The sequence below is a fragment of the Dendrosporobacter quercicolus genome, from assembly GCF_900104455.1.
GTDB lineage: Bacteria > Bacillota > Negativicutes > DSM-1736 > Dendrosporobacteraceae > Dendrosporobacter > Dendrosporobacter quercicolus.
Genome location: NZ_FNHB01000010.1, coordinates 57,672 through 115,342, shown reverse-complemented (window position 1 = coordinate 115,342; position 57,671 = coordinate 57,672). Strand labels below are relative to the sequence as shown.

The window sequence follows — 57,671 nt, the reverse complement described above, 5'->3', positions numbered from 1 at the left end:
AGAGACCAAATCTTGCCATGATGGTATCCACATGACGCAAATAATGGGAGTATTCAAAACAAGCTTCAATCTCTGCTGTCGTTAAGTATTCTTTAATATCGGTATCTTTGATGACATTTGTTTTAAAATCAGCGCCATCCATCCATTTGGCCATAGCATTACGTTGTACCCAGCGGTACGCCGTTTCACGCAGAACCCCTTTGTCCACCAGGGCCAGCAGCAACCGCTGGCTAAAAATCAGCCCGCCGGTTTTTTCAATATTGGCTTTCATCGCCTCCGGATAAACCAATAGTTTATCAACAATGCCGGTAAATTTGCGGAGGCAATAATCGACTAAGATTGTACTGTCCGGTAAAATTACCCGTTCAACTGAGGAATGGGTAATATCCCGCTCGTGCCATAAAGCAACATTTTCCAGCGCCGCCATTGCATTGCCCCGCACTACCCGCGCCAGACCGGCGACCCGCTCGCAGGTGATTGGATTTCGTTTATGCGGCATAGCTGATGAGCCCTTTTGCCCCGGATGAAAATATTCCTCAACTTCGCGAATATCAGTCCGCTGCAGATTGCGGATTTCGGTAGCAAATTTCTCCAGCGAGCTGGCAATAATCGCCAATGTTGACATAAACTCAGCGTGGCGGTCCCGCTGGATCACCTGAGTAGCCAGCTTGGCGGCCGCTATCCCCATTTTTTCACAAACATACGTTTCAATCCGGGGATCAATATTAGCGTATGTGCCAACTGCCCCGGACAGCTTACCAATGGCGACAATCTCCCTGGCCTTTTTCATCCGTTCAATATTGCGTTCAATCTCATCCAGCCACAACGCAAACTTCAGGCCCAAGGTAAGCGGCTCCGCATGAATACCATGGGTACGGCCAATCATTACCGTATATTTGTGCTCGGCGGCCCGGCGGCGCAAAACCGACCGGAATTGCTCAAGATCAGCTAAAATAATATCGGCCGCCTGCTTCATCATGGCGCCTAATGCGGTATCCTTAACGTCACTGGAGGTCAGACCCATATGGATATATTTTGATTCATCACCCACATTTTCGGCTACTGCCGTCAAAAATGCCAAAATATCGTGATGAGTTTCTTTTTCAATCTCACGAATGCGGCCAACATCGAATTTGGCCCGTTCTCTGATCACTGGAACTGCTTCCGCCGGAATTTGACCAATTTCGGCCATAATTTCGCAGGCATAGATTTCAATATCCAGCATAGTTTTAAATTCATTTTCATCAGTCCATATTTTGCCCATTTCAGGATAGGTATAACGTTCAATCATTGATAATCCTCCTTACAAAGCATCGCAGTCCTATTGCAAGAACATTGCCGCCTTGCCGCAATAGTTTACCCTGTGTCACAAAAATAACTCAAACCGGCTTTGACCGCTATTTGAGTCTGTAAGGGTTTATAACATTTTTTCCCTTGAATATCATAGCATTTAGCCAGGCCTGATGTCAATGGCTTTTTTCGAATATTACTGCTGTTGATTCAATTTAATGTTCGGGTTTTTCAGCAAAGGCCATCGTTATTACACACAACCAGACTGATACTATTATGCCGGTAATTCTCTATTGTCCTACATATAGAACTATTTATCCCGCCCAATTGCCAGGTAGACACCGCCATGATGGGTAGCGGCGCCGGCCAGTTTAAGCGCCGTCACCGATTCTCCCAAAAAGACCACTGACTGGGCAATGGTAAAGGCGGGTACTAAATTGATAAAGCTGGCGGTGCGGGACGCACCAATACACTTGTTTCACCGACAGCCCTTCCTGAAAGAACAGCGCGGCCAGCAGCATGGTAATCATTGGGTTCATTGCTCCAATCAGCGCTGAATTAATGGCTGTCGTGTGGTTAAGCGCAATGAAAAACAGTGCGTGATAACCAAAGGTACCAATCAAGCCCAGTACAACCAGCGGCCGCCATTGCCCGCTCCGCGGCGCCAAATTGCCAGGCTCGCGCCAATACAGCAGCCCAAAGATCAGCGGCAGGGCAAACAAAAAGCGCAAAAAAGTTAAGGCAAACGGCGGAAACTCCTGTACTGCAAATTTCCCGGCAATAAATGCCCCTGACCAAATATGGCGCCCAAAATCATCAATAGGTAAATAAATTTATCGGTCATCGCCCTTCACTCCCTGTTGTCAATAAAACTAAGCGGTACCCGGTTGGCGGATACCGCTTAGAAAAAGTTGGCATACCCCGTGCCGGTATTTGTACCTAGCCCGGCCGGTGCGACAAATCAATAAACTTGGTAAATTGTTTGTGAAAGAAGAGCTGCACCGTATCCACCGGTCCATTGCGGTGTTTGGCAATGATTACTTCAGTAATATTTTTATTTTCCGTATCAGGATTATAATAATCCTCCCGGTACAAAAAGGCCACGATATCTGCATCCTGTTCTAATGAGCCTGATTCGCGCAGATCGCTTAGCATTGGTTTTTTGACCTGGCGGGACTCAACACTGCGGCTTAGCTGGGACAATGCAATCACCGGGACATTCACTTCTCTGGCCAAGGCTTTCAGCGACCGGGAAATTTCGGAAATTTCTTGTTGACGGTTTTCTCCGCCTTTGCCGCCACTGCCCTGCATAAGCTGCAAATAGTCAATGATAATTAATTTCAAATCATGTTCAATCTTTAAGCGTCTGGCTTTAGAACGCATTTCCATTACCGTAATCCCCGGCGTATCGTCAATAAAAATGGGCGCTGAGGACAACCGGTCGGCGGCGCTGATCAGTTTTGACCAATCCCGGTCCTCCAGTTCGCCAATCCTCAGACGCTGCGAGTCAATCGAAGCCTCGGCGCACAGCATCCGCTGCACCAGTTGCTCCTTGGACATTTCAAGGCTAAAGAAAGCCACTGCCTTCTGCTCTCTAATCGCAATATTGGCGGCAATATTCAGCGTAAAGGCCGTTTTGCCCATACTGGGGCGGGCGGCAATTAAGATAAGGTCGGAAGCCTGCAAGCCTGAAGTCAGACGGTCCAAATCCTTAAACCCTGACGCCAGTCCGGTGATGCCGCCTTTTGAAGCATAAAGCTGCTCAATCTTACTAAAAGCATCAAAAATAATGCTTTTTATCGGTGTAAAGTCACCGCTGATTTTTCGCCCCGATACCTCCAGAATCATTTTCTCAGCCTTGTCCAGGATATTGGCCACTTCTTCACTAGCCTCATAGCCCATACCGGCAATGTTGGTCGCCGAATTGATCAATTGGCGCAGCAGCGATTTTTCTTCAACAATTTTACCATGATAGGTAATATTTGCCGCTGTTGGCACACTATTGGCGAGCGAGGTTATATAGGCGATACCGCCGGCATTTTCCAGCTTATCCGCTTTCCGCAAAAACTCTGTAACCGTAACTAAATCCACCGGCTCATTTTTGTTAAACAAATCCTGCATTGCACCAAATATCAGGCGGTGCGCTTCCCGGTAAAAATCTTCCGGACGTAAAAATTCAGCTACTTTCGAAATCGCCTCACGTTCTATCAGCATACCGCCAAGCACGGCTTGCTCGGCTTCAAGACTCTGGGGTGGTATTCTATCAATCAAGTAAAACTACCTCCTGCATTGCAAACACTGCGGCGACGGAAAAACCGCGTTTAACCGCAAAGTACTCTAAGTACGCAAAGGGGACGCAAAAATTATGGGCATAAATACTTTAAAAACCGCTGCCGCTCTTTTAACTTTAAAACAGGGCGGCTTGCGCCGCCCCCTAAACTGCCTGTTAAGCACTGGCTTCCTCCGCTCCGGCAAACAATATTGCCAGAGCCTGTTCTGCTGTTTTCACCGGTCTGATATCAAGGCCCAAATGCCCTTTAGCAATATCCTGCTCATTCTCGGCGGGAATGACCAGTGTAGTTATTCCCGCCTGCCTGGCGCCATACGCTTTCTCAAACACGCCGCCTACAGCTTTGACTTTACCTTGAATCGAAATTTCACCGGTTACGGCTACATCCTGGCGGATGGCCCGGCCGGTAATTGCCGAGATGACCACCGCCAGTATCGCCGTTCCGGCCGAAGGACCATCAATCCGCCCGCCGCCGATAATATTAATATGAATATCATAATTATTCATATCCTCACCGGTTATTTTCCGCACAACGGCAGCAGCGTTAAATACCGAATCCTTCGCCATGCTTCCGGCAGTATCATTAAAGCGGAGCCGGCCTTTGCCTTTTTCAGGAGCCGGAAACGCCACCGCTTCAATTTCCAGCACTGAGCCTAAATAGCCGGCAACGCCCAAACCGAAAACCTTGCCGACTTCCAGTGCGGTTGAAGCTTTTTGGTTGACAAACGGCGTCAGGCGGCTAACCCGTACTACCCCGTAAATATCCTCTTTGGTTATGGTAATGGCCTGATTGCTTTGTTCGCTTTCACGATATAAAGCCAGCCCATAAGCATCGGCCAAAATATTGATGGCTTTACGCCCTTCAATCGTATACTCACTGATTAGCTGCGGAATATCCGAATCAATGTTAACCTCGAGTTTAACAGCGGCATTATAGACAATTTCCTCAATATGCTTTGGCGTCAACGGCTCAAAGTATATTTCGGCGCAGCGCGACCGTACGGCAGGATTAATATCTCCGGCATCGCGGGTTGTCGCGCCGATCAGAATAAAATCCGCCGGAGCGCCCTCTTCAAACAACTTCTTGATATATTTAGGAACGTTAGGGTCGGTTGAGTCGTAATAAGTTGAATCAAAAGAAACCCGTTTGTCTTCTAAAACCTTAAGCAGCTTATTTTGCAGCATTGGGTCCATTTCGCCAATCTCATCAATGAACAAAATACCGCCATGAGCATCGGTCACCAGGCCCGGTTTGGGCTCGGGCACGCCCGTTTCAGCCAAATCCTTGCGGGCCCCCTGATAAATCGGATCATGAACCGACCCCAGCAGCGGATTGGTCATATCCCGCGGATCCCAGCGCAACGTGGTTCCATCCACTTCAATAAAAGGAGAATCATCCGCAAACGGCGTAAATTGCAACCGCTTGGCTTCTTCCAGCACCAGGCGGGCTGCGGTGGTTTTACCTACCCCCGGCGGCCCATAGACAATCAAATGCTGGGGGTATGGCGAGGCCAGCTTAGCGCGCAGGGACTCAACCGCCCGCTCCTGGCCGACAATTTCGGCCAGACTGGCCGGTCGCAGCAATTCCATCAGTGATTTGGTCAGTTTCTTTTGTTCAAGCTTTTCTAACATGGCAAATTTTTTCAAGGTTTGCGGACTTTCCACATTTTGTTCTTCCTTGAGTACCTGCATTTTGATTTCTCTAACATATTCCTGATGACGTTCTTCCATCTTTTCGACAATCTTTTTCTCAATCTTTTCCTCGACTGCCCGTCGCGCCATCAAATCCGCTATTTCTTCCTCAATTTCCTCGAGAATGGTCGGTATTTCTTCATAGCTCGGCACCTTCTCGACGGTCGGATCTTCAAACACCAGCTTTTGCAAAGCCAAGACCCGCTCAGGCACGCTTTCAGAACGCATCAGTTCCAGCGCGTCCAGCTTGCCGGCTTTAAGAACGACTTTTTCCGAACCCAATATCCCGGACAACAGTCCATAAACAGCGGCTACCTGACGTTTTAACTGATCATCAGCGGTCAGCTTGCTTGCCGCCGGTTCTTTGCGGAGAAATTTGTTAAAAAAATCTTTCATAATTATTGTCCTCTTTCTAACCTGCGATAATGTGAACTTCTATCCGGCTAGTTATCTCAGGGTGAACTTTAATAATAACCGGATATGTACCAAGGCCCTTAATGGCATCCTTAATCTCAATCTTGCGTTTATCCAGCTCAATATTATGTTGCTCAGCCAAAGCATCGGCAATATCTTTTCCGGTTACTGAGCCAAACAGCTTGCCGCCTTCGCCTGTCTTGACGGAAATTGTAACAGTCAATTTACTCAGCTGCGCCGCCATCAGTTTTGCTTCGTCAATTGCCTGCTGCCGCTTGCGCGCTTCCGAGGCCTTCTGCTGATTAATACTATTTACGTTAACTGCTGTAGCTTCCACAGCCAGTTTTCTAGGCAGTAAAAAATTTCGGGCATAACCCTCGGAAACTTCTATCACATCGCCCTTTTTACCAAGCTTCTTAACTTCTTCCAGTATAATCACTTTCACTCTGGTTCACTCTCCTCAATATACTTGGCGCTAAGTTCAATAATTCTGCTTCGCACCTCAGATAATGTGGCGTTTTTCACCTGTGCTCCGGCCACTGTCTGGTGTCCGCCGCCGCCCAGTTCCTCCATCAGCAATTGAACATTGACCTCGCCGTTCGAACGGGCGCTGACCCCGATACCGTCATCCTCCAAATAAAATAAGACGATACTGAGTTTGACGCCTTCTATCCTTAGCATGGTGTCGGCAGCTTGCGCCGCAATCACCTGGGCATTCTTAATATTCGCCGGGCAGTCCGCCAGAATCAAGCCCCCGGCCTGCATTTCGGCATTGGCCAAGACTTCAGACCTAGCCCTCGTTGCAGCGTAATCCATCTGAAACAAAAAACGAATCAGCGCCGGATCAGCGCCCGACCGCCGCAAATAGGCCGCCGCATCAAACGTCCGGACTCCGGTTTGTACGGAAAAATTTTTAGTATCAACCACAATGCCGGCATAAAGGGCGGTTGCATCAATTCTGGTCAGGTCAACACTTTCATCAAAATACATCAGGAGTTCGGTAACCAGCTCGCTGGTCGAGGAAGACGAAGGCTCAAGATACACCAGCAGGGGGTTGGCAATAAACTCCTCCGCCCGGCGGTGATGATCAATGACAATGACCTTGTCAATTCTACCGAGCAGTTCCGGTGCGGCAGCCAGTTCAGGCCGGTGGGTATCGACGACAAACAGTACCGGGTCTTCCATCGACAGCTCCTCCACCCTGGCCGGAGAGACAAAAAGTTCCCGGTATTCCTCATAGTCGGTAAACAGCTCACTTAACTTACTGACGGCGGAATTGTTCTGACTTACTGCTATATAAACATTTTTACCCAGATGCCGCGCCATTTTGGCAACTCCCATGGCTGCGCCAAGACTGTCAAAGTCTTCATTTTGGTGCCCCATAATCAGCACAGTGTCGGCAGCCCCGATAATCTCCCGGATGGTATGGGCAACCGTCCGGGCTTTGACGCGGGTGTTCTTTTCTACAGCCTTGGCCTTGCCGCCATAAAACTGCACTTTACCGCCTACGTGAACGGCCGCCTGATCGCCGCCCCGTCCCAGGGCTAAATCCAGCCCGGCCTGAGCCCGGTCAGCCAAATCTGCCATAGAAACCCGGTCAGCCACTACCCCCATACTCAGGGTCACCGGAAACTTATGACTGCCGTGAATGGCTCTGACCTTATCCAGGATATCAAATTTATCCTGAAATACTTTGTCCAGGGCCTTTCGGGTAAAGAGACTAACATACATATCCTCGCCATACTTTTTAATAAAACCTTCCAAATCCGCCACCCATTCATTAAGCAGTTTATTCACCTCAAACAAAATGGATGAACGCTGCTTGTCGCTCAGGCCCTGCAGCACGTCGTCGTAATTGTCGATCTGGATATAAGCGACGACCGGCATATTATCCGTGCATTCTCCGCGCAGGATTTCAGTTGTTGTGATATCCAGCAAATAAACCGCCAGAAACGGCTCCGTCGGCTGCAGTTCGTTCAGAACCTTGGGCATTAACTGATAATGACGGCCTTCCGCCTGAAACGTTTGCTCTTCCGTCTTTTCCCACAACGACTCCAGGGGCAATTCCGGCCATACCTTTAGAATTGATTCGCCTAACTTCAAATTGCCGTCAGTCCAGTCGTCAAGAACCTCATTTCCCCAGCATAAGCGCCCGTCGGCATCCAGCAACGCAATGGCTACCGGCAGCTTATGAACAGCATAAGCCGCCAGCTCGCCCACATTGCTCACCATTCTGGACAGATAAGCATTCAGTTCTTTTTGCTGCTGAATATGCCGTTCCCGGCCATACAAATAGAGTGCAGCCAGCAAAATTAAACCCAGCACGGCGACCGACTTATTGTAAAACATAATGATCAGCAGCAGCAGCGCTGCTACGGCAAGATAAATTCTGGTATCCAACCAAATCGAAGGACCTTGAGGCATAACGCTAACCCCCATTAAGCCTAGCCAAAGGTTAATCGCGCAATCCACGCAGTTGACGATAGTCAAACGCCATATCAAAAGCGCCTGCGATTACTAAAATCTGCGTGAACAGACCATTAGTAAATATTAAGAATAGTATAATACCCCTGGCCAGCCTTGACAATTTGTATTTATCGGTAAGGAAGTAAAATAACGCCAATCCCTGAATAAACAACAGGACGCTGGTAATAACCTGCAAATTCATCGAGACATGATAAAGCGCTGTTATCTCCCGGGAACTGCCCCAGTATAAGCCGACCAGGGCCAGCAGATAAATATAAACAATATAGCCCGGCATTGTCCAGTTTTTAAAGGCCGGAAAAGACGGTATCCGGTGCCCCAGCTTTTTTAGCACCAGCCTGGCAATGGTGAAATTCAAATAAGTATCCACAATGGCTGCCAAAACAAAGCCGGCCGGCAAAATAATTTTCATCAGCTGCAGCATTGTCTGCATATTGGTTGAAACTGCCGCCAAATCCTCTTCGTTCATGCCGATGCTTCTGTATAGCTCTACGGATTGTTCGAACGCTTTGCCCAGCGCTTCGGTCTGCATATTTAATGGATTTACGCCCAGGACGACCGCGCTGATCAGCAAAACAGCCACTTTGGAAATTAACGAGGCAACGGCTCCCCACAGCAGTGTTTTAACTGGATGAAATTCCGACCGGATGGCATGCCCCAGCACAATACCGATAAGCCCGAACCCCACGACAACGCCAATGGCATGCAATGGATGCATCAGCATGGCAATCAGCAGCCCGGCGACGCAGGTCGCCATAATACTCCATTGATAACCATGACGGACGCCTAAAAGGATGATGGGTACCGGCCAGATTAAGTTTACAAACACTCCCAGAAAGGGCAGATACGCACTAATCAGGGCGAAAACAATTGCAATTGAAGCCAGGATTCCGCCCTCCACCATTGGTCGTACACCATTATGCTGCAAAAACTATCACCTCTTTTGGCGGAGATGCCGCTGGTACTCGGAAAAATCACCAAACCACTTCTCCACATCGTTTTCATTTTTTATATTTTGCGTTAAGCGTACGGTTATAGCCTCATCCAAATCAGCAAAATTAATACCCAATCTCCGGCCCAGCACAAAACATGAAATGACAAGGTTGGCCAGCCCCTCTTTCATCGCCTGCTCACTGTTTCTGGCCATCGCCTGATACAACTGTCCCACCTGAGCGACCAGTTCTGCTTTAAGCCATTCTATCAACCGCATCTTGCGGAGAATTTCCGATTCGTGGGAAAACAAAGGTCAATCCCTCCCTTAGCCTCCCAGTTATTATTCGCAAAACAAAACGCTTCTTCCTGCTGGCGGCTGGTATAAATTATTGCAGTAATTCGAACACGGACACGGGCCGGTAAAAAAGAAAAGAGAGGCAGCTTTACCTCTCTTCTCGCTTCATTTTATTCTGCTGTAAACGGCAGTAAAGCAATATTACGAGCGCGTTTTATCGACAGTGTCAATTGACGTTGATGCTTCGCGCAGTTGCCGGAAATCCGGCGAGGCAAAATTTTGCCACGTTCTGTAGTGTAACGGCGAAGTTTCGGAACGTCTTTATAATCAATGGCTTCCACTTTATCCACACAAAAGCTGCAAACCTTTTTCTTCGGTTTTCTTCCTCTTTCACGTCTCACTAAACTAACCTCCCTTTAAAATGGTATTTCTTCTTCAGGGAAGACTTCGCTACCAAAGGAACCGGCGTCATAAGCTCCGGATCCGCCGCCTGCTCCTCCTGACGCCTGCTTGCTGTCAAGAAACTCAATATTCTGGGCTACGACTTCAGCAACCCGCCGTTTTTGACCATCCGCAGTTTCATAGGAGCGTATTTGCAATCGGCCTTCAACTAGCACCCGGCGTCCCTTGGTAAGATTATTTCCACAAATTTCGGCCAGTTTTTCCCACGCTACGATGGGTATAAAATCAGTAGACTCTTTTTGGCCCGAACCGGCGAAACGGTTTACAGCAATGCTAAAAGAAGCGACAGCTTTGCCGTTTTGGGTATAACGCACTTCGGGATCCTGCGAAAGACGACCAACTAATATAACCTTGTTCATGGCAATTCCCCCTGGCCCTTATTCGTCCTCTTTAACAATCATGTGTTTCAAGATCTCATCGGTAATCTTCATTACACGGTCAAGCTCAGCAACAACCTTGGGCTCGGCGGTAATGTAGAATAAGCAGTAAAAACCTTCAGTAAGGTCCTTTACCGGATAAGCAAGACGTTTCTTGCCCCAACGATCAATCTTGTCAATGTTTCCACCGTTATTTGTGACGATATTCTCAAACTTTGCAATTACGCCATTGAGTGTATCCTCATCAACCGGCTTGACAATGAATATGACTTCGTATTTTCTCACGAAATCACCTCCTCCTCTGGACTATGGCTCCCTGAAGGGAGCAGGGAAGGTTGCAAAATAAATTTGAAACCTAACTTGTCTTAGACTAATATATTATAGCATTACCACCAAGCATTAGCAAGAAAATCTAAAAGTTTTTTTACAGGATTATACATTAAAGCGGAAATAGGTAACATCGCCGTCTTTCATTACATATTCTTTGCCTTCCAGACGGACCTGGCCTTTTTCCCGGGCGGCGGCCTGACTGCCTGCCGCCATTAGTTCATCAAACGATACAATCTCGGCCCGGATGAAGCCCCGCTCAATATCGCTATGAATCTTGCCGCCTGCCTGCGGCGCCTTAGTACCGCTGGTAATGGTCCAGGCTCTTACTTCCTGCTCACCGGCGGTAAGAAAGGTAATTAAGCCTAAGAGCCGGAAAGAGGCTTTAATCAGCTTATCCAGTCCGGATTCACCGAGACCAAGCTCCTGCAAAAATTCCCTGGCGTCAGCATCAGGCAGCTCGGCAATTTCCGACTCCACCTTGGCCGATACGGCAATCACCGCCGCGCCTTCCTGCCGGGCATACTCCTGAACCTTTTGTACATAAGGATTTTTATCCGGCGTCGCCACTTCGTCCTCACCGACATTGGCGACAAACAACAACGGTTTCAGGGTAAGCAAATGGAGGTCACGGATGAGCGCCGCCTCATCATCAGTCATTTCAACCCGGCGGGCGGGCAGGGCCTGTTCCAGCATCTCCCTGATTCTGGTCAAAACGTTCAGTTCAGCCTGCGCCTTTTTATCACCGCTTTTGCGCAGCTTTTGGGCCCGCTCAGCCCGCTTTTCCACAGTATCCAGATCAGCCAGGCACAATTCGGTATTAATGATTTCAATATCTCTTAACGGGTCAAGTTCCCCTTCAACATGCGTGATATTATCGTCGGAAAAGCAGCGCACCACCTGCGCCACTGCATCAACCTGGCGAATGTGCGCCAAAAACTTATTGCCCAGTCCCTCGCCTTGGGCCGCCCCTTTGACCAAACCGGCAATATCGACAAACCGGATAGACGCCGGGATAATTCTTTTGGAATGATACATGTCCAGCAGTTTTGCCAGCCGTTCATCCGGCACATCGACTACACCCACATTGGGCTCAATTGTACAAAAAGGATAATTGGCCGCCTCGGCCCCCGCTTTCGTAATTGCATTGAATAACGTACTTTTACCGACATTCGGCAGACCGACAATACCAACTTCTAAATTGCTCATTTCGTTCTACTCCACCTTATCTTAATCTATCCTATTCCTTGCCTGCCGCAACTGACAGTTTAGGATGTGTCTTCAAACGATCAAAACGGCCACTGACGGCGCTTTTTGCGCCATACTTCGTTAAAACTTTTTGCAATAAGAACCATTATTCCTGCAAAGTTTTGCCTCGTCTGGCGCAAAAATCACTCGCCATTGACCATTCTGCCAATTTGAAGACACACCCTAGCAAACGATGCTAAAGACCTGGCATATGCCAAGTCTTTACTTTATTGTAGAATATTCGGCTGTCAAATGCAAGGGCCTTCTTACTCAGCACTCCTGATGCAAAACCGTAATCCCATGGGCAGCCAGCATATGCCGGGCCGCAGTCAGATGGCTGCCGTCGGCGTCAGGAACACCTTCCAGCCGGTATTCCAGACCTAGTTTAAGCCACTTGCCCCGCCCCAGGGTATGATAGGCCAGCAATTCTACCGGAACCGGCCGGGGCAGGCTTTGCACCAGCCCGGCCAGCCGGGTAAAATCAGCCGCCGAATTATTGACTCCCGGAATGACGGCATACCGTACAGTCAGGACGGTATGCGCGGCTAAGTAGCGCAGATTTTCCAGAACAGTCCGCCCATTGCCTAAAGTTAACCTGGGATAAAGCTCCGCCGGTGCAATTTTCACGCCAAACAATACCGCATCGGTATAGGGCGCAACCTTAGCCGCATGTCCGGCTGGGCAATACCCGGAGGTATCCAGCGTGGTATGGATACCCTGTTCCCGGCAAGCTTTGAATAAAGCGGCGACAAAATCGGACTGAAGCAGCGGTTCGCCGCCGCTTACCGTGATACCGCCGCCGGAAAGATCATAATAACGGCGATATTGACTTAAATCCGCCAGCACCTCATCCACTGAAATCAGCTTATTTCCCTTGGACCAGGTATCGGGATTATGGCAAAAAGCGCACCCCAGCGTACAGCCGGCCAAAAATAATACATAGCGGATCCCCGCGCCGTCAACTGTGCCAAAGGTCTCGACTGAATGATAAAAAGCCCTCATACTGCTATACTGCCTGATAAAATGTACGGCTGATGACTTCCCGCTGATGCGCAGGACTCAGCTTAACAAAATTGACGGCATAGCCGGACACGCGTATCGTTAGCTGCGGATACTTTTCCGGTTCGGCCATCGCAGCTTCCAGCAGGGACCGGTCAAACACGTTAACATTGATATGATGGCCGTTATGTTCGGCATAGCCGTCTAAAATTGCTGTAAGGTTGCGCACCCGGTCGGCCTGCGTTTTACCCAGCGCCGCCGGTACGATCGAGAAGGTATAGGAGATGCCGTCACGGCAGTTCTCGTAACAAACGCTGGTGATTGAGCCGATAGCGGCCAGAGCGCCCCGCCTGTCACGGCCATGCATCGGATTGGCTCCCGGTGCAAAGGCTTCGCCTGCTGCCCGGCCATCCGGCGTTGCTCCGGTCTTTTTTCCATACATGACATTTGAGGTAATGGTAAGCACCGACAAGGTATGGCAGGACTCCCGGTAAGCAGGATGTTTGCGCAGCTCGGCGATAAATTCACCGGTAAGCTCGTTGGCCATGCAATCAACGCGGGCATCATGATTGCCGAAGCAGGGAAAGTCGCCGTTGGCAATAAAGCCGGTAGCAAGTCCCTGGGCATTGCGTACCACTTGCACCCGGCCATAGCGGATGGCGCTTAATGAATCCACAGCCACCGACAGCCCGGCTATGCCAAAGGCCATCAGCCGCTCGACCTTGCTGTCATGCAGCGCCATTTGGGACGCCTCATAGGCATATTTATCATGCATGAAATGAATGATATTCATTGTATTAACATACAATCCGGCCAGCCAGGCCAAGACCCGGGAATAGTTGGCCCGCACCAGATCATAATCCAGATATTCGCCCTGGGGCAGCGTCAAGACCGGTGCAATTTGTTCGCCGGTATTCTCATCCCGCCCGCCATTAATCGCCATCAGCAGGGCTTTGGCCAGATTAGCCCTGGCCCCAAAAAGCTGCATCTGACGGCCGATTTTCATTGCCGATACACAACAGGCAATCCCGTAATCATCACCATAAACCGGCTGCATAACATCATCATTTTCGTACTGGACGGCACTGGTATCAATTGACAGCCGGGCGCAAAACTGTTTAAACCCCTCAGGCAGCGCCGGCGACCATAAAATTGTCAGGTTAGGCTCCGGCGCAGGCCCCAGATTGTACAGCGTATGGAGCATTCTAAAGGAGGTTCTGGTAACCAGCGTCCGGCCATCCTGCCCCATACCGCCGATGGCTTCCGTTACCCATAACGGATCGCCGGCAAATAATTCATTATATTCAGGTGTGCGTAAATGCCGGGCCAGCCGCAGCTTGATAACCAACTGATCAATCAGTTCCTGGGCGCCGCTTTCATCAAGTACGCCGGCCGCTATATCCCGCTCCAGATAAATATCCAGAAAGCTCGAAACCCGCCCCAGCGACATGGCGGCTCCATTCTGTTCCTTAATGCCGGCCAAATAGCCAAAATAGACCCATTGCACTGCTTCCTTAGCCGTTTGGGCCGGCCTGGCAATATCATACCCGTAGCTTAACGCCATTTTCAGCATATCCTGCAAGGCTTTGATTTGTTTGTTAATTTCCTCACGGCTGCGAATGACAGCCTCGCTCATTGGCTGTCCGGCCAGTCCGGCCAAATCCGCCTGCTTGCCGGCAATCAGCCGGTCAATTCCGTACAAGGCTACCCGCCGATAATCACCAATGATCCTCCCCCGGCCATAAGCGTCGGGTAAGCCGGTAATGACGCCCAAACGCCGGGCCTGACGCATGTCGTCGGTATACGCCCGAAAAACCGCTGCATTATGGGTTGTACAATGCTCCCGGTAAATATCACTGATCCGGGGATCAAGCTGATAGCCATAAGCTTCACAGGCCTGTTCCGCCATTCTGACCCCGCCGCTTATAATGACCCCCCGCCGTAAAGGCGCATCGGTCTGCAAACCAAAAATCACTTCATTGTCTTTGTCAATATAGCCCGGCTGATGCGACGTAATTGTACATACTCTGCCGGTGTCAATATCCAATACCCCCTTGACGGTTTCCTCCTGCAGCAGTTGGCGGCATTTATCCCAAACCAGCCGTGTCCTGACTGTGGGGGGAGCTAAAAAGCCCGCATCCGCCTGATAAGGTTGATAGTTTAACTGGATAAAATTACGCACATCAATGACTTTCTGCCAATCTCCCGCGGTAAATCCCTGCCATGCGCTCGTCATCTTTTCCCCTCCATATGTTCCAGTTTCTGTCAACCCAGACAATTCCTGAACAACAAAAAACCGCCTGAGCATAAAAAAACTGCCCAGGCGGTCGGCTGAATACGATACAGTCCACGTGGTGCTCCACTCATCCGCCAGTTCTGTATCGCTAAATTTTTAATTTCTAACCTGATTATAAATGAACTCCCCCTAAAACGTCAAGCTCAAGATTGGCTGTCAGCTAATTTTTTCTCTACGATCGCTCTCACTGCTTTTTCAAATTTCGGTCGCGGAATCATTACCCGCCGGCCGCAGCCCACACATTTAAGGCCAAAATCAATACCAGTACGCATAATTTCCCAGCGGTCGGAGCCGCAGGGATGAGTTTTTTTCATTTTAACAATGTCGCCAATGTCATAGCGGACAATATTCACTTTTGCAGCCCCCTTAACTATTTTGCCTGACTGTCGGCATTGGTATGCCGTTCTCATCAAATAATATTTTTATCCGGTATCTTAACGCCGCTTCCACCTTTCCCTGTTCTAACGGGACGGTTTTAGCCACAATTTTTGCTACCAGTCCGCCTGGCTGGAATTCGACAACGCCTACCACTTTCGGCTCGTCAATCACCTCTGGCATAGCTGAGCCGACTTGCCGGCAGGCCTCTGCAAACAATTCCAGAACTTTGCTAAGATCCGCTTCATAAGCCACCGGAACAGTAACGGCCGCTACCATATGTCCGCGGGTGTAATTGGTTATTTTGGTAATCAGGCCATGCGGAATAATATGCAATACGCCATTGGCATCCCGGAGCTTCGTCACTCTAAAACCTATTTCCTCGACTGTTCCCGTCATATCGCCGCTGGCAATATAATCGCCAACCGCATACTGATCTTCCAAAATAACAAAAAATCCGGTAATTAAATCCTTAATCAAACTCTGCGCCCCAACGCCAATTGCCAGTCCTAAAATGCCCGCCCCGGCTACAATTGAAGTCGTATCAATGCTAAACTCCTGCAAGACCAGAATAATAGCAATAAAATAAATAACATACCGCATAATGCTTTGCAGCAGAATACTCAGCGTACGGGCGCGCCGTTCGTCAAAATAAAATATTTTGCCCGACGGCCGGGTAACGAACAGTCGGCTGACAACGTCCCGCAAAAACCGCAGTACCAGCGCGGCCGCCGCCAAAATCAGGCAAATTCTCAATGCTTTATTACCGATAAACAATAAAAAATCGGAAGAAAGTATGTCCAACCAAAGCCACCTCCTTTGTCCCGGGCAGCTGTCCCCATTTCCAGCTGTATCACAGGGGTTGTCTTTTCATTATTATACCATGGCCCGGCAAATTGCCGTATGATATTTTTACTGTTGGATTAACCAAATAGGGCCGCACAGCATACAATGATGTAGCAAATGGCAAAGAGGTGGTTGTAAGTGGCTACTCCAATTCTTAATACAATTATCGCCGACGTAAATGCAATCGTTCCCAATCTCACATCACTGGTTAGTTCTTATCGCTTATTGGTCGGTTCAGCCGAGGAAATCAGCCGGATGCCCGGCATCCCTTTTGAAATTTACGAGCGCTCTGTCATCCGGTTTGACCGGGCCGGGACCCTCATTGATATTCTGCTGGAACTCCTCTGCTGCAAAATTACGTTTCTGGCCGAATTCCTTAATGTAACCTGCGCGCCAATCGATATCTTCAGCATGGCTCAGGATCCGATAGAAGAACTTACAGTCGAGCAGCTCATTGAGCTTGAAGTTCTGCGGCGTATTTTAAAAAATTGTTCTCAGGAAACTTCCTGCTTCTGCCCGCCGCCGCCGCTTGATCCAAACTGCGCCTATCCCTGCCCGCCTGAACATCCGGAAGACCTGGAGGTTTCCGACACGGAAGAAGTCTAATCGACCCTGGGCGGCAAAACACCGCAGACGGTTCGATTCTTACGGTACAGGAAGAAAGAATAAAAGGAGGCGCCTTAAAATGCTGTTGCATTTTAAGGCGCCTCCTTTTATTCAACGCTAGTATCTGGCAAACTCTGAAATTGACCTTAAAACAACTGCCGTCTGATATTACGGCTGCCCGGAATCGGACAATGCCCAAAGCCTTCATGATAGTCGCAGGGCTCAATATGAATAATAACATCGCACAAGCCCAGTTCAGCCTTAATTTCAGCCTCCAGCTGATCACAGACTGCGTGAGCCATATCCAAATGCATATTTTTATCTAAAACCAAATGCATATCGACTAACCGGTAACTGCCCGAACGCCGGGTCCGCAATCGATGAAAAGCAATAACGGCACTGTGCCTGGTCAGAATATCGATAATCAGTTTCTCTTCCTCCGGCGGCAAGCTTACATCAGTCAATTGGCGCACACTTTTGATTGTCATGTCATAGCCTGCTTTAAAAACGATGACCGCCACAATAACAGCGATTGCCGGATCAACCCAGGCCCAGCCGGTAACCTTAATGATGACCAAACCGAGTAAAACTCCGGCTGATGTCCAAATATCAGCCTGCAGATGCAGGGCATCGGCCTCTAAGGCCTGGGACTCAGTCTCGTGAGCAACTTTCAGCAAGCGCCCTGAAACCCAGTAATTCACAATAATTGAGACAAGCATTATTACAATGCCATATTCCAAATAAGCCGGCGCCTGTGCTGCATTAAATTTATCAGCGGCTTCATAGATAATCCAGACAGCGGCAACGACAATAAGCAACGCCTCCGCGGCTCCGGACAGATTTTCAAATTTCCCGTGTCCATAAGCATGGTTGCCGTCGGGCGGCTGACCGGATTTCTTAACCGCATAGAACGCCACCACGGAGGCAATTAAATCAACAGCCGAATGGGCCGCCTCCGAAATAATACTCACGGCTCCGGCATAAAACCCAACAATTAATTTTAATAGCACCAGCAAGCTATTGGATATAATTGACAACCTGGCCGTCTGTTGTTTTAATTTCGTTTTTTCTCCAACCAAACACTATCCCTCCCAAAAATTAGATCTGTGTTGGTCCCAGTTACCCCTGTTTAACAACGCAAAAAACCCGCAGAACCCAAGTAGGTCCCGCAGGTTATCTCCAGCTGCTTCATGCCCGGCTGCGCCGCAATTCCGGCCGCCTGTTCCCTATGATATTATATTAACATACCTCCTAAAAGGTGTAAATATACAATAAAGTTTTCAGGCGCACCAAACAACAGCACCTCATGGGCTGCCGATGAACAGCTATGATCCGATTTTAACCACATGACTAACCGGATAGCCTTTAGCCGCTAAACGCTTAAGCAGTTCGTCCAAATCAGCGGCATCGGTTCTGATTACCAGTTCATACCGCCCATCCGGCAGCGTATAGGTTGCCATACTGCCAATATTGACATCCAGTACGGTAAACACGGCGGCAATATCGCTGATAACACCCACTTTGTCGGTGACATCAATCGTCAGCCTGGTTTTACCGCCTGGCAAGCCCATAATATCAACAAAACATTTAAAAATGTCGGTTTCCGTAATCAGTCCCGCAACCTGGCCGCTGTCATCCACCACCGGCAACCCGCCAATACGGTTGTTATACATTACCAGGGCCGCTTCTTCAACAGTGGCCCCCACGCCAATTGTAACCACATTTTTGGTCATAATATCTTTTACCTGCATTTTGGCCAGCAGATAGTTTAATTCAAAAATAGACAGCGTTGTGGCCGGAGACGGCGATACTTCCATTAAATCGCGATCTGTTACAATACCAACAATTTTTTTGTCAGCGACAACCGGCAACCGCCGGAATTTATGAGTACGCATTAATTCGGACGCATCGGCCACCGTAGTAGCCGGAGTTATAGTAACCGGGTCAGGCGTCATTCTGCTAGCTACAAACATTGTTCATCGCTCCTCTCTCGATTGCAGGAATTTTCTTAACTTTATTATACCGCAACAATAAATCGGTTGTCATTATCAATATTGAAAACCGCTTCACAACGCATAACGAGTACGGGCATCACCTAAACCTTTGGCTTATCAGGCAGTCTTTTTCCATCATATTGGCGCAAGAAGGTGTGTCGCAGCGTTTTGCGACACACCTTCTTTATTATCAACCGCCCAGATAGGCTTTGCGCACTTCCTCGCTGGCTGCCAGCTCTTTAGCGCTGCCGGCCAGAGTTATCCGGCCGGTTTCCAGGACATAAGCCTGGTTGGCAATGGAAAGCGCCATATTGGCATTTTGCTCAACAAGTAAAATTGTCGTGCCGGTGGCATTAATATCCTTAATAATTGAAAATATCTCTTTGACCAGCAGCGGCGCGAGTCCCATAGAAGGCTCATCCAGCAGCAGCAGCCGCGGACGGCTCATCAGCGCCCGGCCCATTGCCAGCATTTGCTGCTCGCCGCCGCTTAACGTGCCGGCCAGCTGGGCAACCCGCTCTTTCAAGCGGGGAAACCGTTGAAATACAGTTTCCATATCTTCCTGAATTCCTTTTTTATCAGAACGGACATAAGCGCCAAGCTCCAGATTTTCCAAAACAGTCATATCGGCAAAAACGCGGCGCCCTTCCGGAACCTGTGAAACACCGAGTTTCACAATATTTTGCGCCGGTATTCCGGCAATACTTTTCCCCTCAAAATGGATTGAGCCGTCTTTCGGTTTTAAAAGTCCGGATATTGTTCGTAAAATCGTACTTTTGCCGGCGCCGTTCGCGCCAATTAAAGTCACGATCTGGCCTTGATTTACTTCGAGACTAATTCCCTTAATGGCATGAATGGCTCCATAATAGACATTAATCTTATCAATCTTCAGCATCAGTGCACCTCTTCCCCAAGGTAAGCTTCAATAACCCGTGGATTATTTTTTATCTCCTGTGGTGTACCCTGGGCAATAATACTGCCATACTCCAACACATAAATGCGTTCACAGACGCCCATTACCAGGCTCATATCATGCTCAATCAGCAGAATTGTCAAATCAAACTCCTGGCGGATCCATCTGATCATATTCATCAGTTCCTGGGTTTCCTGCGGATTCATGCCGGCAGCCGGTTCATCCAGCAGCAGCAGCTTCGGCTGAGCAGCCAAAGCCCTGGCGATTTCCAGCCGGCGTTGTTCGCCATACGGCAGGTTTTTGGCAATCTCATCCTTCTTATCGGTTAATTTGAAAACATCCAAAAATTTAATTGCCTTTTGTTCGATCTCATCTTCCTCGCTATGATACCGGCCAATTCTCAGGACAGATTCCAGCAGGCCATACTTAACATGCAAATGATAGGCAATTTTAACATTGTCCAGCACGCTAAGCTCGGAAAATAGCCGAATATTCTGGAAGGTCCGGGCAACGCCGCGTTGCGTAATTTGAAAAGGCTTCAGCCCGACCAGGCTTTTACCGTCAAACATAATATCGCCGGTAGTCGGTTCATATACGCCGGTCAATAAATTAAACGCTGTTGTTTTACCGGCGCCATTAGGTCCAATAAGGCCGACAAGCTCGCCCTTATTGATCTCAACGTCAAAACTGGATACCGCTTTAAGACCGCCAAATACCTTCGACAGATGCGTAGCTTTAAGCAGCGTCATGTTTGGCACCTCCCTTGGAACGACTAAACATTTTCAGGCTAAGTTCTTTATTGCCAAACAAGCCTTGCGGGCGATAGATCATCAAAATAATCAGCACCAGCGAATAAATAATCATCCGGAATTCCGGATAGCTTGCCAGAGCCGCAGAAACGAAAGTCAGTAAAACAGCCGCCGTGATTGAGCCGGTAATGCTACCCAGCCCGCCCAGTACCACCATGGTTAAAATGTCAAAAGACCGCATAAACGTAAACGAAGCCGGATGCGCGATATAGAAGTAATGAGAAAAAAGCGCGCCTGCGACACCGGCAAAGGAAGCTCCGATGGTAAACGCCAGAACCTTATAGCGGGTCGTATCAATCCCCATAGCCTCAGCCGCAATTTCATTCTCGCGAACAGAGATACAGGCCCGGCCATGGGAGGAATTAATCAGGTTTTTAATAAAGTAGACAGTAAAAACCGCCAGGAAGAATACCCACATAAAATTTGTATAGCGGGGAATGCCCATAAAGCCGGACGCACCGCCGACATAAGGAATATTCAGAATGGTTATCCGGATAATTTCGCCTAAACCCAAAGTGGCAATTGCCAGATAGTCGCCCTTCAGGCGCAGCGTTGGCAGACCAATAAGAAAGCCCAGCAGCCCCGCTCCAGCAGCCCCGCCGAGAATTGCTACGGCAAACGGCAGTTGCAGCTTAACGGTCATCACCGCGCTCAAATAGGCCCCGACCGCCATAAAACCGGCGTGACCGATGGAAAACTGGCCGGTGAAACCGTTAATCAGGTTGAGGCTGGTTGCCAGAATTATATTAATCCCAATAAGTACCATATTAAGCTGCCAGAAAGAACCGATGACATCGAATTCCATTAGCGTCTGAAGCACTGCAAATACTGCCACGCAAACCAGCAGCGACAGCAAGTCTGTCTTGGTTTTTGCTCTCATCACTGTCACCTACACTTTCTCGCGCACGTTCTTGCCAAAAAGACCGGAAGGCTTGAACAGCAAAATAATAATCAAAATGGCAAAGGCTGCGGCATCCCGGAACGTGGAAGAAATAAATCCACTCACCAAAGCTTCAATTACCCCCAGGATAACGCCTCCCGCCATCGCCCCGGGGATAACGCCGATCCCGCCCAGAACTGCGGCGACAAAAGCCTTCAGGCCGGGCATAATTCCCATCAGGGGATCAATCGAATTATAGTAAATGCCGACCAGTACGCCCGCGGCAGCGGCTAAAGCCGAGCCAACGCCAAAGGTAAAGGAAATTACCCGGTTAACGTCAATTCCCATCAACCGGGCCGCATCAGCATCAAAGGAAACTGCCCGCATTGCTTTGCCGGTTTTGGTTCGATTGATTACATAGGTTAGTACCAACATTAAAATAACGGCAACCGCCAGGATGACGATTTGTTGATTGTTGACAATAAATCCGCCAATATTATAGGTCTGAGCCTCAAATACCGCCGGAAAAGTCCGCGGCTGCGGCGAAACCAGCCACATACCGCCATACTCCAAAAACAGCGATACCCCGATTGCGGTAATTAACACCGCAATTCTAGGCGCATTACGCAGCGGCCGGTAGGCGAATCTTTCAATAATCATGCCGGCAATTGCAGCGCCGGCCATTGCGGTAATCAGCGCAGGTATAAATGGCATTTTAAAAACCGATGTGGCAAAAAAGCCAAGATAAGCGCCAAGCATGTAAATATCGCCGTGGGCAAAGTTAATTAATTTAATGATTCCGTATACCATCGTATAACCCAGGGCAATCAATGCGTAAATACTGCCAAGCGACAGACCGTTAATCAACTGCTGAATTAACTGATGCAAAAATGATGAAAAATCCATTCTCCCTCTTCCCTCCGTTTGTTTCTCTAACACTACCTGCAATCAAATAGGTGTCGCTAATCAGGTTATACGCAGGCAATAACCAACCGTATAGCCGAACAACATTTGCTGTAAATAAATAGAGACCCTTAGCCAATGCTATGTTAACTGGCGCCAGGTCTCCAAAACTACAGCTATTCTCTGAACCTCACTGTTCATAGTTTTTCTATTATGTGTTATTATAACGGCGTTGTCCTTGCCTGTCAATATAATTTGACAATAACAGCGGATTTTGTCCGGCCTATGCACACATAGTCCTAATGCCAGTAAACCTCTTATGGATTAATTTTTTCTTTAAAGGTTTGCTTGCCGTCTTTCATTTCAATAATTACGGCGCTCTTCACAGCATCATGCGTTTCATTCAGGGTAATTACCCCTGAGACTGCCGCATAATTCTTAGTCTTAGCCAACTCGTCCTTAATTTTAACCGGATCGGCACTATTGGCGCGTTTCATTGCCTCCATCACCATCATTGCGGCATCGTAGGCCAAAGCGGCAAAGGCATCCGGAGTCTGGCCGTATTCCTTTTTATAAGATTCAACGAAAGTTGCAATCGCCGGGCTGTTATCGTCCGGAGAATAATGGTTCGCAAAAAAGGTGTTGTTCAAAGCCGCTGCCCCGGCAATTTCCGGCAATTTGGCTGAATCCCAGCCGTCCCCGCCTAAAATAGGCACAGTCAAGCCCATCTCGCGGGCCTGCTTGATCACCATACCGACTTCCTGATAATAGCCGGGAACAAATACAACATCGGGCTGATTGGCCTTAATCTTGGTCAGGGTTGCTTTAAAATCGGTGTCCTTGGCCAAATAGGCTTCTTCGGCCACAATTGTACCGCCGTTTTTAAGGAAAGTTTCCTTAAAAAACTGGCCTAGGCCTTTGGCATAATCGCTGGAGTTTTCAATATATAATGCCGCTGTTTTAGCGTGTAAAGACGTATTGGCAAAATTGGCCATTACCGCCCCTTGAAAAGGATCAATAAACGCTGCCCGGAACAAGTATTCGCGCACCTTGCCGCTATCCGGATCGACAGTTACCTTAGGATTGGATGCGGTTGGGCTGATCGCTAATACCTTATTGTCGATATTTACCTGTGAACCGGCAATAACACTGGAGGAAGCAATCGGAGCTATAACAGCGACAACCTTATCCTGCGTGATTAGTTTCTGCATGGCATTGGCAGCCTCGGCAGCTTCACTTTTATTATCGGCAATCACCAGGGTTAGCTGCTTACCCAACAAACCGCCCTTGGCGTTAACTTCCTTTATCGCCAGTTTAGTGCCATTTGCAGCCGACTGGCCAAAAGTGGCATTGTTGCCGGTCATTTCCAGGTTGGCTCCCAGTTTGATTACATCTTCCTGCTGGCCGGCGCATCCTGTAAGCAGCACTGCCGCTAAAGCAATTGCACATAGGATGCATAGTGTTCTCTGCATTTTCCCAGTGAACATTGTTTCCCCTCCCGTTTCTTAAAATACCTGTACAATGTGATCGGACATATTGCATCAGTGTCCTCCTCAAAAGAACACGTGTGTACGTACATTTGTTATTATAGGTAGGTTTGTTTACTCTGTCAATACATTTGCGGAGTTTTATTTAGATGTATTCAATATTTTGTAGTTTATAATTATGCAAAAAAGCGTAAGTGTCCTTCAGATAAATACGTTTGCTAAAAAAGATCGGAATAAGCTAAAGCTCATTCCGATCAACACCTAAACGATCTGCTGTATTTCAGGGATTAATTTTTTCCTTAAAAGATTCCTCTCCATTTTGCCGTTGCAAAATAAAGGCTGTTTTTATTGGATTGTGATTGGCATCCAACGACAGTACGCCAGTACTCGCCTGGAAATTCTGAGTCTGTTCAAGCGCATCTCTGATCTTTTGCGGCTCAGCAGTTTCCGCCCGCTTGAGGGCATCGATGATCATCAAGCCGCTGTCATAGCCCAAAGCTGCAAAGACATTGGGCTCTTTGCCATACTCGGCCTGGTAAGCCTTAACAAAATTAACCGCACTGGCATCTTTATCCTGAACAGAAAAATGATTGCTGTAATAGCTATTGTTTAGTGCATCGGCGCCGGCAATTTCCACCAGTTTGCCATCCGTCCAGCCGTCAGTACCCAATAAAGGGACTGCAATCCCTAATTCACGGGCTTGTTTGACGATTTTTCCAACCTCTTCATAATAACCCGGGATAAATATTGTGTCCGGATTTACAGCCTTAAGCTTGGTTAACGCCGCTCTAAAATCACTGTCCTTCTGCAAATAAGCCTCTCTGGCGATTACCTGGCCGCCATTTTGGGTAAATACTTTTTCGAACACTTCCGCCAGGCTCTTGGAATAATCGGAACTGTTGTCAACAAAGATCGCCGCAGTTTTCGTCTTCAGCGAGTCTGCCGCAAAGGTTGCCATAACCGTCCCCTGAAACGAATCGGTAAAGCATGCCCGGAAGCTATAAGGCTTTACTTTACCGCTGTCATCAACGGTAACTTTTGCATTCGTGGCACTGGGCGTTACCGCCGGTATTTTATTATCCTGGGCAACCTGATACGCCGCAATAAAATTCGAACTGGTTACCGGACCGAATAGGGCAACAACCTTATCCTGGGTGATCAATTTTGTCGTTGCATTGGCCGCTTCCGATGCTTCCGACTTATTATCCGCCACAACTAAAGTAATTTGCTTTCCATTTACACCGCCGGCGGCGTTGGCTTCTTTAATAGCCAGCTGGAACCCGCTTAATGCCTGCTGGCCGTAGTTAGCAACATTGCCTGTCAATTCGACATTTGCGCCAATTTTAATTTCGTTAGAGTCCGACGTTGTTTTACCGCAGCCTACAATCAAAACACTCAACGCCAGCATAGTAACCAAAAAAACCCTGACCCACTTCTTAGACATTTTTTCTCCCCCTTAAAATAAGAACTATTTCCCAGAAGAAATTTACAAAGTTACAATTAAATCGCTTGCCGTATGTACTTTTCATCTTCTAATGTTTATCCATAGAACACATTATAGATACAACCTGTAACATTGTCAACTACTTTCCCCAATTATCAATATATTTAAATCCCGGCGGATTATGCTCAATCCGCCCAGCCAACTGCCGGCGGCCTGCACCGGTCAGAGCAAAACGGGACTGCCGCAATAAGAATGCCCGCAAGCAATCCAAAGACGGCAATCGGCGTAGCCGGAAGCCGTCTTCAAACAGGGGGCCAGGTCCCCTGTTTGCAAAAGCAAACAAGGACCTGGCCCCCTGTTTTCTCGCTGTTCAAGAAGGCATGCCGCAGTAATTTTTCTAAAAAAGTTTTGCGACACCCGTTCTTTAATTTGGCTTGATTTTAACTCTGATGATAAGTCCGGTACATATTCACCGGTTCATTGTTGGCGTACATTGACCAAATACCGCACGGACAAATCCCGGCGCAAATACCGCAGCCAATGCATTTGTCGGCGTCGGAGGAATATTCGAAACTTCCATCAGCCAGCAGCCGGCGGGAAATCGCCCGTTCCGGGCAGGATTTGTAGCACATATGACAGTCACGGCAAGTACCGCAGCTTATGCAGCGGTTATAATCCTCAGTTGCGGCCGGCAGCTCACAGCTGTGACACTTTTTAAAATAAGCCGTACTCAGTCTCCCGGCTGGCAATTTACTTTTGGGGTTCGCCTGATGTTCAACACCGGCAAGATAGGCGTCAGCAGCCAAAGCCGCATCCCTGCCGGCCCCGATCGCATCCACCAGCCGGCCGGGTTTAATGGTATCGCCGGCGGTAAAAACGCCTTCATGAATCATATAATTCTTTACCGGAACCAAATGCCCCCGTTCAATCGCTGTACCGTCAGGCAAAAAGTCCAGCTCAGGCGATTCGCCAATCGAAATGATAATCGTATCAGCCGGAATAAGATCGCCCTTTTGCGTAATAATTCCCTCACTGGTGATTTCCTTAGTTAAAACCGGCCATAACAGTACTCCGCCCATTTCCTCAACATGCGCAATCTCATGGGCAAAAGCCGCCGGACGCTGCACATCAATACACGTTACCTGCTCCGCTCCCATTTGATAAGCGCCGACAGCGGCATCCATACCGGAATTGCCACAGCCAATAATAACCACTCTGCGTCCTACCGCCGGCTGTTCGCCGCGATTTACCGCCTTAAGAAACTCCAGGCCTTTGGTAAGGCGCTCATGTCCGGGCCAGGGAATAACCCGCGGCTGATGGCCGCCGGTTGTAACCACTACAGCATCGTGTGCGGCTTTAATCTCAGCAAATGTATCGGTTGTAACTTTATAATTGGTGATCATTTCCACGCCCATATCGGCGATCCGCTGAATTTCCCGCGTCAGCGTTTCCTGCGGCAGACGCGACCGCGGAATCACCTGCTCCATTTTCCCGCCCATTTTACGGTCAGCCTCAAATACCGTTACCGCGTGCCCTTTACGGGCCAATTGCCAGGCTGCGGTCAGCCCGGCGGCTCCGCCGCCAATTACTGCAACCTTTTTGCCGGTTTTGGCAGCAGCCGGCGCTAAGGTAACCGCAGCCGAATGACGGCCCAATAAGCCAATTTGCGCTGATATGTCAATATTCTTGCGGCTGCACTCATCCATACACAGGTTAGGACACACCGCTCCACATACTGAGCCGGGAAAAGGCGTATATTCCAATACCAGCTTATACGCCTCATCAATCTTACCTTCCCGCAGCAGATTGAAGCGCTGCTGGGATGGGATCGACGCCGTACAATTAAATTCACAAGGAGCGGCGTAACGGGCGTTTTCCCAAACCGGTACGCGCTGACGGTAAAGTCCGGTATTCACCAGACCGATTACGGCGAAATCATCGGTACAGACATCATTAAAGATTCCGCCGGGCACCCACTGTTCATTGCGGAAAGAATAAAGATCGGAATTGGCTTTTTTCGGACGTTCTTCATAAGTCAGGGCCACAGCTTTTTGCCAGTCCTGCCATTCACTTAATTCCGCTTGTAATTCGGGCCGGCCAACCGCAGTCAAAAAGTCGCCCATCTTGCTCTCAAGATAAGCAATATCTTTACTGTTTAACGGCGTAATCTTTACATCCTTCTTGGATAAGCCGCCGGCTTTACCGCGAAAATACAGAGTACCGCCAACCATGCCGACACACGAGCGATCTCCCAGCACCGAATCAAACGCTTCGCTGTCATACCCGCAAACCACGCCAATACCGCCGCCCATAAACTCAAAGGAAAAACTGCCGACATTCTTTAATACCCACATCTCCGGAGCGGGGTATAGCGGGTCATGCTTCATCAACGACCCGGAGCGGGTTCCGGCTCTCCCGCCAATATAAATGGTTCCGGCCGCAGCACAATGTCCGGCCGTATCGCCGGCGTCGCCGGTGACAATAATCCGGCCGCCGGCATTGAGCCAGCCGACATCGGCCGAAGCCGAACCTTCAACAATAATTTCGGTATTATCCAGGCACATTGACCCGACACGCTGGCCGGCATTGGTTACCCGGAATTTTAAGGGCTTGCCTTCCGGATGCCAGAGCGGCCCTCCAATATCATGCTGACCGGAAGCTTCAATAAAAAACTCCGTTTCGCCACTGCCCAACGCCTCGTTAATTGCCATCAGCAAATCCTGCGTTGACATCCGCTCATTATGTTGAATGGTATTTATTTTAAACACAAGCTTCCCTCCTAACACACATATTGAATTCCCAGTTTATTGGACACAGCGTAATCGGTTGTTACCAGGGCGTCGGAACGTCCTACCGGCAAGGAACTGTTGCCAATCGGCGCCATTAGCTTGCGCAATTCACTGTCAAGCGCCAGCATGTAGTCAACGATATTTTGCGCGCCTTTATCAATATCCAGCCGTTTTACCAGCCGCGGATCTTGTGTGCAGATACCGGTCGGGCATTTCCCTGTCGAGCAGGAATTGCAACGGCCGCGCTCATTGCCGACGCATCCCAATAGTTGAATGAGAATTTTGCCAATAAATACGCCGTTGGCGCCCAGGCAAATCATTTTAAAGGCATCAGCAGCGGCATTGCCGGTTAAACCGATCCCGCCGCCGGCCCACAGCGGAATTTGCCCCTGGCGGCCTTGCTTAACGGCCGCGAGATAACATTCGCGCATTTTCGATACCACCGGATGGCCGGTATGATCAAGCGATACTTCATTGGCTGCGCCGGTACCGCCTTGAATGCCGTCAATGAAAAACCCGCCGCAAATCCGGTACGGATCACGCAGCAAATTATTATAAACCGATACCGAGGTAGCCGAAGCGGCGCACTTGATTGCTACCGGCACTCTAAACCCAAACGCGGCATTTAACGATAAATGCATTTTCTGCACCGATTCTTCGATAGAGTACAGTCCCTGATGATTGGGCGGGGAATTCAGATCAGCCTTGGGAACGCCGCGAATAGCCTGAACATGTTCGGCTACTTTTGCCGCCGGCAGCAATCCGCCGTCGCCCGGTTTAGCCCCCTGGCCAATTTTGATTAAAATGCCGGCCGGATCTACTTTCATCCGGGGCATAGCTTTAATAATCCTGTTCCAGCCAAAATGGCCGGAAGCAATTTGCAAAATCATATATTTTAATTGTTCGGATTCCATAAGCTTGACCGGCATACCGCCTTCACCCGAACTCATTCTGACCGGCAGGTTGTGTTTTTCATTAAGGTAAGCTGTGGCCAGCGCAACCGCTTCCCAGGCCCGTGTCGACAGCGCTCCAATGGACATATCGCTGAAAATGACCGGATAAATCCAATGCACCGGCGGAGTTTTAGCAGTTATTTTAAGCTCACCGCCATCAGCGGCAAGAGGCAGCTCCTGCGGCAGCAGCACCCGGCCAAAAGGCGCCAGAATATCAAAGGTGTGGCGCTCGGAATCCAGCGATGGGTCAGTCATCTGCGAAATGCGGCCAATAATTACATTATCAAGCGTCCGCTGGGCATTAAGATTGGTACGCCCGCCGCGCTTTAACGGCGACCCGCCGCTGCGGGCCAGTAGATTGTGCCTGGTGTCTTCATTGCGGACCGGCCGGATGGCTTTATTGGGACATATTTTCTCACACATCCCGCAGCCTACGCAGGCATTGGCGATAGCCGCCTTTTGCCGGATTACCGGTACGGCCCGGTGCTGTTCCACCGGCTCAGGCTGACTGCCGGTGGATATAGTAACCGAACGCCGCTCCATAACCGCCTCAATCGCGTTGAAGGTACAGGCGGCGACACAGCTGCCGCACATGGTACAGCGGTCATAATGATATTGAATTTTAAAATTAAGATCATTGACGGTGATATCCTGGGACCTTATTGCTTCCATCTCTGCACCTCCATATCATTCGTAATCACAACTACTTCGCGCTCATTTGGATAGATATCCAGCGCCTGATCCCGGTCAGGCAGAATGACATTTAAGCCGCAGACTTCAGAGGCGATTGCAATGGTTGTATCATCGCCGCCCACAACCACCGGCCGCAGCTTTTTAGAGTCACAGCAAGTCATCATATGACTGTTGGGCATTAATGCAATCACTGTGTTCGGACCATTGATCTCTAAATGGCCCAGGGACTGACGAATGGTTTTTAACACTTCTTTATCCGGCCGCTGTTCAATTTCATCAAACGGCAACGGTGTAATGACATGTTTATAATACTTAATTGGCCATTTTAGTTGGTTCAGTACATAGTGTAACGTATATAAGAAATTCTGCGAATCCGATTCAAACCCGATATAACCCCGGTGCAGCGATTTTTGATATTCCTTGTTTTTGGTATAAAACGTATTCTCGCCATTGGCGCATAAAGTATAGCCCTGAAGAAAAAACGGGTGGGCGGCATAGCGTACAATATCATAATTAGTGTTCTGACGGCATTGTACAACAACATTTCTCGCCATTAGATCGCCGTTCTCATCCCACAGCTTAAAATAGGTGGCGATATCGCGCGGGTCGCCAATTTCCTTTAGCGTTAATACATCCGGCCAGAACGAATAAACATAACCCTGATCATCTTTTTCCAGCAGCTCGCGCAATGCCAGACGTGTATCCATAAGCAAGTTTTCCTTTAGCTCCGGGGAAGCATCTCGATAGTGTTCAGGATAATCATAATTGCGGAAAATATAATACGGCATGGCTTTAATATCCAGTCCCGGCTGCTTGCTGCCTTTAGGAATCCATTCGTTTATCTGAACAAAGTTATGGGTTTCCATATAATCTTCAACTAAATTCGCTCCATATTGCGTACAGGCTAAGGATAATAACGGCTTATCCTTATAAGCCCCAAATACCCCGGCTAAATCCTGCATCACCATCGCAAAGCCTGAATTGTCATGCCCCTCCTGCTGAGGGAGCATGAGATGCAATGCCTTGGAAGGATGAAACGGAATTTTACTTTTAATGGCCCCTATTCTGCACATCTTTTCTCCACCTCATATCCACAAAATAATCTTTAAAAAACAAAAAACCCGGCGTAAGTACCGGAACCCTCCAGGAACTTCCGCAAGGCATCAGGCCTACGGGTTGTGCGTGCTACACTGCACAAGCAACTGCTTACGCCGCTTTATCGGCTGATTCGTAACTCCAGTTGCTTCCCTAGTTGTCTTCCATTAGCATTGCTAAGGTAGGCTCCATAATTGGAATACATTTGTACACCTATAAAGAACTGATTGATAATGTACCTTTATTATAAGAACGAAAAGTTATACTGTCAATATGCATATTAAAAATTAATTTTTTCTGAAAACTGCCTGATTTTGCAGTGTATATGCCATATTTGAATTTCTCCTTCTGAATATTTATGCACATGTAGACCATTAAAGGAATTAATAAATTCTAAAGTAAGTGTTAAGTTATTGCTGACTATGGCCTAATTCTCTGGTATCCGGACTACAAAATAATACCTTAGACCACACAATGATGTATTGCATTGTTTTTCGGTATACATACATAACATGGAGAACGTTTCCCTGCGCAGAGCAGAATTTTCACTAAAAAAAAATTATGCAGCCATCAACCAATGGGCTTAATAATTCCATTATTCTCCTGTTTATTGCCGCAATTTGTATAAAAGAAATGCTTCTTACACATAATGGTAGTATGCAGATAACAATAACAGGAGTTTACCTATGCTGGATAATATAATGAAATTAAAAAAACCCGAGCTAAAGTTTTCCGTTCACAATCCGCAGGCCATCTACGATATTGCCGCTAATGTCCGCCAGCTGGTAGCTGACGCCCGGGCCGGCAATCAGGAAATTGTTATTTTATGTATCGGCACGGATCGTTCCACAGGCGATTCTCTGGGTCCGCTGACCGGCAGTAAATTACATTCGCTGAGTTTCAGTTCCAATGTTTACGGCACACTGGATGATCCTGTTCATGCCACAAACCTTGCCGCTAAGCTCCAGCACATAGGTGCAAGCTATCATCAGCCTTATATTATTGCGATTGATGCCTGTCTGGGGCGTCTTGAGAGCGTAGGCTGCGTATCGCTAGGCCGTGGCCCGGTTAAACCGGGAGCCGCCGTAAATAAAGATCTACCGGCTGTGGGAGATGCCTATATTACCGGAATTGTCAATGTTGGCGGATTTATGGAACATCTGGTGCTGCAAAGCACCAGGCTGAATTTGGTAATGAAGATGGCCGATACCATTGCCGCCGGCTTATCCTTCGCCCTCAAAGCCCCCCGTTAACGCTATTGTGCGTTAGTAGAGTGTCAACCCGCTCCTGTAAATACCGCAAATAAATCAGGCCGGTTTACCGTGAACAAAGGGGAGTGCGTTACCTGCTTTTGCAGGTAACGCACTCCCCTTTCGAATGCCGCCGGCGTTCCGGCGGCCGGTACGCCGGAACAATATATCCCGGAGGATAAACATTTATAGGCGTTCCAACTCTTCTAAAATTTCATCCGTACTCTTTCCTGACGCATTAATGATTGGTACATGAACCATAATGTCCTTCATATTCATTACATTATGATCAACGCCGCTAACTACAATTGCATCAACAGCCTCGACATTGCTGTTTTCCAGAGCTACAATATCATAACCTTCCGTTTCCAGCAAATCGGCCAGCTGCGCTAAATTTTTTTCAATTGCAATAATTCCCTGCATGAAAAGCAAGCCACCTCCTTAGCGCTAGTAACGTTCATCACCTAAAAGCATGGATAATCCTGCAAATTTTTGCGGATGTTTTAAGTGACACACGGTAGTAGCTTTACCAAAGTAAGTCTAATTATTACAATGCCCGGAAAACAGTTAAAAACATAGCAACAACCGGCAGTTCAAAGCTGAACTGCCGGTTGTTGCTGGAAACAAGTTGTTAAACCGACACGATTTCATCTTGATAAGAAGCGCTGTTGCCACCATCAGCCATATCGCTGGCTCCTTTAAAAACGGCGCCTTCGCCGACAATCAGCACATTGGCCTTGATATCGCCGTACAATCTGCCGCTCGCCATCAGTTCCAGGCAGCCTGTGGCCTGAATATTGCCTTTCATCAGACCGGATATCATTACATTCCGCGCATTAATCCGGGCTGAAACACTGCCGCTCTCCCCAATGATAATATCATGCTCGGAATCAATATCTCCCTCAAAGTCTCCGTCAATTCTAATTGTCCCCTTGGCTTTTAATGCGCCTTTTAACTGCGTATCCTTACCAACAATGGTTTCTATCTCACCATTGGGTGCGAGTTTCGCTTTTTTACTGCCAAACATCATTCACTCTACCTTTCGTATTGGAGTACAGCTGTTTTATGATAAATCAGCATTACAAAAAGTCGGCCGGGTCGACAGCATTGCCATTTACCTGCACCTCGTAATGAACGTGTGGACCTGTACTATAACCAGTACTGCCCATGTAGGCAATAATTTCGCCTTTTTTTACGGTAGCGCCCGCACTAACCAGATTTTCCGAATTATGACCATAAATGGTTACAATTCCGTTACCATGATCGATCTTTACCATTTTACCATATCCGCCGTTCCAGCCGCTCTCGACAACCTGTCCATCCGCGGCCGCAGCAATTGGCGTACCATAACTGTTGGCGATATCAATGCCGGGATGCCAGTCCCGTCCCCAGCCAATCGGAGCATCCCGCCAGCCAAAACGGGAGGTAACTTCTCCTTGGGCCGGCAGGATTGACGGTGTAACAGCCCTTTGGGCCTGGATAGCCGCCAATTCATCGTGCAAATGCTCCAAGCCCTGTTCCCGGACTTTGGCGGCAGTTTTTAATTGCCGTACCAGTTCAGCAAGATTGTCTGCATTCGGTTTGACCTGAGGCCCGCCCTGACCTTGATGATTTGGCGCTGTTCTGACCACCCCCGAGCGGGAAGCTATGCCAGTCTGGTCACTTCTTACCATACTGCGCAAATCAGACTCCAGTTTATTTAAGCGCTCCAATTCGCCCTGCAAGTCAGCCGTTTCCTCAGCAAGCTGCTCTAACTTGGCTTGCTGATCACTGCTTGTCCTGCGGTATTGTTCCAGTTCAACCCGGTCAGCCTGAGCCACCTTTAACTGATAACTATAATTAATATATGTTCCGCCCCCAAAAAGAGCCAGCACACATAGGGCCACGATCCCCGATTTAACCGCCCTGGCGCGGACGCTAAAACTGCGCACCAGATTTCCCTGATGCGGTACGATCATAATAGTATACTCTTGCTTGTCAGTCTTTTGTTTCCGATCGAGCAACCCAAACCCTCCCCGGGTAAATTACCGCTTTTCCATAGGTGTTAAATTCTTCCTGGATTTACAAAAATCCTGCCTAAATGTCAAATTTTTTCGCACAGGCTTTTCCTAAAGCCTGCTTTTCTTCTTCTGTTAGAAAATAAACAGACTGGCCGCCAAGCACTGGTTTACCATAAGACCGCGATTCACTGCGCCCGAATATGCTTGATATCACCACACCGTCATTATTGCCGTCCAGTAAGGCCACTGCAAAGCTCAAATCACTGCCGGTATCTTCAAAGGCATTAAAACGTACCACACCCAGTTTTTGAATGCAAAACGCAGACCTCCGGTCCAGCCTTTTATATTCCGCCGACAAATGGTCGACCTTATCCAACACCTGATGTACTTCATCAATATGAGCCATGAGCAGCTGCTCGAGATTTGTCCCCTCCATTCCCCGCATCATTTTCCGATACCGTTTGTTCATTTTTGCCAACTTAATATTAATATTAATAAATACAATTAGGGCAGCTAGGATTAAAACTGTCATACCAAGCAGTATATAATGTACATTTTTTAAAATAAATGCTGTCAAGAACGTATCGTCAGCAATAAAGCCCATTTATCATCATACCCTTCGATTTAGGTTAATTATAACGGCCACAGGGCGGTTATTATTGCGGCTGCCGGTATGGCGGGCAAAAGATTGGCGACTTTTATTTTTTTTATCTCCAGCATCAGGATACTAATGCCGATAATTAAAATTCCGCCAACTGCACTTAGCTCAGTAATGATATCTGCAGAAAGTACTGCGCCAAACATACCGGCCAACAGGGTTATACTTCCCTGATATAAGATAACGGCCACGCTGGATAATGCGACGCCAATACCCAGCGCTGATGCAAAAACAACAGCAGAGATGCCGTCAAGCATTGATTTGGCGTATAAAGTAGCGGCATCACCGGTTAAGCCATCCTGGATAGAACCGACCACCGCCATCGCACCTACACAATACACCAGGCTGGCCGTCACAAAGCCTTCGCCGACATTTCCATACTGACCGCCTAATTTTCTGGTAAGCCAATTGCCAAAACGCGCCAGCCTGCCATCTATATCAAGCATTTCACCCAAAACTGCGCCTACCGTCAAACTCAGAATGACAATCAGAATATTGTTGGTTTTCAGCGCCATTTGCAGGCCAATTATACCGATCGGCAGCGCCAGTCCCTGCATTATGCTCTGCTGATAACGCCCCGGCAACCCGCGTTTTAGCAATAGGCCGGCAGCCGACCCGACTAGAATGGCTCCCGCGTTTACTAAAGTTCCCTTCATTTACATCCCTCTCTCCAGTTTAGGCCGCCTGTAATGCTGCAGCCCAGTCCCGCCAATACGCAAACCATGCTTGTACAGGCATACCGGCACTCATTGTGCAGAATTCAATTATATTATGTAAACATCAATATCCTTAGCGGCAAAATAGTTATGTAGATAATAACAAACAACCCTCTATTCACCCTTCCTCAAAGATCATTTGAGCAAGCGGGAACGGTTTTAGGGCCCGCTGTAAAATGCCATGAACATGAGCAATTAAAATACCGTAGTTTACAATTGGCACTCGCTTTTCCCGGGCTTCAGATAAACGGTATAGCATCTCGCGGCGATTCAGCATACAGGCGCCGCAGTGAACAATCAATTGATAATCTGTCAGCGCGGTGGGGAACGATCCTCCTGATACCCACTCAAAATTAAGCTCGCCGCCAACCATTTGACGCAGCCACCGCGGAATTTTCACCTTGCCGATGTCATCAGCCTGACGGTGATGCGTACAGCCTTCGGCAATGAGTACCCTGTCGCCGGGCTGAAGGCGGTCAATTGCTTTAGCTCCTGCCACCAACGTCGCCAAATCGCCTTTGTGGCGGGCAAATAGAATGGAAAAAGAAGTCAGCAGAACCTCGTCCGGGGTATCAGCAGCCACCTTTAAAAACTCCTGCGAGTCGGTTACCACCATTTTGGGCAAACTACGCATATTAGACAGCGCTTCTCTTAGCTCCCTTTCTTTGACTACGATACAATAGGAATCATGATCCAGTATGTCTCTTATTGTCTGAACTTGCGGCAATATCAAACGCCCTTTGGGAGCAGCCAAATCAATTGGCACGACCAGGACCACCGTATCGCCGGGATTTAACAAATCGCCGATCACCGGGATATTATCCCAGTTCTCCGGCGCCTGCTTAATGATTTGCCGCTTTAATTCCTCCATACCGCTGCCGGTTTTTGCACTAATCGCCAGTACCGGCAGCTTGACCTCAACGCTCAGTCCAGCCAAAATCTGCTCATCGATGGATGCTACATCCATTTTATTCATTACTACAATTGCCGGAATGGCTTTTTTTCTTATCAGTTCTATCATTTCCCAGTCAAACTCACTTATACCGCTGCCGGCATCAATCACTACGACTGCCAAATCGGCCTTATTTAACACTTGCATGGTCCGTTCTATACGCAGAGCTCCCAACTGACCTGCGTCGTCAATTCCAGCGGTATCAATGATGACGACCGGACCAATTGGTAAAATCTCCATCGTTTTATACACAGGATCAGTGGTTGTACCGGGTATATTGGAAACCAAGGCAATTTCCTGATTGGTCAGGCGATTAATCAAACTGGACTTGCCGGCATTACGCCGGCCAAAAATAGCTATATGCAGACGATTTCCCTTAGGCGTATCTTGCACCAAAGTCCCTCCTAGCCACTAAAATATCCCTCCTTGCATCAGGTCTCCGGCCCAGATCCGCAACCGGAACTGGGTCCTAAAACCTTGCGCTGAGGGACATATCATCTTTTAAAAAATCCGGGCTTAGTTAATGCCTGCGGATTAACGATTGCCGCTAACTTTTCATCTGAAAGAAGCTGCAGGTTCCGGACCGTTTGAACAACGGACTGACCGCTTTGCACAGCCGTTCGCGCCACTTTTGTAGCCTGATCATAACCAATATAGGGAACTAAGGCTGTAACTGTCGCCAAACTGTTGTCCAGAGCATTCTGACAAACGGCAATATTTGCGCTGATCCCAGCAATACATTTTTCATTAAAAACTTTAACGCCGTTGGTAAGAATTTCAATACTTGTCAGCAAATGATGCGCAATCAACGGTAAAAAAGCATTTAATTCCAACTGGCCGGATTGAGCTGCCATGGTAATAGCGCCGTCAGAAGCCATTACATGAAAACAAATCTGATTTATTGCCTCAGGAATAATCGGATTGACCTTACCCGGCATAATAGAAGAACCGGCCTGCCGTTCAGGCAGATTCAATTCATTAAAACCGGCGAAAGGTCCGGATGACAAGAGTCTTAAATCATGCGCTATTTTAGCTAAATTAACTGCCAGAGCTTTCAACAAGCCTGATACCTCGACATACACATCGGCATTTTGCGTTGCGTCAATCATGTTTTCAGCCCTGGCTAAGCCAATATTGGCATGGCGTTTCACCCGTTCGTTAACCATAAATATATATTTTGCCGGAGCGTTTATGCCGGTGCCAATGGCAGTTCCACCTAAATTAACCTGCCTCAGCCGTTCCTCTACCTTGTATAAGCGCCATCTGTCCCTGGCGATCGCCTGGGCATAAGCGCTAAATTCCTGCCCAAGGGTGACAGGAACTGCATCCTGAAGTTGCGTACGGCCTACTTTCAACACGTCGGCAAATTCCGCTTCCTTATCTTGCAAGGTCTGTTGCAGCAGGGCGCAGTGATTGCTAAGGTCTTGCAACAACCAGATTGCCGCCATGCGCAAAGCGGTTGGATAAGTATCATTTGTCGATTGGTGTAAATTTACGTGATTTAACGGATGCACAAGGTGATAATCCCCCGGCTTACCACCTAATAACGCAATTGCCCGATTGGCTAACACTTCATTAACATTCATATTTGTAGAAGTGCCGGCGCCTCCCTGGAAAGCGTCTGTACCAAACTGGTCCCGCCATTGCCCTGCAATTACCTCATCTGCAGCAGTTACAATTGCTTTGCTAATGGAAGGTGAAACTTCACCCAATTCACCATTTACTTCAGCAGCCGCCTTTTTAATAACCGCCAATGCGCTGATTAAACGAAAATGAGTTTTAAACGGACTAAGAGGGAAGTTTTCTAAAGCTCGCGCTGTATGAATTCCATAATATGCCTGCTCAGGTACCGGATACTCCCCCAGCAAATCCTTTTCTATGCGCATCGGTATCACCTTCCCTCCCATAAATCAAAATGCATGTTCCACGTGAAACATTAGGACCGCGGTTATACAACTAAATTATTGCGTTTCTGGGCAGCGGCTTGCACTTGTGGTTCAGTAAGCACTTCTATTATTCTATCCAAATCCTCAGCAGAATAAAATTCGATTTCAATTTTACTTTTTAGTTTACCCGGCTTGATTTTCACTTGGGTACCCAGCACCAGTTTAAGCCGGTCTTCTGCTTCAACAACGAAAATTTCCCGCGCTGGAGTCGATTCCTCGGCCTTACGCGGTGCAGCCGCTAAACGTTTTACCAATGCTTCAGCGTCACGAGCTGACATATCTTCGGCAATAATAATCTCAGCAGCCTCAACTTGCAGTTCTGTATTATCCAGTGCTAATATTGGCCGGGCTTGTCCCATAGATAATGTTCCACGTGAAACAAAATCCTGGACAATTGACGGGAGATTTAACAATCGGACAAAATTAGCAATATGGGAACGACTGCGGCCAATTTTTCGGGAAACTTCTTCCTGGGTCAAACCAAAATCATCCATAAGCCGGCGATAAGCAACCGCTTCTTCAATTGCATTTAAATTCTCACGCTGCAAATTCTCAATTAAAGCAATCTCGGTCATCTCAGCATCAGTATACTCTCTGATCACCGCTGGAATAATCGTAAGCCCGGCCTGTTTTGACGCCCGCCAGCGCCGTTCACCGGCAACCAATTCGTAGCCGTTTAAAAGTTTACGAACTACAATTGGCTGCAACAGGCCATATTGCTGAATCGATCGACTCAATTCCAGCAAGGCCTCTTCATCAAAAATCCGGCGGGGCTGAAACTTATTGGGAATAATATCTTTTACTGCCACAACATCAACCTGTTCATGTTCTCTTACTTCAGTTGTGGGAATAAGCGCATCAAGCCCTCTTCCCAAGCCGCGTACCTGCTTATTCATCGCCAATCACCTCTCTGGCTAAATCAAAATAGACTTCAGCTCCTTTAGATTTAGGATCATATTTAATTACAGGCTGACCATGGCTGGGCGCTTCACTCAAGCGGACATTACGGGGTATAATTGTCTGGTAAACCTTCTGTCTAAAATGATTTTTAACTTCATCAACAACTTGAATTGACAAATTGGTTCGGGCATCAAACATCGTTAGCACTACCCCTTCTAAAGTCAGAATAGGATTAAGATTTTTCTGTACCAAGGAAACTGTTTTCATCAATTGTGAAAGACCTTCTAAAGCATAAAATTCGCACTGTATTGGCACTAATACGGAATTGGCTGCCGTAAGCGAATTAATTGTCAAAAGGCCGAGTGACGGCGGACAATCAATAATAACATAATCATAGTCATATTTAATCCGGTCCAAAGCCCGCTTTAACTTAGTCTCACGGGACATGATAGCAACAAGTTCAATCTCTGCGCCAGCCAATTGAATGGTTGCCGGCAATAATTTAAGATTGTCAATTTGGGTTTGAATTTCCATTGAAGGAATGGGGACATCATTGACCAGGGCATCGTAAGTGCAGCGTTTTAGTTCGGATTTATTAAAGCCAAAACCACTGGTAGCATTACCTTGCGGGTCTATATCAATTAACAAAACCTTTTTCCCTAATTCCGCCAAACAAGCACTTAAATTAACAGAAGTTGTAGTCTTGCCTACACCACCCTTCTGATTGGCAATTGCAATAACCTTTACCAAACTCTTCACCTCATTTAAAAACTAGCTAAAATAATTCATTCCACACCTTACCGGAATTTCCTGCCAAACAATGCAATCGGTTCCGGTATATAGCGTAAATCTTTATTCACATGAACAGACGCCCTATAGTTAACATAATATAATACAGAAATATCGCTTGACTAACATTGCCAAATATGATAGCTTTCTAAGAAAACTCTACTGATAACTGTCGAAGTTTGACATTGACCAGTAAATTTACCGGTGGTTTATATCCAATACATTCACACTTGCCTGCCTCCGGCTATAACATAAAATAACCGGACTTTTGCTCATTATTGCTTAAATCCGCAGGAGGTATTATCAGCATGCCAATCTATAACGCCACATTAACCGCCATCGACATGAATGAAACACGCCGCTACGCAGGTTTAAATAAATCGGATTTTCCAGGCAGCCTCTTGGAAGATGCCTGCCTGGAGGCTCAAATACTGGCCCAGGCCAAAGGCATCTGGCAGCTATATGATTATGACAAATGCACCAATAGCATCATTGCCGAAAAAAATTTTTACCCTAATGGGAAAAAAATTACCACTTATTTAAAGGAAGCTGATAAAATAGCAGTACTGGCAGTTACCATTGGCGAAAAGCTAGAACAAGCGGTCACTGAACATTTTTCCCAAGGCAACTACACCTACGCCGTTCTTTTGGATGCAGCAGGCACCACAGCAGTTGAAATGGCAGCAGATCAACTGTCAAAAACCATCCGGCAGCACGCAAATAAATTAGGCTATACAACGGGAGCCAGATTCAGCCCCGGCTACGGCGATTGGGATATCGTCGCTCAACCCGCTGTACTGGACTTAGCGCAAGGCCGGCAAGCCGGAATAAGGGTCACAGAAAGCTGCATGCTGGTGCCGCGCAAATCAGTTACCGCCGTCATTGGCTTTATACCCCACCGTCAAGCAGTCCGCCGGCAAAATCAGTGCAGCAGTTGCAGCCAACAACACTGTTTAGCAAGAAAGGAAGAATAAATAATGATTCATATTTTTGACGGGGCCATGGGTACAATGCTCCAGCAAGCAGGTCTCCAGCCCGGGCAATGTCCGGAATTATGGAATGTCGATAACGCCGGCGTAATCACCGGCATTCATCAACAGTTCATTAAACATGGCGCAACAGTCATTGAAACCAATACCTTTGGCGCCAACCGGATTAAATTGGGACATTACGGCTTAGCGGATAAAGTCCCGCTACTAAATAAAGCGGCTGTCGCCGCCGCCAGGGCCGCCGCCGGGACAACGACCAAAATTGCCGGCTCTGTGGGGCCCACCGGAAAGTTTATCGCTCCGCTGGGTGACTTAAGCTTTGATGAAGCCTATACTGTGTTTTACGAACAAATTCACGCCTTGGATCAGGCCGGTATTGATTATATCCTCATCGAAACGATTATTGATATTCAGGAAATACGGGCAGCTCTGCTTGCCGCCAAAGCTGCAACGGCAAAGCCTGTCATCTGCCAGCTATCCTTCGGGGCCGACGGCCGCACAGTGACCGGCACTGACCCGGAAACAGCCGCCCTGGTACTTGCGGCAATGGGCGCTGATATCATTGGCGCTAATTGCTCACTCGGGCCGGCGCAGTTGCTGCCCATTATAGAAACGCTGGCTGCATCCTGCCGCTGCCCCATAAGTGTTCAACCAAACGCCGGTATGCCGGAGCTGATTAACGGAGAAACAATTTTCCCGATGAGCCCGGCTGAATTTGGTCAATGGGTTCCCAAGCTGATTCAGGCCGGTGCAACGTATATTGGCGGTTGCTGCGGCACAACTCCGCAACATATCAAGGCAATTTCCACCGCAGCCCGGACAGCCGCTCCCCCTCCCCGCCAACAACCAAAGCCTGGTCTGGCCTTAACCAGCCGCAGCAAAACCGTTTATATCGCCTCGTCTCTGCCCACCGTAATCATTGGCGAACGCATCAACCCCACCGGACGAAAACAATTGGCGGCCGATATCAAGGCCGGCCAGTTTCTATCGGTCAAAAAAGAAGCGCTGGAGCAGGTCAGAGCAGGCGCGAAAGTGCTGGATGTCAACATGGGAGTTCCCGGAATCGATCAGGCGGCGGCAATGCAGCAGGCTGTCGAAGAATTATCCATGCTGGTTGACGCGCCTCTGTCCATTGACACCAGCGATGCCGCCGCACTGGAAGCCGGTCTGAAAGCGTATCCCGGCAGGGCTTTAATTAATTCGGTCAGCGCCGAACCGGAACGCCTGGAACTCTTCCTGCCGCTGGCCAAAAAATATGGCGCCGCGATCTTATGCCTGCCCCTATCCGCCGACGGTGTACCGGCCACAGCGCCGGCAAGGGTGGCAGTTATCCGGACAATTGTCGACGCCGCCCTGGCCGCCGGCTTAACCGAAAATGATTTTCTGCTTGATGCCTTAGTTATGACCGTAGCAGCCGATGAACAGGCGGCGCAGCAAACACTGGCCACACTCCGCCTGTACCGGGAACATTTTGGCTATCCTTCGACCATGGGTTTGAGCAATATTTCCTTTGGCCTGCCTAATCGCCAGTTGATGAACAGTACCTTTTGCGCCATGAGCCTGGCCGCCGGACTCGACGCTCCCATTCTCAACCCTTATGATAAAAGCATGCAAGATATATTGGCAGCCGGCGGCGCACTGCTCGGCCATGATCCCAACGGCCGTCAGTACAGCCTGACTTATGCTTCGGCCGCACCAGCCGCCCAGGCGGCGGCGCCGGTCAATTCTGATGATATCATCGCCCTCACCCGTCAAGCGGTAATCAATGGTGAAAAAGAAGGAGTTATCCCTCTGGTCAGCAAAGCACTGGAACAAGGCTTCACCCCCACCGACATCACTGAGCAAGCCCTTACCGCGGCAATGAACGAAGTTGGCAAAGCCTTCGGCGCCGGACGCTGCTTTCTGCCCCAGGTGCTGCTCTCAGCCGAAACGATGCGCTCGGCTTTTATTACCATCAAGGAACTGCTGCCGGCCCATTCAATGAAAAGCCGGGGTACTGTTGTAATGGCGACGGTTAAGGGAGATATTCATGATCTAGGGAAAAATATTGTAGCGGCATTGATGGAAAACAATGGGTTTACCGTCGTCGATCTGGGCAAAGATGTGGCGGATACGGCGATTGTTGACGCCGCCATTCATCATAACGCCGACATTGTCGGCTTATGTGCCTTAATGACAACAACCATGCCGCAAATTGATATTGCAATCCGGGCGCTGAAAGCTGCGGGCAGCAATGTCCGGACAATCGTCGGCGGAGCCGTACTGACGGCGGAATATGCCAGCCAGGCCGGCGCTGATGCCTATGCCCGGGATGGCGTTACTGCCGTTAATATCGCCAAGGAACTGATGGAACGCTAAAAAACAGAACGGTTTAACCGCGAAGAACGCAAAGAGGACGCAAAAATACGGCACGATGCTATCGCGCCGTATTTTAACCATAGAGGACACAGCGAAAGTTTTGCAGCCCCTCTTTACAAACAGATAATAACCGGCTTAGGGAGGCGCAGCTATGTACAAATGTTTCATTGTCTTGATACTTATCATACTGTCAAGTTCAACTGCTTTAGCAAAAACGATCCATATTCCACTACATAATAATGATTATGGAATCCCCACGCTATCCCTTAATATGATGGGAAGCCCGCAATTGTTTGTCCTTGATCTAGGGTCCAGGGAAGGGTTGCATTTACCCAGGCGGCTAATGGAAGCCCTGCCCGATCTGAAGGTAGCCGAACAGCAAAGAAAAAGCCTCGACCTAGCGGGGGAAATACGTTATGAAAATCAATTTATCCTGGAAAGGCTGAACGTGAATGGCATGGTATTTACGGCTATTCCCGGAGTGGAGCTTCACCCCTGGGGGTTATCCCTTGGCAACCGGGAAGATGAACCTGATGATCAAGATTTGCCCGTAATCGGCTTAGGTTTTTTTCAACAGCATACAGTGACAATTGATTATAAAAACAACCTATTAACCATTGAAGATACGCCTGCCCTGGCAACAATAACGAATGATCCCGGTTGGATTCGTTTACCGTTTCGGCTGACGCAGGAGGGATTAGCCGTTGACCTCGTTAATGGCAACAGCAGCTACAGCATGGTTTTGGATACCGGTGCTTCTTTTTCAATTGTTAAGGCGCAGAAGTTTTCCGAAGCTGTTGAAACGGTATCCGCCAACCGGGTTCATCCGGGATTGGACAGCAGTTTCAAGGCGCTTGAGTTAAATTTAGTACAAAACGATCATAGGATTGCGCAGTTTTATGCTGCTTTCATTGAAGACCTTCCGCCTGAATTTGAAGCCGATGGTTTGCTGGGGAATAATTTTTTCCAGCAATTCATGGTCAGGATCGACTTGCCATCAGAGATCCTGATGATAAAGAAAAACCCACAATAAAAATCCGCTGTCCAGCCTTACGGCTGAAAGCGGGCTTATCTACAGCCTGGCAAGAGTGTCCGAAAATACTTTTATATTTTCAGACACTCTTCTATTTAGAGCTATTTCCTTTTGGGAATTTGCAATTTTACAGTTATATAATCATCATTCTGTTCCTGGTCGACTTTAACATTCAGTCCGGTCTTTTTCATTTCACCCACAACATTGTTGATGGTATTTAAAAATATCCGCACATCTCTAATAATCCTGACAACATTCTGACGGGGCGCTTTCTTTTCCATTTCCCGGGAAATATCGTCAAGAACTTCCTGAATCAGAGCCTCAGTCTCCCGAACATTAAGCTCCTTTTGTCGAATAACATCTAAAACTTCCAATTGCAGCCTGGCATCATCTAATTTGAGCAAAGCTCTGGCATGGCGCTCTGTCAGCTGCTCCTGCACCAAAATTGACCGTACCTTATCACTCAGCTTCAGCAGCCTAAGCTTATTCGCAATCGTAGACTGCCTTTTCCCCATTCGTCTGGCCAGTTCCTCCTGCGTAAAGCCAAAGTTGGCAATCAGCTGCTGAAAGCCCTCCGCTTCCTCCAGGTAATGCAAATCCTCTCGCTGCAGGTTCTCGATCATAGCCAGTTCGGCCATTTCCTTGTCAGCGAGGTCTTTAATAATCACCGGAACCTCTGCAAGCTCCGCTAACCTGGAAGCCCTTAGCCTCCGTTCACCGGCAATCAGTTCATATCCTTCTATGGTCTTTCGCACCAATAAAGGCTGAATGACTCCAAATTCCTTTATTGAGGCAGCTAAATCATTTAACGCTTCTTCATGAAAAGTTTTACGCGGCTGAAATGGATTGGGTATAATTTCCGATGTTTTTAGATAATGTACTTCATGCGCATTTATGCTGTCTGGGATCACCTGCTGTTCAATCACTGTTTCAATTATACTATTTTCAGCCGGATTTGAAATTTCGGGTTTATCCGGAGCCATCCCAAAAAATCTGGCTAAATTTTTCATTTCATTACACCGCCCTACAACTTATTACCAGCATTACTTCGGCACATCTTTGAGAAAATCCTCTAATTTTTGCCAATTATAACGGGTTTTTTTCCGGCAATCCAGGCCTTCTTGGATAAGCAGCAATGGTCGGTTTGACCTTCTTAATATAAATTATCGCCCGGCTATCATCAATTCCCGGCAGTTTAACAGGCTGAATACGGCTAAGCCTTCCTCCCAGAAGCCCAATGGCCTGCATTGCCTCCTCCGCTTCCTGCTGAAACTGCGCCCCTTTTAAAGCAACAAAATAACCGCCCACTTTAACAAAAGGCAAACATAATTCACATAAAATATTAAGCCTGGCCACCGCTCTGGCTACGGCCACATCATAACCTTCGCGGTAAAGCTTTTGCCTGGCCCCGTCTTCGGCCCTGCTATGAATAACCTGAACTCCCTTCAATTCCAGAGCTTCGACAACCCTCTGTAAAAAACTTACCCGCTTATTCAGTGAGTCCAGCAAAGTTAGCTTGCAATCGGCCTGCATGATCTTTAAAGGCAGTCCGGGAAAGCCAGCTCCTGTTCCTACGTCTATGATGCTGCACCCTGGCCGGAAAACCTGGCTGTCATAGCAGGACAAGGAGTCAATCACATGCTTAACGGCTACATCCAGCGGCTCAGTAATGGCCGTTAGATTTATTTTTTGATTCCACTCAATCAACAACTGATAATAAGCAAGAAAAGCCTCAAGCTGCTCGTCAGTTAACATAATGCCAAATTCTTTCGCCGACTGCTGCAGCATTTTGCTAAAATCCATTAACTTTCCCCCTTGCGGCGCGCCTGTTCCAGAAATATCATCAAGATGGAAATATCGGCAGGTGATACGCCTGAGATCCGGGCCGCCTGGCCAATGGAAATCGGCCTGATTTTCTCCAGCTTTTGCCGGGCCTCACGGGACAGGCCATGAACGCCGTCATAACTGATATCCGGCGGCAGCAGCTTAGTTTCAAGCTTGGCTGCCTTTTCCACCTGATCCGCCTGTTTTTTAATATAGCCCTCATACTTTACCGTTATTTCAACCTGAAGCTTCACCGCTGCCGAAACTTCAGGCAAACCGAACTGCCGCCGCAGACCTTCGTAATCCAGCTCCGTGCGCCGCAACAAATCATACAGGGCGATGCCTGTTCTGATGTCGGCCGAACCCAGGGCCGCCAGCTTGGCCTGAATCTCAGCCGTTGGCGTAAGTACTGTTTTCTGTAAAAGTGTCAGAATATCGTCAATCGCAGTTCGCTTTTCCACAAACCGGCTATACCGTTCCTCGTGAACCAGTCCAATTTGCCGGCCTTTCTCAGTGAGACGCAGATCAGCGTTATCCTGACGCAAAATCAGCCGGTATTCGGCCCGCGAAGTCATCATACGGTAAGGCTCGCTGGTCCCCTTGGTGACAAGATCGTCGATCAGAACGCCGATATAGGCGTCCGAACGCGTTAATATGAACGGTTCCTTTCCGGCCAGCAGCAGAGCCGAATTAATGCCGGCAATCAGTCCCTGGGCCGCCGCCTCCTCATATCCGGAAGTTCCATTGGCCTGGCCTGCTGAAAATAAGCCTTCTATCGCTTTAAACTCCAAGGTAGGTTTTAATTGCGTAGGATCAATACAGTCATATTCAATTGCATAGCCCGGCCTCATGATTTCAGCCTTCTCCAACCCGGGAATTGTCCGCAAAAAAGCATATTGAACATCAACCGGCAAACTGGTCGACATCCCCTGCACGTACATTTCAGTTGTATGCAGGCCTTCCGGCTCGACAAATAACTGATGGGCTGTTTTATCGGCGAATCGCACCACCTTATCTTCAATCGACGGACAATAGCGGGGGCCTGTGCCTTCGATCATCCCGGTATACATTGGAGCGCGATGCAAGTTCGCCCGGATAACCTCATGCGTCTGTTCATTGGTATAAGTCAGCCAGCAGGGAATCTGCCTGCGATTTTCTCCAGCGGTTAAAAAGGAAAAATGATGGGGTTCCTCGTCGCCTGGCTGAATGGACATCCTGGTAAAATCCACTGTCCGGCTGTCAACTCTGGCCGGAGTGCCGGTTTTAAAACGCATCAGCCCAATACCCAGCCCGCGCAGGCAATCAGAAAGTTTTTCCGCCGCCCGCTGCCCGTTTGGTCCGCCGGGATAATTGAGTTCACCTAAAATTACTTTACCGCGCAAATAGGTACCGGTAGCAAGGATTACCGCCCGGCATTGATACACCTCGCCGGTCTCAGTCTGAATACCGGTTGCCGCTTGGCCGGAGATAATAATATTATCCACAAGCAATTGTTTTACGGTTAGATTGTTCTGCCGCTCAACCGTTTCCTTCATCAGCAGCTGGTAAAGCTTTTTGTCAGCCTGAGCCCTGAGTGCGTGTACAGCTGGTCCTTTGCCGGTATTTAACATCCTCATCTGGATACAGGCCTTGTCGGTATTGATCCCCATTTCACCGCCCAGTGCGTCAATTTCCCGGACCAAATGACCTTTAGCGGGTCCCCCCACAGCCGGATTACAAGGCATCATCGCGATATTATCCATATTGAGTGTTGTCAACAACGTATTACAGCCCAGCCGCGCTGCAGCCAGGGCGGCCTCACATCCGGCATGACCGGCGCCAATGACAATTACATCGAAATATCCTGCGTTAAACAAACCATCATCCCCTTACTTACCAATACAAAACTGGGTAAAAATTTGATCAATAATATCCTCGCCGAGCGTGTCGCCGGTAATCTCGCCAAGCTTGTCCCAGGCTGAACGCAAATCAACAACAATACAATCCGGCGGCATACCGGCGGCGATTGCCGACAAGGCCTCCTGGAGCGATTGCCGGGCCTGATCCAGCAAACCGGCCTGGCGAACATTATTCACAAAGCCGCCTTCGGGAACCTGAACCTTTCCGCCATAGGCCATATCAATAATACATTGTTCCAGTTCCTGCATGCCGGTACCTTCCAAAATGGAAATGTTTAATATTTTTTTATCAGGCAGGCGCTGCGTGACCCTGGCTAAATCCAGCACCGGGCTTAAGTCGCTTTTATTTACCAAAATCAGCGTTTGCCGGTCAGTCAGCAATTCAAGTACTGCCTGATCCTCAACGGTAAGCGGCGCCGACGAATCCAGCATGAAAAGAATTAAATCCGCCCGGGGAATAAATTCTTTGGCCTTTTCGACGCCAATCTTTTCAACAACATCTGTTGTTTCCCGGATACCTGCCGTATCGATAATCTTTAACGGAACACCGCCAATATTGGCATACTCCTCAATACTATCCCGGGTGGTACCGGGAACATCGGTTACAATTGCCCGTGTTTCTTTCAACAGGGCATTTAACAAGCTCGACTTGCCAACGTTGGGCTTGCCGATAATTACGGTCTCCAGCCCTTCCCGCAAAATTCTTCCGGTATGGGCAGTAGCCAATAATTCTTCAATTGCCAGGCATAGGTTCCGAATGCGATTTCCCGCCTCCTGCGCCGCCAGTTGTTCAATATCTTCTTCCGGAAAATCAATAGCAGCTTCCAAATGGGCAATCATTTCGAGAATATCCTTGCGCAGCAGGCGAATTTTATCCGCAAGCCGGCCGGATAAATTCCCTACCGCCATTCTAAGCGATGCGTCTGTTTTGGCTCTGATCACGTCAATTACCGCTTCAGCCTGGGTTAAATCCAGCCGGCCGTTTAAAAATGCCCTTTTGGTAAATTCGCCCGGTTCAGCCAGCCTTGCTCCGGCGGCAAGGGTAAGTTCCAGAATTTTTCTCAGCGGCGCCGGTCCGCCATGACAATGAATTTCCACAACATCTTCCCGCGTGTACGAGCGCGGCGACCGCATCACCAGCAGCAGCACCTCATCAACAACACGGTTACTGGCAGGATCGATAATATGTCCATAAGCTGCCTGATGCGAGCTAACATCGGCCGCTGTTTTTCCTTTTATTCCCCGAAAAAGTCCGGTTGCAATTGTAATGGCCTTTACACCGCTGAGCCGTATAATACCGATACCGCCTTCACCCAATGCGGTTGCAACAGCGCTAATGGTATCTTCCTGAATCAATGATTCTACCTCCACTCGTTTAAAATCCACCCATATCAATAAAACCCAGTAATCAAGATTACTGGGTTTTAGGATATGCAAAAGTCTACCTTTTTAATGCAATAACAACTTTACGGTAAGGTTCTTCACCTTCACTATAGGTTGATATCCGGTGATCATCCTGAAGGGCCATATGAATAATCTTACGCTCATGACGGCTCATCGGTTCCAGTACAACTCTTTCACCGCGTCGTTTAACCTTATCGGCAAGCCGTTCGGCCAATCGATATAAGGTTTCTTCCCGGCGCTTACGGTAATCCTCTACATCGACGATAATTTTTACCCGGTCGTCTTCAATATCGCGATTGGCCGCCAAATTGGTCAGATACTGCAAAGCGTCCAGCGTCTGGCCGTGCTTGCCAATGAGTATACCTAAATCCTGGCCGCGCAGATTGAACACTACACCCTCATCAACGGTTACTTTTTCGATTGCGACTTCAATATGCATGGCTGTAAAAATATTTTGCAAAAATTCTTGGGCGACAGCGACTGGGTCAATCTTTTTTAACGTAACTTTTACTTTGGCCGGTTTAGTGCCAATAAAACCAAATAAGCCTTTACTGGGAGCTTCAAGCACTTCTATATCAACTTTGTTTTCGGTTACACCAAGTTCCGCTAATGCCAATGCAACTGCTTCTTCAACCGTTTTGCCAATTTTTTCTACAGCAGTCATAATTTAAGCAGCCTCCCCATTCGGTTGTTGTGGCTGACGATACATCCACCATTGCTGAGCAATTTGAACAACATTGCTGATTACCCAGTACAATACGAGGCCGGCCGGAAAGGTAATACTGATATAGCCAATAAACAGCGGCATAAAAATCATCATCATTTTGGTTTGCTGGGTTACTTCCGCTGTCGTCTGTTTCTGCTGAATATAAGTCGTCAAAGCAGATAAAACCGGCAGTATATAAGTCAAGTCAGGCCTGGCCAAATCAGCAATCCATAAAAAATCCGGCGGCGGATTGAGGTAAGTATAATCTCTGATTGCATAAAAAATACCAATCAAAATCGGCATTTGCACGATCAGCGGTAAACAGCCGGCCAACGGATTTACTCCGGTTTCCTTATACATTGCCGTCATTTCTTTCTGTAATTTTTCCGGATTATCCTTATATTTCTCCTGCATTTCTTTCATTTTAGGCTGCAGCTCCTGCATTGCCTTCATGGATTTCACCTGCTTGGCAGTAAGAGGATAAAGCAGCATTTTGATTGCTATTGTCAGTAAGATAATTGCCGTGCCGTAGTTTGCCAGCCCGAACGTTGAAGTAAAATTATAGAAAAAGGTTAAGATATCCTGTAAAAAAACCACAAAAAGATTAAAAATATCCAAAAAATCTCACATCCTTGTTATGTATTGGTGATATTTATACCAGTGCTGACCGGGCATAAACACAATTTTATACGTAAAGAAGCTCAGCGTAAAGCGGGTAATGGCTAAACAGGATCATAACCGCCGGGATGAAAAGGATGACAACGTAAGATACGCCGAATCGCTAAATATAATCCACGCCAAACTCCATATTTTTCAATTGCAAGCAATGCATATTCCGAACAGGTGGGCACAAAACGACAAGAAGGCGGTTTTAACGGTGAAATAAAATTGCGATAGAACTTAATGAATAGCACCAAAATCATTTTCATTTTAAAACCGCCTACTCATTTAAAATGCGAGCCTTTGAACATAAATCCAAAAAAGCCCTGGCAACGGTCTGATATCGTGACTTAACCATGGCTTGACGACCTACCAGTATTAAATCAACACCAGGCTTTAAGCGATGTTGATTCAGCCGGTAAGCCTCCCGTAGCAGCCTTTTTACCCGATTGCGGATAACGGCATTCCCCAGCCTTTTGCCGGCGGCAAAGCCTGTTTTTCGATCGCCAATATTAGGCAGCACATAAAGCACCATTGTTTTATTGGCATAAGACTTCCCTGAACGGTATACAGACTGAAAGCTATTTTTATTGCGCAGAATTCCCTGCTTGGATAACTTATACATCACAGTAATCATCCTACCATATGGAAAAAATAGGCCACTTTAAGCGGCCTACTAAGCAGATAATTTTTTTCTGCCTCTAGCACGTCTTCTCTTGAGAACCAGACGACCACCTTTGGTTTTCATGCGCTCACGAAATCCGTGCGTTCTTTTTTTCCACAATGTATTTGGTTGATAAGTACGTTTCATCTATTACACACCTCCTTACTACAAAACGGAAACTACGGTCAAAATCATCAATTTTAACTATAAAAATTATAGACTAGCCAGCTCAAAGTGTCAAGAAAATTGCGTAATGAACGTTAAGCGACATGTGGATAAATTTTCTAATTCACTGTCATGAGCATAAAAATATGTTGATAACTTTCCATTCTTTTGCTAATATAATTCTTGAAAGTTATCCACACGAAACAGCTAAAGCTATTTTTATCTACATAAAATAAAGTGTTATTCACAGAATGCCCTCTTTATACACAGATTTATCCACAACGGTGAGTAAGTGCTTAATATTAGGAAATACAAGACTGCGGAGTATTTCTCCTTACCGCTGTTGTATTTTTTTTTCGTCTATTTTACCTGTTTATGGAAAAACTTATTCACAGCTGTTGATAGTTTTGTGGATAAGTTATGTAGCATGTTTATGAATTTTGTTGATATTTGCGTTAGAAAGGATTGACATCAATGGACGACGTTAGATTACCGGCAATATGGGAGCAAGTTTTAAAAAAATTAGAGCAGGATTTGTCCAAATTGGCGTTTGATACTTGGATAAAACCAACGATTCCTTTAGCCATTACCGAAACCACTCTGGAAATCGGTACACCAAAACAAATCATGAAGGAATGGCTGGAATCCCGTTATCTGCCGGTCATCGTCAATGCTGTCCAAACTGTCACCCAAAGTTCTTTAACCATTCAGATTACAAATCTGGATTTAGAAGTTGAACCGGCTAATCTGCCGGAAGAACCGGAAAGTACACAAAATTTTCCGGCAGAAAAAAATAGCCAGGCTACTGCAGCTTATCCCCGGAATTCTTACAGAAATACTACTGCTCAATACACCAATTCTGCACTTCCCTCTGCCAGCTCCCCTGTCCCCATGACAAAAACTGCTGAACCGGATGCTAAACAGCCCCAACTTTTAACAACTGAAGAATCCCTGCCGCTAAACCCGAAATATATCTTTGAAACCTTTGTTATCGGCAATTCCAACCGGTTTGCCCATGCCGCTTCGCTGGCTGTAGCCGAAGCGCCGGCCCAGGTTTACAATCCTTTTTTTATTTATGGCGGCGTTGGTTTAGGTAAAACCCACCTCATGCATGCCATTGGCCACAGAATACTTAAAAATCATTCGGGTCTGAAAGTTGTCTATATTTCCAGTGAGAAATTTACCAATGAGTTAATCAATTCAATCAGAGATGGCAATCCGGAAAGTTTCCGCCAAAAATACCGGAATATTGACGTCTTACTCGTAGACGATATCCAGTTTTTATCGAAAAAAGAACATACCCAGGAAGAATTTTTTCATACCTTTAATACCCTGCATGAAGCAAATAAGCAAATCATCATATCCAGTGACAGGCCGCCGCGTGATATCCAAACGCTCGAAGACCGTCTGCGCTCCCGTTTTGAATGGGGTCTGATCACCGATATTCAGGCGCCGGACCTGGAAACAAGAATTGCCATTCTACGAAAAAAAGCAATGCTGGAAAATCTCAATGTTCACAATGACGTTATGGTTTATATCGCCAGCCGGATCGACAACAACATTCGCGAACTTGAAGGAGCGCTGATTAGAGTAATGGCTTATGCCTCACTTACAAAACAGCCTATTGATATTGATCTGGCAGCTGAAGCGCTAAAAGATATTTTTCCCAATGGCCGTCCCAAACAAATTACAATGGAACTTATCCAGGATATTGTAGCCTCCTTTTTTAAAATAAAAATGGATGAACTATTGGCAAAAAAACGAACCCGGAATGTTGCCTTTCCCCGTCAGATTGCCATGTATTTATGCCGTGAACTTACGGACACGTCATTGCCCAGGATCGGTGAAATGTTTGGCGGGCGCGATCATACTACCGTAATTCACGCCCATGCCAAAATAAGCCGTGAACGAAACGAGGATACAAAACTGAATCATACCATCAAGGAACTTATCAAGCGCATTGAAAGCATGTAGTGCATAAATCTGTTTATAACCATTCGATTAACCTGTATACCAACTGTGACTAACTTTTGAACAGGCTTAGCCTGTGAATATGTGCATAACTGCAGTTAGGCTTATCTACATATTACCAACAGCCAAGCTGTCGCTTTGACAAGCCTTCAACAAATTTATACACATATCTACAGGCCCTACTACTAATACGACTATTTTACTATTATATGTATTGTTCAGTAATAATATGCCAATGGAGGGAAAAATAATGAAAATAACCTGTAGCAAAGACCTGCTGATTCATGCGGTGCAAATTGTCCAGAAAGCTGTGGCGACCAAGGCTCAACTGCCGATTCTAACCGGAATCTATATAGCTGCCTCCAATAATATTTTAGAATTACAGGCAACCGATTATGAAATAGGGGTAAGCTGTAAAATAGAAGCAAACATCGATGAACCTGGAACAGTAGTACTTTCCGGCCGCTATTTTCAGGAAGTTGTGAGAAAACTGCCTGGTGAGACAATTGAAATTTCCTCCAGTCAGGAGGATCGGACAATTAAAATTACTTCTAATCTGGCCCAGTTTAATCTTTTATGCCTGCCGGCGGAAGAATTTCCGGTTTTAAAACCGCTGGCCGGGGAAACAGAATTTAAAATCAGGGATAATATCTTAAAAGAGCTGATAAAAAAGACGGTATTTGCCTGCGCCAGTGATGAAGCACGGCCAATCTTCACCGGCGGCTTACTGGAAGTAGCCGGCCATGATGTAACTATGGTAGCAACCAATACGCACCGTTTAGCTTTGAAAAAAGATTTCATCGATCAGTTTGACGGAAGCCTGAAAATGATCATCCCAGCCAAAATCTTAAATGAATTGGCCAGAATTATGGTTTCCGATGTACCTTCTGATGTAACGATTAGCTGCCAGCGCAATCAGATCGGGTTTTCCTTTGATAACGTCTACATCATCTCACGAGTGATTGAAGGGCAGTTTCCTGATTACAACAGGGTAATACCGCCTAACTTTGCCACTACAGTGACGATTAATACGGACGAATTTCTTGATGCCGTGGAACGTGTTTCTTTATTGGCGCGCGATGGTGAATACAATGTCATTAAGTTATCCTTTGGCAATAATAGAATCCTCATTACCTCTAATAATCCGGACATCGGCAAGGCTGAGGAAAGTGTAGCCGCAAGCATTGACGGCAATGAACTGGATATTGCTTTTAACGCTAAATATGTCACCGACATTTTAAAAAATATCAATAGCGACCAACTGTCTTTTGCTTTAAATACGCCACTGAGTCCTGCCAGTTTAAAACCGGTGGATGATCCAAATTATACCTATATTATTACGCCTGTCAGGACAAACTAAACATAGCGGGCGAGGATGTGTCCAATGACGGCCCATTTACATTCCGGCTGTTGAAATACAAATTCAGGCTTGTGAATAAGCTTGCATTGGTGGAGGATCACTGCATGGAGGATATAGCGATCAATACAACGGTTATTCATCTCGACCAGTTGCTGAAATGGGCCGGTATCGCTCAAAGCGGAGGGCAAGTCAAGTCTATGGTTGAGGCGGGAATAATCGAGCTGAACAATGTCATTGTCACCGAAAGACGAAAAAAAGTTTATCCTGGCGATATTATTGCGATTGAAGGGCTGGGGAAATGGCAAGTAACCGCAGAATAAGGTTATATTTATGCGAATAAATCAACTTGATTTACGTAATTATAGAAATTATGTAAAGTTATCATTAAAATTCACACACAATATCAATATCTTTTTAGGCCACAACGCCCAGGGGAAAACCAATATCCTCGAGGCAATCTATTATGGTGCAATAGGACGGTCTCATCGTACCAATATTGATGCGGAATTAATTCGGTGGCAGCAGCCTGCGGGCAGTATCAATATTAGGTTTACCAGGCTGGATATTGAAAACAACCTCAACTTTAAATTTACCAATAACCAGAATAAGGAAATTAACTATAACAGCCACCGGGTGAAACCGCGCGAGCTTATGGGCGCTCTAAATGTCGTGCTGTTTTCTCCGGAAGACTTGCTGTTAATTAAAGGAGCGCCTGTTGGCCGCAGGCGTTTTCTTGATATGGAGATATCACAGGCCAATCCCTCTTATTACCGGAAATTGCTGCAGTATAACCGGATTGTCATGCAACGTAATACCTTATTAAAAAAAATCCGGGAAAAAAAAGCCAAAGCCGATTTGCTGGACTCCTGGGATGATCAGTTAGCTGTTTTAGCGGCCGCTTTAGTTCTAAAGCGGCTGGAAACAGTCAAAAAGCTGGCAATGCTGGCCAATTTAATGCACCGCAGAATGACTGATAACAAAGAAAATTTGTTCATAGGATATCAAACCAGCGGTATAGAAACAGACGCTCAGCCCAACCTGGCTGAATGTTACCACCGGCGGCTGATCGACAGCCGCAATATTGATATCCTGCGGGGCAGTACAGGGATAGGCCCGCACCGTGATGATATTGTCTTAACTGTAAATGGCGTGAATTTAAGAACCTTTGGTTCACAAGGTCAGCAGCGTACCGGTGTTCTGGCTTTAAAACTCGCCGAATTAGAGTTTATCAAGTCTGAGACCGGCGAATACCCCGTCTTACTGCTTGATGATGTGATGAGCGAGCTTGACGAAAACCGCCGCGAGCAACTGCTTTTCTTTATCAAAGACCGGATTCAAACGTTTATTACTGCGACAGATGGTAAGTTTTTTCCGGAATGGAAACCGGGAAAATATTATATTGTTACTGCGGGAAACGTAAAGGAGTGCTTAGTATGAATCAATTACGGGACATACTACCTAGTACCTTGCAAAATCTTGGTTTAGCCAAAAGATACAATACCGAATCGGCGATTTTACATTGGCCGGAAATTGTCGGTAAAGATATCGCTGTCCATGCAGTACCCACCAGTGTACAGCGCGGTACGCTCTTAATTGCGGTTAATAATTCCGTATGGTGCCATCACCTGTCCATGATGAAAGAAGAAATTATTTACAAGCTGAATGCTTTCATTGGTGAAAAAGCCATTATTGACATTCGTTTCCAAGCAGGATATTTAAAAAAGGACAAGAATACTAATCAAGATGAGGAAAAACTGGAAACAATTAATCAAAAGTTAAGATTCATCCAGCTTGATGAATCTGAGCTCCAGCAGGCCAGTGATTTGGCAAAGCATACTGCCGAAACCAAATTACGGCAGAAGATTTTTAAAATTATTAAAAAACATCTGGCTTTCAAAAAGCTGAAAAAATTGAACAATTGGCATAAATGCGCAACTTGTGAGAGTTTATGTCCCAAGGAATTGACTTATTGCAGTGTATGCTCACTTGAAAATAGAGAAGTCAAATTAAGTAATATCCGTCAGCTGCTGACCGAGGCGCCTTGGCTTACTTATGCTGAACTGTGCAAGTATCTGGAATGTCTGCCTGAAGAATTTATTAGAGCAAAAACCGCATTAACCGTTTTTTTGGCTAATGAGATCAACAGCGGCCGAAGCGAAAATTTACAAGTGCTGACTCTGGTTATGCTGGTCACCGGGGCAAAACCGGAAGATGTTACGGAAAATCTCACTAAAAAAACTCTGGACAAGTTCAGGAGGAAAAGCTATGTTTCTACACCTAGGATCTGATATTGTTGTAGCGCTTAGAGATGTGATTGCCATCAATGATCTTAAGTCATTTCGCTCAGGGATAAATAAAGATTTTATCAAAAATATGCGGGAAAAGAATCTTATTGTTGATATTTCGCCTGACCATGCGAAGAGTTTTGTTGTCACCGATAAAAAAATATATTTATCGGCAATTTCATCAATGACCTTAAAAAAGCGGGCGGGAACAGTGTACTATGGCGAAGAGGAAATGTAACCATCATTTAA

At 47.3% G+C, this 57,671-nt stretch carries 56 protein-coding genes and 1 riboswitch (1 of these 57 only partly in view); of the genes, 11 read left to right on the top strand and 45 right to left on the bottom strand.

Annotation, left to right across the window (positions count from 1 at the left end):
- The 16 genes from purB to BLR06_RS15805 form a co-directional block, all read right to left on the bottom strand.
- Window positions 1-1,291: the 5' portion of an adenylosuccinate lyase gene (gene purB, locus BLR06_RS15880; RefSeq protein ID WP_092074578.1), read on the bottom strand. It extends 2 nt beyond the left edge of the window; 1,291 of the gene's 1,293 nt are visible here — the first part of the coding sequence; the start codon lies at window positions 1,289-1,291; the stop codon is cut by the window's left edge — 1 of its three bases falls inside, at window position 1.
- A 370-nt stretch (window positions 1,292-1,661) separates the two neighbouring features.
- Complete coding sequence (locus tag BLR06_RS15875; RefSeq protein ID WP_423069638.1) at window positions 1,662-2,090, bottom strand: DMT family transporter; 429 nt, start codon at window positions 2,088-2,090, stop codon at window positions 1,662-1,664.
- A gap of 139 nt (window positions 2,091-2,229) precedes the next feature.
- Window positions 2,230-3,561, bottom strand: coding sequence for a replicative DNA helicase (gene dnaB / locus BLR06_RS15870; protein ID WP_092074577.1), 1,332 nt, complete (start codon window positions 3,559-3,561; stop codon window positions 2,230-2,232).
- 175 nt (window positions 3,562-3,736) lie between these two features.
- Window positions 3,737-5,668: a Lon family ATP-dependent protease gene (lonC, locus tag BLR06_RS15865; RefSeq protein WP_092074576.1), complete on the bottom strand. Its 1,932-nt coding sequence runs from the start codon at window positions 5,666-5,668 to the stop codon at window positions 3,737-3,739.
- A 16-nt stretch (window positions 5,669-5,684) separates the two neighbouring features.
- Entirely contained in the window at window positions 5,685-6,131 is a 447-nt protein-coding gene (gene rplI / locus BLR06_RS15860; protein ID WP_092074575.1) for a 50S ribosomal protein L9, read from the bottom strand.
- The gene (locus BLR06_RS15855) at window positions 6,128-8,110 is read right to left on the bottom strand and encodes a DHH family phosphoesterase (protein ID WP_139164519.1); all 1,983 of its coding nucleotides are present in this window, start codon (window positions 8,108-8,110) and stop codon (window positions 6,128-6,130) included. Before BLR06_RS15855 ends, rplI begins: the two co-directional genes overlap by 4 nt.
- Window positions 8,111-8,141: 31 nt before the next feature.
- Window positions 8,142-9,098 carry a YybS family protein gene (locus BLR06_RS15850; RefSeq protein WP_245698184.1) on the bottom strand — a complete coding sequence of 319 codons (957 nt, stop codon included), beginning with the start codon at window positions 9,096-9,098 and terminating at the stop codon, window positions 8,142-8,144.
- A 6-nt stretch (window positions 9,099-9,104) separates the two neighbouring features.
- Window positions 9,105-9,413, bottom strand: a complete 309-nt coding sequence (locus tag BLR06_RS15845) for a MazG-like family protein (protein ID WP_092074573.1) — start codon at window positions 9,411-9,413, stop codon at window positions 9,105-9,107.
- Between the two features lie 155 nt (window positions 9,414-9,568).
- The gene (rpsR, locus tag BLR06_RS15840; protein ID WP_092074572.1) at window positions 9,569-9,799 is read right to left on the bottom strand and encodes a 30S ribosomal protein S18; all 231 of its coding nucleotides are present in this window, start codon (window positions 9,797-9,799) and stop codon (window positions 9,569-9,571) included.
- Between the two features lie 15 nt (window positions 9,800-9,814).
- Window positions 9,815-10,219: a single-stranded DNA-binding protein gene (locus tag BLR06_RS15835; protein WP_092074571.1), complete on the bottom strand. Its 405-nt coding sequence runs from the start codon at window positions 10,217-10,219 to the stop codon at window positions 9,815-9,817.
- Window positions 10,220-10,237: 18 nt separating this feature from the next.
- The gene (gene rpsF, locus BLR06_RS15830; RefSeq protein ID WP_092074570.1) at window positions 10,238-10,522 is read right to left on the bottom strand and encodes a 30S ribosomal protein S6; all 285 of its coding nucleotides are present in this window, start codon (window positions 10,520-10,522) and stop codon (window positions 10,238-10,240) included.
- 147 nt (window positions 10,523-10,669) lie between these two features.
- The gene (gene ychF / locus BLR06_RS15825) at window positions 10,670-11,773 is read right to left on the bottom strand and encodes a redox-regulated ATPase YchF (RefSeq protein WP_092074569.1); all 1,104 of its coding nucleotides are present in this window, start codon (window positions 11,771-11,773) and stop codon (window positions 10,670-10,672) included.
- A 309-nt stretch (window positions 11,774-12,082) separates the two neighbouring features.
- On the bottom strand, window positions 12,083-12,814 hold the full coding sequence (locus BLR06_RS15820; protein ID WP_092074568.1) for a radical SAM protein: 732 nt from the start codon (window positions 12,812-12,814) through the stop codon (window positions 12,083-12,085).
- A 4-nt stretch (window positions 12,815-12,818) separates the two neighbouring features.
- Window positions 12,819-15,047, bottom strand: a complete 2,229-nt coding sequence (gene pflB, locus BLR06_RS15815) for a formate C-acetyltransferase (RefSeq protein WP_092074567.1) — start codon at window positions 15,045-15,047, stop codon at window positions 12,819-12,821.
- Window positions 15,048-15,121: 74 nt separating this feature from the next.
- Window positions 15,122-15,199, bottom strand: a riboswitch (ZMP/ZTP riboswitch).
- A gap of 51 nt (window positions 15,200-15,250) precedes the next feature.
- Window positions 15,251-15,460 (bottom strand): DUF951 domain-containing protein, encoded by a 210-nt coding sequence (locus BLR06_RS20100; protein WP_281242289.1) that lies wholly within the window; start codon window positions 15,458-15,460, stop codon window positions 15,251-15,253.
- A 13-nt stretch (window positions 15,461-15,473) separates the two neighbouring features.
- Complete coding sequence (locus tag BLR06_RS15805) at window positions 15,474-16,286, bottom strand: mechanosensitive ion channel family protein (protein ID WP_092074565.1); 813 nt, start codon at window positions 16,284-16,286, stop codon at window positions 15,474-15,476.
- 180 nt (window positions 16,287-16,466) lie between these two features.
- Here BLR06_RS15805 and BLR06_RS15800 point away from each other — a divergent pair, with 180 nt between their 5' ends.
- On the top strand, window positions 16,467-16,934 hold the full coding sequence (locus BLR06_RS15800) for a hypothetical protein (RefSeq protein ID WP_092074564.1): 468 nt from the start codon (window positions 16,467-16,469) through the stop codon (window positions 16,932-16,934).
- 146 nt (window positions 16,935-17,080) lie between these two features.
- Here the strand turns inward: BLR06_RS15800 and BLR06_RS15795 are convergent, their stop codons facing one another.
- The 11 genes from BLR06_RS15795 to BLR06_RS15740 all read right to left on the bottom strand — a co-directional run bounded on the left by BLR06_RS15795 (window position 17,081) and on the right by BLR06_RS15740 (window position 30,872).
- A complete protein-coding gene (locus tag BLR06_RS15795; protein WP_092074563.1) occupies window positions 17,081-18,013 on the bottom strand; it encodes a cation diffusion facilitator family transporter in 933 nt (310 codons plus the stop codon).
- Window positions 18,014-18,259: 246 nt separating this feature from the next.
- The gene (locus tag BLR06_RS15790; RefSeq protein WP_092074562.1) at window positions 18,260-18,907 is read right to left on the bottom strand and encodes a CBS domain-containing protein; all 648 of its coding nucleotides are present in this window, start codon (window positions 18,905-18,907) and stop codon (window positions 18,260-18,262) included.
- 211 nt (window positions 18,908-19,118) lie between these two features.
- On the bottom strand, window positions 19,119-19,823 hold the full coding sequence (locus tag BLR06_RS15785; protein WP_092074561.1) for an ABC transporter ATP-binding protein: 705 nt from the start codon (window positions 19,821-19,823) through the stop codon (window positions 19,119-19,121).
- Complete coding sequence (locus BLR06_RS15780) at window positions 19,823-20,590, bottom strand: ABC transporter ATP-binding protein (RefSeq protein WP_092074560.1); 768 nt, start codon at window positions 20,588-20,590, stop codon at window positions 19,823-19,825. Before BLR06_RS15780 ends, BLR06_RS15785 begins: the two co-directional genes overlap by 1 nt.
- The gene (locus BLR06_RS15775; RefSeq protein WP_092074559.1) at window positions 20,577-21,530 is read right to left on the bottom strand and encodes a branched-chain amino acid ABC transporter permease; all 954 of its coding nucleotides are present in this window, start codon (window positions 21,528-21,530) and stop codon (window positions 20,577-20,579) included. The genes BLR06_RS15780 and BLR06_RS15775 overlap by 14 nt, the downstream gene beginning before the upstream one ends.
- Before the next feature lie 9 nt (window positions 21,531-21,539).
- Window positions 21,540-22,436, bottom strand: coding sequence for a branched-chain amino acid ABC transporter permease (locus BLR06_RS15770; protein ID WP_092074558.1), 897 nt, complete (start codon window positions 22,434-22,436; stop codon window positions 21,540-21,542).
- A gap of 314 nt (window positions 22,437-22,750) precedes the next feature.
- A complete protein-coding gene (locus BLR06_RS15765; RefSeq protein WP_092074557.1) occupies window positions 22,751-23,920 on the bottom strand; it encodes an ABC transporter substrate-binding protein in 1,170 nt (389 codons plus the stop codon).
- A gap of 280 nt (window positions 23,921-24,200) precedes the next feature.
- Entirely contained in the window at window positions 24,201-25,364 is a 1,164-nt protein-coding gene (locus tag BLR06_RS15760) for an ABC transporter substrate-binding protein (RefSeq protein WP_092074556.1), read from the bottom strand.
- A 440-nt stretch (window positions 25,365-25,804) separates the two neighbouring features.
- Window positions 25,805-28,132 (bottom strand): FAD-dependent oxidoreductase, encoded by a 2,328-nt coding sequence (locus BLR06_RS15750; protein WP_092074554.1) that lies wholly within the window; start codon window positions 28,130-28,132, stop codon window positions 25,805-25,807.
- An 11-nt stretch (window positions 28,133-28,143) separates the two neighbouring features.
- Window positions 28,144-29,778, bottom strand: coding sequence for a glutamate synthase-related protein (locus BLR06_RS15745; RefSeq protein ID WP_092074553.1), 1,635 nt, complete (start codon window positions 29,776-29,778; stop codon window positions 28,144-28,146).
- On the bottom strand, window positions 29,766-30,872 hold the full coding sequence (locus BLR06_RS15740) for a class II glutamine amidotransferase domain-containing protein (RefSeq protein WP_092074552.1): 1,107 nt from the start codon (window positions 30,870-30,872) through the stop codon (window positions 29,766-29,768). The genes BLR06_RS15745 and BLR06_RS15740 overlap by 13 nt, the downstream gene beginning before the upstream one ends.
- 708 nt (window positions 30,873-31,580) lie before the next feature.
- On the opposite strand from BLR06_RS15740, the gene yyaC reads away from it, so the two are divergent.
- Window positions 31,581-32,147, top strand: a complete 567-nt coding sequence (gene yyaC / locus BLR06_RS15735; protein WP_092074551.1) for a spore protease YyaC — start codon at window positions 31,581-31,583, stop codon at window positions 32,145-32,147.
- Window positions 32,148-32,330: 183 nt separating this feature from the next.
- Here yyaC and BLR06_RS15730 read toward each other — a convergent pair whose 3' ends face one another.
- The 9 genes from BLR06_RS15730 to BLR06_RS15690 all read right to left on the bottom strand — a co-directional run bounded on the left by BLR06_RS15730 (window position 32,331) and on the right by BLR06_RS15690 (window position 40,075).
- Window positions 32,331-32,567 carry a YkuS family protein gene (locus BLR06_RS15730; protein WP_092074550.1) on the bottom strand — a complete coding sequence of 79 codons (237 nt, stop codon included), beginning with the start codon at window positions 32,565-32,567 and terminating at the stop codon, window positions 32,331-32,333.
- Between the two features lie 208 nt (window positions 32,568-32,775).
- Window positions 32,776-33,174: a bactofilin family protein gene (locus BLR06_RS15725; RefSeq protein ID WP_245698183.1), complete on the bottom strand. Its 399-nt coding sequence runs from the start codon at window positions 33,172-33,174 to the stop codon at window positions 32,776-32,778.
- A 49-nt stretch (window positions 33,175-33,223) separates the two neighbouring features.
- Entirely contained in the window at window positions 33,224-34,147 is a 924-nt protein-coding gene (locus BLR06_RS15720) for a M23 family metallopeptidase (protein ID WP_092074548.1), read from the bottom strand.
- A gap of 73 nt (window positions 34,148-34,220) precedes the next feature.
- Window positions 34,221-34,676: a DUF4446 family protein gene (locus BLR06_RS15715; RefSeq protein ID WP_423069637.1), complete on the bottom strand. Its 456-nt coding sequence runs from the start codon at window positions 34,674-34,676 to the stop codon at window positions 34,221-34,223.
- 101 nt (window positions 34,677-34,777) lie between these two features.
- On the bottom strand, window positions 34,778-35,458 hold the full coding sequence (locus BLR06_RS15710) for a DUF554 domain-containing protein (protein ID WP_092074547.1): 681 nt from the start codon (window positions 35,456-35,458) through the stop codon (window positions 34,778-34,780).
- Between the two features lie 178 nt (window positions 35,459-35,636).
- On the bottom strand, window positions 35,637-36,863 hold the full coding sequence (hydF, locus tag BLR06_RS15705; RefSeq protein WP_092074546.1) for a [FeFe] hydrogenase H-cluster maturation GTPase HydF: 1,227 nt from the start codon (window positions 36,861-36,863) through the stop codon (window positions 35,637-35,639).
- A gap of 101 nt (window positions 36,864-36,964) precedes the next feature.
- On the bottom strand, window positions 36,965-38,356 hold the full coding sequence (locus BLR06_RS15700; protein ID WP_092074545.1) for an aspartate ammonia-lyase: 1,392 nt from the start codon (window positions 38,354-38,356) through the stop codon (window positions 36,965-36,967).
- A gap of 62 nt (window positions 38,357-38,418) precedes the next feature.
- Window positions 38,419-39,312, bottom strand: a complete 894-nt coding sequence (locus BLR06_RS15695) for a ParB/RepB/Spo0J family partition protein (protein WP_092074544.1) — start codon at window positions 39,310-39,312, stop codon at window positions 38,419-38,421.
- On the bottom strand, window positions 39,305-40,075 hold the full coding sequence (locus BLR06_RS15690) for an AAA family ATPase (RefSeq protein ID WP_092074543.1): 771 nt from the start codon (window positions 40,073-40,075) through the stop codon (window positions 39,305-39,307). Before BLR06_RS15690 ends, BLR06_RS15695 begins: the two co-directional genes overlap by 8 nt.
- Window positions 40,076-40,413: 338 nt before the next feature.
- Between BLR06_RS15690 and BLR06_RS15685 the strand changes: the two genes are divergently transcribed.
- The 3 genes from BLR06_RS15685 (at window position 40,414) to BLR06_RS15675 (ending at window position 44,485) form a co-directional block, all read left to right on the top strand.
- Window positions 40,414-41,079: a vitamin B12 dependent-methionine synthase activation domain-containing protein gene (locus BLR06_RS15685; protein ID WP_092074542.1), complete on the top strand. Its 666-nt coding sequence runs from the start codon at window positions 40,414-40,416 to the stop codon at window positions 41,077-41,079.
- Window positions 41,080-41,082: 3 nt separating this feature from the next.
- Window positions 41,083-43,452: a homocysteine S-methyltransferase family protein gene (locus tag BLR06_RS15680; protein ID WP_092074541.1), complete on the top strand. Its 2,370-nt coding sequence runs from the start codon at window positions 41,083-41,085 to the stop codon at window positions 43,450-43,452.
- Window positions 43,453-43,603: 151 nt separating this feature from the next.
- Entirely contained in the window at window positions 43,604-44,485 is an 882-nt protein-coding gene (locus tag BLR06_RS15675; protein WP_139164517.1) for a pepsin/retropepsin-like aspartic protease family protein, read from the top strand.
- Between the two features lie 101 nt (window positions 44,486-44,586).
- On the opposite strand, the gene noc is transcribed toward BLR06_RS15675, so the two are convergent.
- The 9 genes from noc to rpmH all read right to left on the bottom strand — a co-directional run bounded on the left by noc (window position 44,587) and on the right by rpmH (window position 51,788).
- Entirely contained in the window at window positions 44,587-45,495 is a 909-nt protein-coding gene (gene noc / locus BLR06_RS15670; RefSeq protein WP_092074539.1) for a nucleoid occlusion protein, read from the bottom strand.
- A gap of 76 nt (window positions 45,496-45,571) precedes the next feature.
- Window positions 45,572-46,288, bottom strand: coding sequence for a 16S rRNA (guanine(527)-N(7))-methyltransferase RsmG (gene rsmG / locus BLR06_RS15665; protein ID WP_092074538.1), 717 nt, complete (start codon window positions 46,286-46,288; stop codon window positions 45,572-45,574).
- Window positions 46,288-48,165, bottom strand: coding sequence for a tRNA uridine-5-carboxymethylaminomethyl(34) synthesis enzyme MnmG (mnmG, locus tag BLR06_RS15660; protein ID WP_092074537.1), 1,878 nt, complete (start codon window positions 48,163-48,165; stop codon window positions 46,288-46,290). Before mnmG ends, rsmG begins: the two co-directional genes overlap by 1 nt.
- A gap of 12 nt (window positions 48,166-48,177) precedes the next feature.
- Window positions 48,178-49,563: a tRNA uridine-5-carboxymethylaminomethyl(34) synthesis GTPase MnmE gene (mnmE, locus tag BLR06_RS15655; RefSeq protein WP_092074536.1), complete on the bottom strand. Its 1,386-nt coding sequence runs from the start codon at window positions 49,561-49,563 to the stop codon at window positions 48,178-48,180.
- Window positions 49,564-49,648: 85 nt separating this feature from the next.
- Window positions 49,649-50,275 carry an RNA-binding cell elongation regulator Jag/EloR gene (gene jag / locus BLR06_RS15650; RefSeq protein WP_092074535.1) on the bottom strand — a complete coding sequence of 209 codons (627 nt, stop codon included), beginning with the start codon at window positions 50,273-50,275 and terminating at the stop codon, window positions 49,649-49,651.
- A gap of 3 nt (window positions 50,276-50,278) precedes the next feature.
- Complete coding sequence (locus BLR06_RS15645; RefSeq protein WP_092074534.1) at window positions 50,279-50,935, bottom strand: YidC/Oxa1 family membrane protein insertase; 657 nt, start codon at window positions 50,933-50,935, stop codon at window positions 50,279-50,281.
- A 104-nt stretch (window positions 50,936-51,039) separates the two neighbouring features.
- Window positions 51,040-51,246: a membrane protein insertion efficiency factor YidD gene (gene yidD / locus BLR06_RS15640; RefSeq protein WP_092074533.1), complete on the bottom strand. Its 207-nt coding sequence runs from the start codon at window positions 51,244-51,246 to the stop codon at window positions 51,040-51,042.
- A gap of 11 nt (window positions 51,247-51,257) precedes the next feature.
- On the bottom strand, window positions 51,258-51,605 hold the full coding sequence (rnpA, locus tag BLR06_RS15635) for a ribonuclease P protein component (RefSeq protein WP_092074532.1): 348 nt from the start codon (window positions 51,603-51,605) through the stop codon (window positions 51,258-51,260).
- Between the two features lie 48 nt (window positions 51,606-51,653).
- The gene (rpmH, locus tag BLR06_RS15630) at window positions 51,654-51,788 is read right to left on the bottom strand and encodes a 50S ribosomal protein L34 (protein WP_092074531.1); all 135 of its coding nucleotides are present in this window, start codon (window positions 51,786-51,788) and stop codon (window positions 51,654-51,656) included.
- Window positions 51,789-52,280: 492 nt separating this feature from the next.
- Here rpmH and dnaA point away from each other — a divergent pair, with 492 nt between their 5' ends.
- The 6 genes from dnaA (at window position 52,281) to remB (ending at window position 57,660) form a co-directional block, all read left to right on the top strand.
- Window positions 52,281-53,780, top strand: a complete 1,500-nt coding sequence (dnaA, locus tag BLR06_RS15625) for a chromosomal replication initiator protein DnaA (RefSeq protein ID WP_092074530.1) — start codon at window positions 52,281-52,283, stop codon at window positions 53,778-53,780.
- Between the two features lie 247 nt (window positions 53,781-54,027).
- A complete protein-coding gene (dnaN, locus tag BLR06_RS15620; RefSeq protein ID WP_092074529.1) occupies window positions 54,028-55,137 on the top strand; it encodes a DNA polymerase III subunit beta in 1,110 nt (369 codons plus the stop codon).
- A gap of 104 nt (window positions 55,138-55,241) precedes the next feature.
- Entirely contained in the window at window positions 55,242-55,457 is a 216-nt protein-coding gene (locus tag BLR06_RS15615; protein ID WP_092074595.1) for an RNA-binding S4 domain-containing protein, read from the top strand.
- A 10-nt stretch (window positions 55,458-55,467) separates the two neighbouring features.
- Window positions 55,468-56,574: a DNA replication/repair protein RecF gene (gene recF / locus BLR06_RS15610; protein ID WP_092074528.1), complete on the top strand. Its 1,107-nt coding sequence runs from the start codon at window positions 55,468-55,470 to the stop codon at window positions 56,572-56,574.
- Entirely contained in the window at window positions 56,514-57,425 is a 912-nt protein-coding gene (locus BLR06_RS15605) for a DciA family protein (protein WP_092074527.1), read from the top strand. The genes recF and BLR06_RS15605 overlap by 61 nt, the downstream gene beginning before the upstream one ends.
- Window positions 57,403-57,660 (top strand): extracellular matrix regulator RemB, encoded by a 258-nt coding sequence (remB, locus tag BLR06_RS15600; RefSeq protein ID WP_092074526.1) that lies wholly within the window; start codon window positions 57,403-57,405, stop codon window positions 57,658-57,660. Before BLR06_RS15605 ends, remB begins: the two co-directional genes overlap by 23 nt.
- Window positions 57,661-57,671: the final 11 nt, after the last annotated feature.

Coding starts and splice junctions, on each gene's coding strand:
- lonC (WP_092074576.1), bottom strand. CDS start 5,668: ATGAAAGATTTTTTTAACAAATTTCTCCGCAAAGAACCGGCGGCAAGC.
- BLR06_RS15855 (WP_139164519.1), bottom strand. CDS start 8,110: ATGCCTCAAGGTCCTTCGATTTGGTTGGATACCAGAATTTATCTTGCC.
- BLR06_RS15835 (WP_092074571.1), bottom strand. CDS start 10,219: ATGAACAAGGTTATATTAGTTGGTCGTCTTTCGCAGGATCCCGAAGTG.
- ychF (WP_092074569.1), bottom strand. CDS start 11,773: ATGAGCAATTTAGAAGTTGGTATTGTCGGTCTGCCGAATGTCGGTAAA.
- BLR06_RS15820 (WP_092074568.1), bottom strand. CDS start 12,814: ATGAGGGCTTTTTATCATTCAGTCGAGACCTTTGGCACAGTTGACGGC.
- pflB (WP_092074567.1), bottom strand. CDS start 15,047: ATGACGAGCGCATGGCAGGGATTTACCGCGGGAGATTGGCAGAAAGTC.
- BLR06_RS15790 (WP_092074562.1), bottom strand. CDS start 18,907: ATGTTTGTAGCTAGCAGAATGACGCCTGACCCGGTTACTATAACTCCG.
- BLR06_RS15785 (WP_092074561.1), bottom strand. CDS start 19,823: ATGCTGAAGATTGATAAGATTAATGTCTATTATGGAGCCATTCATGCC.
- BLR06_RS15780 (WP_092074560.1), bottom strand. CDS start 20,590: ATGACGCTGCTTAAAGCTACGCATCTGTCGAAGGTATTTGGCGGTCTT.
- BLR06_RS15775 (WP_092074559.1), bottom strand. CDS start 21,530: ATGAGAGCAAAAACCAAGACAGACTTGCTGTCGCTGCTGGTTTGCGTG.
- BLR06_RS15770 (WP_092074558.1), bottom strand. CDS start 22,436: ATGGATTTTTCATCATTTTTGCATCAGTTAATTCAGCAGTTGATTAAC.
- BLR06_RS15765 (WP_092074557.1), bottom strand. CDS start 23,920: ATGTTCACTGGGAAAATGCAGAGAACACTATGCATCCTATGTGCAATT.
- BLR06_RS15760 (WP_092074556.1), bottom strand. CDS start 25,364: ATGTCTAAGAAGTGGGTCAGGGTTTTTTTGGTTACTATGCTGGCGTTG.
- BLR06_RS15745 (WP_092074553.1), bottom strand. CDS start 29,778: ATGGAAGCAATAAGGTCCCAGGATATCACCGTCAATGATCTTAATTTT.
- BLR06_RS15740 (WP_092074552.1), bottom strand. CDS start 30,872: ATGTGCAGAATAGGGGCCATTAAAAGTAAAATTCCGTTTCATCCTTCC.
- yyaC (WP_092074551.1), top strand. CDS start 31,581: ATGCTGGATAATATAATGAAATTAAAAAAACCCGAGCTAAAGTTTTCC.
- BLR06_RS15730 (WP_092074550.1), bottom strand. CDS start 32,567: ATGCAGGGAATTATTGCAATTGAAAAAAATTTAGCGCAGCTGGCCGAT.
- BLR06_RS15725 (WP_245698183.1), bottom strand. CDS start 33,174: ATGATGTTTGGCAGTAAAAAAGCGAAACTCGCACCCAATGGTGAGATA.
- BLR06_RS15715 (WP_423069637.1), bottom strand. CDS start 34,676: ATGACAGTTTTAATCCTAGCTGCCCTAATTGTATTTATTAATATTAAT.
- BLR06_RS15710 (WP_092074547.1), bottom strand. CDS start 35,458: ATGAAGGGAACTTTAGTAAACGCGGGAGCCATTCTAGTCGGGTCGGCT.
- BLR06_RS15700 (WP_092074545.1), bottom strand. CDS start 38,356: ATGCGCATAGAAAAGGATTTGCTGGGGGAGTATCCGGTACCTGAGCAG.
- BLR06_RS15695 (WP_092074544.1), bottom strand. CDS start 39,312: ATGAATAAGCAGGTACGCGGCTTGGGAAGAGGGCTTGATGCGCTTATT.
- BLR06_RS15685 (WP_092074542.1), top strand. CDS start 40,414: ATGCCAATCTATAACGCCACATTAACCGCCATCGACATGAATGAAACA.
- BLR06_RS15680 (WP_092074541.1), top strand. CDS start 41,083: ATGATTCATATTTTTGACGGGGCCATGGGTACAATGCTCCAGCAAGCA.
- BLR06_RS15675 (WP_139164517.1), top strand. CDS start 43,604: ATGTACAAATGTTTCATTGTCTTGATACTTATCATACTGTCAAGTTCA.
- noc (WP_092074539.1), bottom strand. CDS start 45,495: ATGAAAAATTTAGCCAGATTTTTTGGGATGGCTCCGGATAAACCCGAA.
- rsmG (WP_092074538.1), bottom strand. CDS start 46,288: ATGGATTTTAGCAAAATGCTGCAGCAGTCGGCGAAAGAATTTGGCATT.
- jag (WP_092074535.1), bottom strand. CDS start 50,275: ATGACTGCTGTAGAAAAAATTGGCAAAACGGTTGAAGAAGCAGTTGCA.
- yidD (WP_092074533.1), bottom strand. CDS start 51,246: ATGAAAATGATTTTGGTGCTATTCATTAAGTTCTATCGCAATTTTATT.
- rpmH (WP_092074531.1), bottom strand. CDS start 51,788: ATGAAACGTACTTATCAACCAAATACATTGTGGAAAAAAAGAACGCAC.
- dnaA (WP_092074530.1), top strand. CDS start 52,281: ATGGACGACGTTAGATTACCGGCAATATGGGAGCAAGTTTTAAAAAAA.
- dnaN (WP_092074529.1), top strand. CDS start 54,028: ATGAAAATAACCTGTAGCAAAGACCTGCTGATTCATGCGGTGCAAATT.
- BLR06_RS15615 (WP_092074595.1), top strand. CDS start 55,242: ATGGAGGATATAGCGATCAATACAACGGTTATTCATCTCGACCAGTTG.
- recF (WP_092074528.1), top strand. CDS start 55,468: ATGCGAATAAATCAACTTGATTTACGTAATTATAGAAATTATGTAAAG.
- BLR06_RS15605 (WP_092074527.1), top strand. CDS start 56,514: ATGGAAACCGGGAAAATATTATATTGTTACTGCGGGAAACGTAAAGGA.
- remB (WP_092074526.1), top strand. CDS start 57,403: ATGTTTCTACACCTAGGATCTGATATTGTTGTAGCGCTTAGAGATGTG.